General features: G+C 70.6%; 55 protein-coding genes, 3 tRNA genes, 1 pseudogene and 1 riboswitch (2 of these 60 only partly in view). Of the genes and pseudogenes, 22 read left to right on the forward strand and 37 right to left on the reverse strand.

Annotated elements, in window-relative coordinates; translation table 11 throughout:
- From AB0K12_RS18515 to AB0K12_RS18525, 3 genes are all read right to left on the reverse strand, one after another.
- Positions 1-730, reverse strand: the 5' portion of a protein-coding gene (locus AB0K12_RS18515; RefSeq protein WP_364562084.1) for a D-alanine--D-alanine ligase family protein. It extends 365 nt beyond the left edge of the window; the window shows 730 of its 1,095 coding nt (coding positions 1-730); it begins with the start codon at positions 728-730; the stop codon falls past the left edge of the window.
- A gap of 64 nt (positions 731-794) precedes the next feature.
- A complete protein-coding gene (locus AB0K12_RS18520) occupies positions 795-1,805 on the reverse strand; it encodes an NAD(P)H-dependent glycerol-3-phosphate dehydrogenase (RefSeq protein ID WP_364562087.1) in 1,011 nt (336 codons plus the stop codon).
- Between the two features lie 4 nt (positions 1,806-1,809).
- A complete protein-coding gene (locus AB0K12_RS18525) occupies positions 1,810-2,520 on the reverse strand; it encodes a lysophospholipid acyltransferase family protein (protein WP_364562704.1) in 711 nt (236 codons plus the stop codon).
- A gap of 79 nt (positions 2,521-2,599) precedes the next feature.
- On the opposite strand from AB0K12_RS18525, the gene cofC reads away from it, so the two are divergent.
- Together cofC and AB0K12_RS18535 are read left to right on the forward strand one after the other, a co-directional pair.
- The gene (cofC, locus tag AB0K12_RS18530) at positions 2,600-3,244 is read left to right on the forward strand and encodes a 2-phospho-L-lactate guanylyltransferase (protein WP_364562090.1); all 645 of its coding nucleotides are present in this window, start codon (positions 2,600-2,602) and stop codon (positions 3,242-3,244) included.
- Positions 3,245-3,261: 17 nt separating this feature from the next.
- On the forward strand, positions 3,262-3,477 hold the full coding sequence (locus tag AB0K12_RS18535; protein WP_345389181.1) for a hypothetical protein: 216 nt from the start codon (positions 3,262-3,264) through the stop codon (positions 3,475-3,477).
- A gap of 57 nt (positions 3,478-3,534) precedes the next feature.
- Here AB0K12_RS18535 and AB0K12_RS18540 read toward each other — a convergent pair whose 3' ends face one another.
- From AB0K12_RS18540 to leuC, 4 genes are all read right to left on the reverse strand, one after another.
- Positions 3,535-3,834 (reverse strand): HU family DNA-binding protein, encoded by a 300-nt coding sequence (locus AB0K12_RS18540; RefSeq protein WP_355428372.1) that lies wholly within the window; start codon positions 3,832-3,834, stop codon positions 3,535-3,537.
- Between the two features lie 100 nt (positions 3,835-3,934).
- A complete protein-coding gene (locus AB0K12_RS18545) occupies positions 3,935-4,174 on the reverse strand; it encodes a hypothetical protein (RefSeq protein ID WP_364369702.1) in 240 nt (79 codons plus the stop codon).
- Positions 4,153-4,740: a 3-isopropylmalate dehydratase small subunit gene (leuD, locus tag AB0K12_RS18550; RefSeq protein WP_364562096.1), complete on the reverse strand. Its 588-nt coding sequence runs from the start codon at positions 4,738-4,740 to the stop codon at positions 4,153-4,155. The genes AB0K12_RS18545 and leuD overlap by 22 nt, the downstream gene beginning before the upstream one ends.
- 15 nt (positions 4,741-4,755) lie before the next feature.
- On the reverse strand, positions 4,756-6,141 hold the full coding sequence (leuC, locus tag AB0K12_RS18555; RefSeq protein ID WP_364562099.1) for a 3-isopropylmalate dehydratase large subunit: 1,386 nt from the start codon (positions 6,139-6,141) through the stop codon (positions 4,756-4,758).
- A 62-nt stretch (positions 6,142-6,203) separates the two neighbouring features.
- Between leuC and AB0K12_RS18560 the strand changes: the two genes are divergently transcribed.
- Positions 6,204-6,920, forward strand: a complete 717-nt coding sequence (locus AB0K12_RS18560) for an IclR family transcriptional regulator (RefSeq protein WP_355428362.1) — start codon at positions 6,204-6,206, stop codon at positions 6,918-6,920.
- A 58-nt stretch (positions 6,921-6,978) separates the two neighbouring features.
- Positions 6,979-8,691 carry a hypothetical protein gene (locus AB0K12_RS18565; RefSeq protein WP_364562103.1) on the forward strand — a complete coding sequence of 571 codons (1,713 nt, stop codon included), beginning with the start codon at positions 6,979-6,981 and terminating at the stop codon, positions 8,689-8,691.
- Positions 8,692-8,794: 103 nt separating this feature from the next.
- Here AB0K12_RS18565 and AB0K12_RS18570 read toward each other — a convergent pair.
- The 5 genes from AB0K12_RS18570 to AB0K12_RS18590 form a co-directional block, all read right to left on the reverse strand.
- Positions 8,795-8,867 (reverse strand) — tRNA-Glu (locus AB0K12_RS18570).
- A gap of 19 nt (positions 8,868-8,886) precedes the next feature.
- Positions 8,887-8,962 (reverse strand) — tRNA-Glu (locus AB0K12_RS18575).
- Between the two features lie 80 nt (positions 8,963-9,042).
- Entirely contained in the window at positions 9,043-9,624 is a 582-nt protein-coding gene (locus AB0K12_RS18580) for a hypothetical protein (RefSeq protein ID WP_364562106.1), read from the reverse strand.
- Positions 9,625-9,874: 250 nt separating this feature from the next.
- The gene (locus AB0K12_RS18585; RefSeq protein WP_364562109.1) at positions 9,875-10,495 is read right to left on the reverse strand and encodes a response regulator transcription factor; all 621 of its coding nucleotides are present in this window, start codon (positions 10,493-10,495) and stop codon (positions 9,875-9,877) included.
- 70 nt (positions 10,496-10,565) lie between these two features.
- Complete coding sequence (locus tag AB0K12_RS18590; RefSeq protein ID WP_364562112.1) at positions 10,566-11,939, reverse strand: sensor histidine kinase; 1,374 nt, start codon at positions 11,937-11,939, stop codon at positions 10,566-10,568.
- 110 nt (positions 11,940-12,049) lie between these two features.
- Here AB0K12_RS18590 and AB0K12_RS18595 point away from each other — a divergent pair, with 110 nt between their 5' ends.
- Positions 12,050-12,967, forward strand: a complete 918-nt coding sequence (locus tag AB0K12_RS18595) for an alpha/beta hydrolase (protein WP_364562114.1) — start codon at positions 12,050-12,052, stop codon at positions 12,965-12,967.
- A 39-nt stretch (positions 12,968-13,006) separates the two neighbouring features.
- Here AB0K12_RS18595 and AB0K12_RS18600 read toward each other — a convergent pair.
- Positions 13,007-13,078 (reverse strand) — tRNA-Gln (locus AB0K12_RS18600).
- Between the two features lie 166 nt (positions 13,079-13,244).
- On the opposite strand from AB0K12_RS18600, the gene AB0K12_RS18605 reads away from it, so the two are divergent.
- The gene (locus tag AB0K12_RS18605; protein WP_364562117.1) at positions 13,245-15,215 is read left to right on the forward strand and encodes a M3 family metallopeptidase; all 1,971 of its coding nucleotides are present in this window, start codon (positions 13,245-13,247) and stop codon (positions 15,213-15,215) included.
- Between the two features lie 61 nt (positions 15,216-15,276).
- Here the strand turns inward: AB0K12_RS18605 and gltX are convergent, their stop codons facing one another.
- Complete coding sequence (gltX, locus tag AB0K12_RS18610; RefSeq protein WP_355428342.1) at positions 15,277-16,650, reverse strand: glutamate--tRNA ligase; 1,374 nt, start codon at positions 16,648-16,650, stop codon at positions 15,277-15,279.
- Entirely contained in the window at positions 16,643-17,419 is a 777-nt protein-coding gene (locus tag AB0K12_RS18615) for a fumarylacetoacetate hydrolase family protein (protein WP_355428339.1), read from the reverse strand. Before AB0K12_RS18615 ends, gltX begins: the two co-directional genes overlap by 8 nt.
- A 175-nt stretch (positions 17,420-17,594) precedes the next feature.
- On the opposite strand from AB0K12_RS18615, the gene AB0K12_RS18620 reads away from it, so the two are divergent.
- From AB0K12_RS18620 to AB0K12_RS18650, 7 genes are read left to right on the forward strand one after another with little or no spacing between them, the layout of a single operon-like run.
- Positions 17,595-18,119, forward strand: coding sequence for an Asp23/Gls24 family envelope stress response protein (locus tag AB0K12_RS18620; RefSeq protein ID WP_364562122.1), 525 nt, complete (start codon positions 17,595-17,597; stop codon positions 18,117-18,119).
- Positions 18,116-18,508 carry a hypothetical protein gene (locus AB0K12_RS18625; RefSeq protein WP_364562125.1) on the forward strand — a complete coding sequence of 131 codons (393 nt, stop codon included), beginning with the start codon at positions 18,116-18,118 and terminating at the stop codon, positions 18,506-18,508. Before AB0K12_RS18620 ends, AB0K12_RS18625 begins: the two co-directional genes overlap by 4 nt.
- Positions 18,505-18,693 carry a hypothetical protein gene (locus AB0K12_RS18630; protein WP_364562128.1) on the forward strand — a complete coding sequence of 63 codons (189 nt, stop codon included), beginning with the start codon at positions 18,505-18,507 and terminating at the stop codon, positions 18,691-18,693. The genes AB0K12_RS18625 and AB0K12_RS18630 overlap by 4 nt, the downstream gene beginning before the upstream one ends.
- Positions 18,690-19,052, forward strand: a complete 363-nt coding sequence (locus tag AB0K12_RS18635; RefSeq protein WP_364562130.1) for an Asp23/Gls24 family envelope stress response protein — start codon at positions 18,690-18,692, stop codon at positions 19,050-19,052. The genes AB0K12_RS18630 and AB0K12_RS18635 overlap by 4 nt, the downstream gene beginning before the upstream one ends.
- Complete coding sequence (locus tag AB0K12_RS18640; RefSeq protein WP_364562133.1) at positions 19,049-19,747, forward strand: DUF6286 domain-containing protein; 699 nt, start codon at positions 19,049-19,051, stop codon at positions 19,745-19,747. Before AB0K12_RS18635 ends, AB0K12_RS18640 begins: the two co-directional genes overlap by 4 nt.
- Positions 19,744-20,331, forward strand: coding sequence for a hypothetical protein (locus tag AB0K12_RS18645; protein ID WP_364562136.1), 588 nt, complete (start codon positions 19,744-19,746; stop codon positions 20,329-20,331). Before AB0K12_RS18640 ends, AB0K12_RS18645 begins: the two co-directional genes overlap by 4 nt.
- Before the next feature lie 16 nt (positions 20,332-20,347).
- Entirely contained in the window at positions 20,348-20,743 is a 396-nt protein-coding gene (locus AB0K12_RS18650) for an antibiotic biosynthesis monooxygenase (protein WP_364562139.1), read from the forward strand.
- 62 nt (positions 20,744-20,805) lie between these two features.
- On the opposite strand, the gene AB0K12_RS18655 is transcribed toward AB0K12_RS18650, so the two are convergent.
- Positions 20,806-21,465 (reverse strand): HD domain-containing protein, encoded by a 660-nt coding sequence (locus tag AB0K12_RS18655; protein WP_364562142.1) that lies wholly within the window; start codon positions 21,463-21,465, stop codon positions 20,806-20,808.
- Positions 21,466-21,627: 162 nt separating this feature from the next.
- Between AB0K12_RS18655 and AB0K12_RS18660 the strand changes: the two genes are divergently transcribed.
- A complete protein-coding gene (locus tag AB0K12_RS18660) occupies positions 21,628-23,196 on the forward strand; it encodes a heparinase II/III family protein (RefSeq protein WP_364562145.1) in 1,569 nt (522 codons plus the stop codon).
- Between the two features lie 35 nt (positions 23,197-23,231).
- Here AB0K12_RS18660 and cimA read toward each other — a convergent pair whose 3' ends face one another.
- Together cimA and AB0K12_RS18670 are read right to left on the reverse strand one after the other, a co-directional pair.
- Complete coding sequence (gene cimA / locus AB0K12_RS18665; protein WP_364562149.1) at positions 23,232-24,806, reverse strand: citramalate synthase; 1,575 nt, start codon at positions 24,804-24,806, stop codon at positions 23,232-23,234.
- Between the two features lie 236 nt (positions 24,807-25,042).
- The gene (locus AB0K12_RS18670; protein WP_364562152.1) at positions 25,043-25,687 is read right to left on the reverse strand and encodes a thioredoxin domain-containing protein; all 645 of its coding nucleotides are present in this window, start codon (positions 25,685-25,687) and stop codon (positions 25,043-25,045) included.
- Positions 25,688-25,825: 138 nt separating this feature from the next.
- Here AB0K12_RS18670 and AB0K12_RS18675 point away from each other — a divergent pair, with 138 nt between their 5' ends.
- The gene (locus AB0K12_RS18675; RefSeq protein ID WP_364562155.1) at positions 25,826-26,809 is read left to right on the forward strand and encodes an aldo/keto reductase; all 984 of its coding nucleotides are present in this window, start codon (positions 25,826-25,828) and stop codon (positions 26,807-26,809) included.
- Positions 26,810-26,823: 14 nt separating this feature from the next.
- Here the strand turns inward: AB0K12_RS18675 and AB0K12_RS18680 are convergent, their stop codons facing one another.
- Entirely contained in the window at positions 26,824-27,921 is a 1,098-nt protein-coding gene (locus tag AB0K12_RS18680; protein ID WP_364562158.1) for a branched-chain amino acid aminotransferase, read from the reverse strand.
- A gap of 243 nt (positions 27,922-28,164) precedes the next feature.
- Entirely contained in the window at positions 28,165-29,211 is a 1,047-nt protein-coding gene (locus AB0K12_RS18685) for a 3-isopropylmalate dehydrogenase (protein ID WP_364562161.1), read from the reverse strand.
- 99 nt (positions 29,212-29,310) lie between these two features.
- Positions 29,311-29,450: riboswitch (cyclic di-AMP (ydaO/yuaA leader) on the forward strand.
- A 51-nt stretch (positions 29,451-29,501) separates the two neighbouring features.
- Here AB0K12_RS18685 and AB0K12_RS18690 point away from each other — a divergent pair.
- Positions 29,502-30,113: a C40 family peptidase gene (locus tag AB0K12_RS18690; RefSeq protein ID WP_364562164.1), complete on the forward strand. Its 612-nt coding sequence runs from the start codon at positions 29,502-29,504 to the stop codon at positions 30,111-30,113.
- A 491-nt stretch (positions 30,114-30,604) separates the two neighbouring features.
- On the opposite strand, the gene serA is transcribed toward AB0K12_RS18690, so the two are convergent.
- On the reverse strand, positions 30,605-32,194 hold the full coding sequence (gene serA / locus AB0K12_RS18695) for a phosphoglycerate dehydrogenase (protein ID WP_364562167.1): 1,590 nt from the start codon (positions 32,192-32,194) through the stop codon (positions 30,605-30,607).
- Positions 32,195-32,435: 241 nt separating this feature from the next.
- Here serA and AB0K12_RS18700 point away from each other — a divergent pair, with 241 nt between their 5' ends.
- Together AB0K12_RS18700 and AB0K12_RS18705 are read left to right on the forward strand one after the other, a co-directional pair.
- Positions 32,436-33,290: a hypothetical protein gene (locus tag AB0K12_RS18700; protein ID WP_364562170.1), complete on the forward strand. Its 855-nt coding sequence runs from the start codon at positions 32,436-32,438 to the stop codon at positions 33,288-33,290.
- Positions 33,291-33,353: 63 nt separating this feature from the next.
- A complete protein-coding gene (locus AB0K12_RS18705) occupies positions 33,354-34,715 on the forward strand; it encodes an MFS transporter (protein WP_364562173.1) in 1,362 nt (453 codons plus the stop codon).
- Between the two features lie 6 nt (positions 34,716-34,721).
- Here the strand turns inward: AB0K12_RS18705 and AB0K12_RS18710 are convergent, their stop codons facing one another.
- Positions 34,722-35,252 (reverse strand): PadR family transcriptional regulator, encoded by a 531-nt coding sequence (locus AB0K12_RS18710; RefSeq protein ID WP_364562176.1) that lies wholly within the window; start codon positions 35,250-35,252, stop codon positions 34,722-34,724.
- Between the two features lie 88 nt (positions 35,253-35,340).
- On the opposite strand from AB0K12_RS18710, the gene AB0K12_RS18715 reads away from it, so the two are divergent.
- Positions 35,341-35,889, forward strand: coding sequence for a DUF1707 and FHA domain-containing protein (locus AB0K12_RS18715; protein WP_364562179.1), 549 nt, complete (start codon positions 35,341-35,343; stop codon positions 35,887-35,889).
- Positions 35,890-36,105: 216 nt separating this feature from the next.
- Positions 36,106-37,650, forward strand: coding sequence for a D-alanyl-D-alanine carboxypeptidase/D-alanyl-D-alanine-endopeptidase (gene dacB, locus AB0K12_RS18720; RefSeq protein ID WP_364562182.1), 1,545 nt, complete (start codon positions 36,106-36,108; stop codon positions 37,648-37,650).
- Positions 37,651-37,986: 336 nt separating this feature from the next.
- Here the strand turns inward: dacB and AB0K12_RS18725 are convergent, their stop codons facing one another.
- Genes AB0K12_RS18725 through AB0K12_RS18740 form a run of 4 tightly spaced genes read right to left on the reverse strand, consistent with a single transcriptional unit; the run spans position 37,987 to position 41,319 of the window.
- Complete coding sequence (locus AB0K12_RS18725) at positions 37,987-38,769, reverse strand: ABC transporter permease subunit (protein ID WP_364562185.1); 783 nt, start codon at positions 38,767-38,769, stop codon at positions 37,987-37,989.
- Positions 38,766-39,518: an ABC transporter permease subunit gene (locus AB0K12_RS18730; protein WP_364562188.1), complete on the reverse strand. Its 753-nt coding sequence runs from the start codon at positions 39,516-39,518 to the stop codon at positions 38,766-38,768. Before AB0K12_RS18730 ends, AB0K12_RS18725 begins: the two co-directional genes overlap by 4 nt.
- Positions 39,515-40,267 carry an ABC transporter ATP-binding protein gene (locus AB0K12_RS18735; protein ID WP_364562190.1) on the reverse strand — a complete coding sequence of 251 codons (753 nt, stop codon included), beginning with the start codon at positions 40,265-40,267 and terminating at the stop codon, positions 39,515-39,517. The genes AB0K12_RS18730 and AB0K12_RS18735 overlap by 4 nt, the downstream gene beginning before the upstream one ends.
- Entirely contained in the window at positions 40,264-41,319 is a 1,056-nt protein-coding gene (locus AB0K12_RS18740; protein WP_364562193.1) for an ABC transporter substrate-binding protein, read from the reverse strand. The genes AB0K12_RS18735 and AB0K12_RS18740 overlap by 4 nt, the downstream gene beginning before the upstream one ends.
- Before the next feature lie 217 nt (positions 41,320-41,536).
- Between AB0K12_RS18740 and AB0K12_RS18745 the strand changes: the two genes are divergently transcribed.
- Positions 41,537-42,724 (forward strand): amidohydrolase family protein, encoded by a 1,188-nt coding sequence (locus AB0K12_RS18745; RefSeq protein ID WP_364562197.1) that lies wholly within the window; start codon positions 41,537-41,539, stop codon positions 42,722-42,724.
- Here AB0K12_RS18745 and AB0K12_RS18750 read toward each other — a convergent pair.
- Positions 42,689-43,879, reverse strand: coding sequence for a helix-turn-helix domain-containing protein (locus AB0K12_RS18750; protein ID WP_364562200.1), 1,191 nt, complete (start codon positions 43,877-43,879; stop codon positions 42,689-42,691). The genes AB0K12_RS18745 and AB0K12_RS18750 overlap by 36 nt on opposite strands.
- 87 nt (positions 43,880-43,966) lie before the next feature.
- On the opposite strand from AB0K12_RS18750, the gene AB0K12_RS18755 reads away from it, so the two are divergent.
- Entirely contained in the window at positions 43,967-44,893 is a 927-nt protein-coding gene (locus AB0K12_RS18755) for an adenosine deaminase (RefSeq protein ID WP_364562203.1), read from the forward strand.
- Positions 44,894-44,967: 74 nt separating this feature from the next.
- Here AB0K12_RS18755 and AB0K12_RS18760 read toward each other — a convergent pair whose 3' ends face one another.
- The 10 genes and pseudogenes from AB0K12_RS18760 to AB0K12_RS18805 form a co-directional block, all read right to left on the reverse strand.
- Positions 44,968-45,213, reverse strand: coding sequence for a hypothetical protein (locus tag AB0K12_RS18760; protein ID WP_364562205.1), 246 nt, complete (start codon positions 45,211-45,213; stop codon positions 44,968-44,970).
- A gap of 245 nt (positions 45,214-45,458) precedes the next feature.
- A complete protein-coding gene (gene map / locus AB0K12_RS18765) occupies positions 45,459-46,226 on the reverse strand; it encodes a type I methionyl aminopeptidase (protein WP_355414470.1) in 768 nt (255 codons plus the stop codon).
- A gap of 82 nt (positions 46,227-46,308) precedes the next feature.
- Entirely contained in the window at positions 46,309-46,989 is a 681-nt protein-coding gene (locus tag AB0K12_RS18770; protein WP_364562208.1) for a siderophore-interacting protein, read from the reverse strand.
- Positions 46,990-47,020: 31 nt separating this feature from the next.
- The gene (locus AB0K12_RS18775) at positions 47,021-47,548 is read right to left on the reverse strand and encodes a PadR family transcriptional regulator (RefSeq protein ID WP_364562211.1); all 528 of its coding nucleotides are present in this window, start codon (positions 47,546-47,548) and stop codon (positions 47,021-47,023) included.
- Positions 47,549-47,592: 44 nt separating this feature from the next.
- Complete coding sequence (locus tag AB0K12_RS18780) at positions 47,593-48,567, reverse strand: NAD(P)-dependent alcohol dehydrogenase (RefSeq protein WP_364562214.1); 975 nt, start codon at positions 48,565-48,567, stop codon at positions 47,593-47,595.
- A gap of 143 nt (positions 48,568-48,710) precedes the next feature.
- A complete protein-coding gene (gene ilvC / locus AB0K12_RS18785) occupies positions 48,711-49,694 on the reverse strand; it encodes a ketol-acid reductoisomerase (protein WP_364562707.1) in 984 nt (327 codons plus the stop codon).
- Between the two features lie 22 nt (positions 49,695-49,716).
- Positions 49,717-50,241: an acetolactate synthase small subunit gene (gene ilvN, locus AB0K12_RS18790; protein WP_355414474.1), complete on the reverse strand. Its 525-nt coding sequence runs from the start codon at positions 50,239-50,241 to the stop codon at positions 49,717-49,719.
- Between the two features lie 48 nt (positions 50,242-50,289).
- Positions 50,290-52,035 (reverse strand): annotated as a pseudogene (locus AB0K12_RS18795) (acetolactate synthase large subunit); the annotation flags it as partial.
- Between the two features lie 199 nt (positions 52,036-52,234).
- A complete protein-coding gene (locus AB0K12_RS18800) occupies positions 52,235-54,853 on the reverse strand; it encodes a GGDEF domain-containing protein (RefSeq protein ID WP_364562219.1) in 2,619 nt (872 codons plus the stop codon).
- Between the two features lie 237 nt (positions 54,854-55,090).
- A protein-coding gene (locus AB0K12_RS18805; RefSeq protein ID WP_364562223.1) for a 2-hydroxyacid dehydrogenase crosses the window boundary here: on the reverse strand, positions 55,091-55,552 show its 3' portion. It continues 357 nt past the right edge of the window; 462 of the gene's 819 nt are visible here — the last part of the coding sequence; its start codon lies off the right edge, out of view; the stop codon is at positions 55,091-55,093.

The raw sequence follows: 55,552 nt of genomic DNA on the forward strand, positions 1-55,552 counted from the left end.
CCCGCTCGTCGCCGGGCGACTGCAGCACCGCGCACTCGATCTCGCGGCCGGCGATGGCCGCCTCGATGAGGACCTTGGGGTCGTGCTCCCTGGCCAGCTCGATGGCCGCGGCCAGCTCCGCGCGGTCGCCCGCCTTGGAGATGCCCTGGGACGAGCCCGCCCTCGCCGGCTTGACGAAGACCGGGTAGCCGAGCTCCTCGGCCTCCTTGAGCACGGTCTCGCGGTCGAGCCGCCAGTCACGCTCGCGTACGACGACGTAACGGCCGATCGGCAGCCCGGCCGCGGCCATGACGGTCTTCATGTGGGCCTTGTCCATGCCGACCGCGCTGGCCAGCACGCCGGAGCCGACGTAGCGGACGCCGGCCATCTCCAGCAGGCCCTGGATGGTGCCGTCCTCGGCGAACGGGCCGTGCATCACGGGGAAGACCACGTCGACGGTGCCGAGCTCGACGGGGATCGCGCCGGGGTCGTACGCCACGAGGCCGCCGCTCCCTGAGGGCAGCGCGAGCGCCGCGCCGGAGGTGTCGACGACCGGCAGCTCGCCGGACTCGATGGCGAACCGCTGGTCGGAAGCGGCCAGCACCCACCTGCCGTCCTGGGCGATCCCGATCGGGATCACCTCGTACTTGGTCCTGTCGATCGCCTCCAGCACACTGCCCGCCCCCATCAGGGATACGGCGTGCTCGGAATTGCGACCTCCGAAAACGACGGCGACGCGTGGCTTGCTCATGGTGTCCGAATCTACCGGGGTGTCCCGGTCACAGCGAGCCGAGCACGCCGTATTCAGGTCATTCTCACAACCCGTACCGTTCAGGTTTCGGCGAGCGGGACATCAGCAGCATTCCGGCCTCGGTCGGCGACATGCCGTCGTGCACGACGCCGACGACGACCTCGGTGATCGGCATCTCCACGTCGTGCTTCCTCGCCAGCTCCAGCACGGACTCGCACGACTTGACGCCCTCGGCGGTCTGCTTGGTGGCGGCGACGACCTCATCCAGCGTCATGCCCCGGCCGAGGTTCTCGCCGAACGTGCGGTTGCGCGACAGCGGCGAGGTGCAGGTGGCGACCAGGTCGCCCATGCCGGCGAGCCCGGCGAAGGTGTGCGGGTCGGCGCCGAGCGCGGCCCCGAGCCGGGAGATCTCGGCCAGGCCGCGCGTGATGAGCATGGCGCTGACGTTGTCGCCCATGCCCATGCCGGCGGAGACGCCGACGGCGAGGGCGATGACGTTCTTGACCGCGCCGCCCAGCTCGACGCCGACGACGTCGGGGTTGGTGTAGGGGCGGAACCACGGCGGCAGGTGGCAGATCGCCTGCAGCCGCTCGGCCACGCTCTCGTCGGTGCAGGCCACGACGGTCGCGGCGGGCTGGCGGTGGGCGATCTCCATGGCCAGGTTGGGCCCCGAGACGACGGCCACCCGCTCGTCGGGCACCTCGGCGACCTCGCGGATCACCTCGCTCATCCGCTTGGTGGTGCCCAGCTCGATGCCCTTCATCAGGCTCACCAGCACGGCGTGCGGCGGGATGTACGGCTTCCAGGCCGCCAGGCCGGCCCGCAGCCGCTGGGACGGCACCGCGAGCACCACGAAGTCGGCCCCCGCGAGCGCCCGCCCGGGGTCGGTGGTGGCCCGCAGCGAGGGCGGGAGCGGCACGCCCGGCAGGTAGTCGGGGTTGACGTGGTCGCGGTCGATCGCGTCGACCAGCTCCTGCCTGCGGCCCCAGAGCGTGACCTCGTTGCCCGCCTCGGCGAGGAGCATCGCGAACGTGGTGCCCCACGAACCCGTGCCGAACACGGCTGCCTTCGTCATGCGCTCACCGCCTGGTCGGATCGTAGGGGGTCTCCGGTGCCTTCTCGCCGCGCAGCTCGGCGAGCTGGGCGGTGACCGCGGCCATGATGTCGGCCGTGGCCTCGCGCAGCACGTCGGCGTGCGTCGGCCGGCCTGCGTACTTCGACAGGTCGACCGGCGGGCCCACCGTCACGCGGAACGTCTTGCGGGGGAACAGCCTGGGCTTCTTCGCGCCGTACGGCAGCAGCTCGTGCGCCCCCCAGTGAGCCACGGGGATCACCGGGGCGCCGCTCTCCAGCGCCAGCCGGGCCGCGCCCGTCTTGCCGGTCATCGGCCACAAACCAGGGTCGCGGGTGCAGGTGCCCTCGGGATAGAACAGGATCGCGCAGCCGTCGGCCAGCCGCTCCTCCGAGATGCGCAGCGACCTCGCGGCCTCGCTGCTGCCCCGCTCGACCGGGATGGCCCGCAGCGCGGCGACGGCGTGACCCAGGAACGGCACCTTGAACAATCCCGACTTGGCCAGGATGACCGGCCAGCGGCCGTGGTTGTAGAGGAAGTGCGACAGCAGCACCGGGTCGGCCCACGACAGGTGGTTGGCCGCGATGATCACGCCGCCCGTCCTCGGCAGGCGATCGCCGTTACGCCAGTCTTTCTTGACCAAAAGCCAGGACAGCGGTTTCACCACGACGACTGCCAGGGTTTCCCAGAAACGCGAGGGTCTCGTGGGGCGGCTCATGGTCTCCTCCAGGACGTACGGGATGCGCCCCAAGTCTCCCGGTTGGCCGCGTGGGATGTCGAGGCGCGATGCTTACCCTATGAGCATCCGCTGGTCCCTGGTCATTCCGGTGAAGACGCTGGTCGCGGCGAAGACCCGGCTGGCGGCCGCGACGGGGCCGCACCGCACGCGGCTGGCCGTGGCCGTGGCCTGCGACACCGTGGCCGCCGCGCTGTCCTGCCCGCCCGTCGCCCGGGTCATCGTGGTGACGGCCGATCCCGCCGCCGCCGGGCCGCTCGCCGCGCTGGGCGCCGACGTGGTGCACGACCCCGATCGGGGGCTGAACACGGCGCTGCGTACGGGCGCCGCCCACGCCGTACGCGTCGCGCCCGATGACGCGGTGGGCGCCCTCCAGGCCGACCTGCCCGCGCTGCGTCCCGCCGAGCTGGCGGTGGCGCTGGGGGCGGCGGCCGAGTTCGACCAGGCGTTCGTGCCCGACGCGCTCGACGTCGGCACCACCTTCTACGGGGTGCGCCCAGGTCAGCCCTTCACGCCGCGGTTCGGCGGCGAGTCGCGGGCCAAGCACCTGGCCGGCGGCGCCAAGGAGCTGTGCGTGCCCGGCATCGACTCGGTCAGGCGCGACGTGGACACCCCCGACGACCTGCGCGCGGCGATCGAGCTCGGGCTGGGCAGGCACACGGCCGCGGTGGTGGCCGAGCTGTGGCCGGTTGATCGGGAAGGGTGAGCGCTTAAGCTGGTGGCGTGCAGGCGACCGTACGCAGTTTCGACGAGGCCACCCGTTCCGGCACGGTCTTCCTCGACGACGGTGCCGTGCTCCCCTTCGGCGCCGCCGCCTTCGACGCGGGCCCGCTGCGGCTGCTCCGCTCAGGCCAGCGGGTCAATCTCGGCATGAGCGGCGGCGAGATCGGCTACATCACGCTGTCCACGTTCCCGGTGCCCGACGCCTACAAGCCCTGATCCGGACACGCGGACGCCCGGGCCGAGATGGCCCGGGCGTTCGGCGGTCCGCTGTGTTTACTTCTTCTTGCCGATTTTCTTGCCGCCCTCGTTCACCAGTTCTTTGAAATCAGAACCGGGACGGAACTTGGGCGCCCAGCTCTCGGCCACGTTGATTTCCGCGCCGGTGGACGGATTGCGCGCCGTGCGGGCGGGCTTGTTCACCATCTCGAACGCGCCGAAGCCCGTGATCGAGACCTTGTCGCCGCCGGCCACGGCCTTCTGGATGGCGTCGATGACCGCGTTGACGGCCTCCGTGGCCGTCTTCCTGTCGCCCACCCGATCCGCGATGGCCTCGACGAGTTCTCGCTTGTTCATGAAAGTCCTGCTCCCCCAGTTACGGCTCGGGGTTCCAGCTCACGAGTTCGACGTAGAAACCCCTTACGGGCTCTGAAAGTAGGCGGGATCGCCGATGAACTCAATCACCTAGCGGGTTTTCTTCACTACGTGGCGTGTCGAAAGCCTCGTCAAGAGCCCGCAGAAACGCCCCGAGGCGCAGCGCCGCTCTTTCCCTGTCGTGCTTCGCCAGGTCGCAGATCGCGAGATAGCGGCGCCCGAGGCGTTCCCTGCGGTCGGCGGGCAGCATGCGGACGCGGCGGTGCGCCTCGCGCAACCGCCGCGCCAGTTCGTCGTCTTCTAGACGGTCGTCGGCAGCCATGGCTGCCGACCATTCTCGTACGCCGCCACTTCGCCCTCGTGACGCAGGGTCAGCCCGATGTCGTCGAGCCCCTCCATCAGCCGCCAGCGGGTGTAGTCGTCGATCTCGAACGGGACGGCCTCGCCGGCCCAGCGGACCTGGCGTTCGACCAGGTCGACGGTCACGTCGAGCGTGGGGTCCGCCTCGACGGCGGCCTGCAGCTCCTCGACCTTCTCGCCCGGCAGGACGACGGGGAGCAGGCCCATCTTGGTGGAGTTGTTGCGGAAGATGTCGCCAAAGCGGGCGGCGATCACGACGCGGAACCCGTACTGCTGCAGCGCCCAGACGGCGTGCTCGCGGGAGGAGCCGGTGCCGAAGTCGGGGCCGGAGACCAGGATCGAGCCGCCCTCGTAGGAGGGGTCGTTGAGCACGAACGTCGGGTCCTCGCGCCAGGCGGCGAACAGGCCCTTCTCGAAGCCGGTGCGGCTGACCTGCTTGAGCCAGACGGCCGGGATGATCTGGTCGGTGTCGACGTTGCTGCGGCGCAGCGGCACCGCCGTACCGGTGTGGGTGGTGAAGGCTTCCATGGAACGTGGTCTCCCTTACAGGTCGGCGGGGGCGGTGAGGCGGCCGGTGACGGCGGTCGCGGCGGCGACCTGCGGCGACACCAGGTGGGTGCGGCCACCCTTGCCCTGGCGGCCCTCGAAGTTGCGGTTGGAGGTGGAGGCGCTGCGCTCGCCCGGCTTGAGCGTGTCGGGGTTCATGCCGAGGCACATCGAGCAGCCGGCCTCGCGCCACTCGGCGCCCGCGGCCTTGAACACCTCGTGCAGGCCCTCCTCCTCGGCCTGCTTCTTGACCATCATCGAGCCCGGCACGATGAGCGTGCGGGTCTTGACCTGGCGGCCGCGCAGGACCTCGGCGGCCGAGCGGAGGTCCTCGATGCGGCCGTTGGTGCACGAGCCGACGAACACGGTGTCGACCTCGATCTCGCGCAGCGGCGTGCCGGCGGTCAGCCCCATGTACTCCAGCGCCCGCTCGGCGGCCGAGCGCGCCACCGGGTCCTCGAAGCTCTCCGGCGCGGGCACGGACTCGCCCAGCGGCAAGCCCTGGCCCGGGTTGGTGCCCCACGTGACGTAGGGGGTCAGCGTGGCGGCGTCGATCTCCACGACCTTGTCGAAGACGGCGTCGTCGTCGGTGCGCAGCGACTTCCAGTATTCGACCGCCTGGTCCCACGCCTCGCCCTTCGGCGCGTGGGGGCGGCCTTTCAGGTACGCGAACGTGGTCTCGTCGGGGGCGATCATGCCGGCCCGCGCGCCCGCCTCGATCGACATGTTGCAGATCGTCATGCGGCCCTCCATGGAGAGCTTGCGCACGGCCTCGCCGCGGTATTCGACGATGTAGCCCTGGCCGCCGCCGGTGCCGATCTTGGCGATGATGGCCAGGATCAGGTCCTTGGCGGTGACGCCGACCGGCAGCTCGCCGCTGACCTCGATGGCCATCGTCTTCGGGCGGTAGGCGGGCAGCGTCTGCGTGGCCAGCACGTGCTCGACCTCGGAGGTGCCGATGCCGAACGCGATGCCGCCGAACGCGCCGTGCGTGGAGGTGTGGGAGTCGCCACACACGATGGTCATGCCGGGCTGGGTGAGACCGAACTGCGGGCCGATGATGTGCACCACGCCCTGCCCCGCGTCGCCCATCGGATGCAGGCGGATGCCGAACTCGGCGGCGTTCTTGCGCAGCGTCTCGACCTGCGTCTTGGAGACCGGGTCGGCGATGGGGCCGAGCACGGTCGGCACGTTGTGGTCCTCGGTGGCGATGGTGAGATCGGGCCGCCGCACCTTGCGGCCGGCGAGCCTGAGCCCGTCGAACGCCTGCGGGCTGGTCACCTCGTGGATGAGGTGCAGGTCGATATAGAGCAGGTCCGGTTCGCCCTCCGCGCGACGGACTACGTGTTGCTCCCAGACCTTCTCGGCCAGTGTGCGGCCCATGATCTCCTCCTTGAGAATCATCCGACTTGCTTTCTCATATGTCGAGACTGCAGTATCGGTGTATGGACAACTCTAGCGGAGTCGGAGTACTCGACAAGGCGGTTCTTGTACTCAATGCCCTCGAAGCGGGACCCGCTTCACTGGCCCAGCTCGTCCAGGCCACCGGCCTGGCCCGCCCCACCGCCCACCGGCTGGCGGTCGCCCTTGAGCACCACCGCATCGTGAGCCGCGACACACAGGGCCGTTTCGTGCTCGGCCCCAGGCTGTCGGAGTTGTCCACCGCCGCCGGCGAGGACCGGCTGCTGGCGGTCGCCGCGCCCGTTTTGATGCACCTTCGTGACCTGACCGGGGAGAGCGCCCAGCTGTATCGCCGCCAGGGCGACGAACGCGTGTGCGTGGCCGCCGCCGAGCGCGCCAGCGGCCTGCGCGACACCGTGCCCGTCGGGTCCGCGCTGCCCATGACGGCAGGCTCCGCAGCGCAGATTCTGCTGGCCTGGGAGGAGCCCGACCGGCTGCACAGGGGGCTGCGCGGGGCCAAGTTCACCGCCGCCACGCTGGCCTCCGTACGCCGCCGTGGGTGGGCTCACAGCGTCGGCGAGCGCGAGCAGGGAGTGGCCAGCGTCTCCGCTCCCATAAGGGGTAGCGGCGGCAAGGTGATCGCTGCGGTGTCGGTCTCCGGCCCCATCGAGCGCCTCACGAGAGCGCCAGGACGGCTCCACGCGGTGCCGGTCATGGCCGCCGCCGAGCGGATCACCGAGGCCATGCGCCGGACATCATGATCAGCGAAAGGCGTTATTTCGGGAGCCGACAGCCTCGCGGGCACACTAGCCTGAGTGCGTGACAGATCGCATCGAGGTAGCCGCCACTGAGCTGCGACCCCTGCTCGAAGAGTTCATCATGTGGGCGCGTGCGAACGCCCCCGGGAGCGACCCCGAGCTCGTGGGGCCCGCCGCACTGTGGCACCGTCTCGCCTTCTCGCAGGACCTCGGCACGTGGAAGCGCGCCGACCTGCGTAACCTGCTGCTCGACCGCATGCCGAAGGTCGTGGAGGATCCCGACGCCGCCGCCGACGGGATGCTCCCGGCCGTCGACGCCTACCTGACCTTCCTCGACAGCACCGGCCGGCTGGGCAAGGGCTCCGACTCCCTCGCCGATCTGCAGGCCGAGCTCGACGACGTCGAGGACGAGTTCGTCGACCTGATGGAAGAGCTGCTCGACGAGAGCGAGGGCGAGGAGGACGACGACGACGCCGGCGACCTCGGCGACTTCGAGCCGTTCGCCGACGAGCTGTCCGAGCTCGACACGGTCAGGCTGCGCCCCGACTCCGAGCTGGCCGCTGCCGCCCGCCAGACGCCCCTGGTCGCCAAGGCCCGCGATCTGGCCGTGTGGGTGGGCACAGGGCGCAAGGTGGGCGAGGAGACCTTGCTCACAGACGCGGAGGTCGAAGAGGCGCTGGAGGCCGTCGGCCTGCCCAGGCCCGAGACCGAAGGGCCCGTCTCCGAGGCCGTGCCCCAGCTGTGGAACATCTGGAACCTCGCCGTCGACCTCGAGTTCCTCGAGCCGGGCGAGGGCGGCACCGTCACCGTCCAGGACGACACCGCCGAGTGGCCGTTCGACGACGACGAGGACGTGCTCGACGCGTGGATGCTCGGCCTCCACTCCGTCGACTACGGCGACCCCGAGCTCGACGACGACGACCTCACCATGGCGCTGGCCGGCCTGACCAGGGGCGTGCTCGTCCGGCTGCTGCTGGCCGGCGGCTCGCGCGAGATCGACGGGCTCGCCCGCGAGCTGGGCGAGGCCGCCGCCGACCTCGACGAGCTGGGCGGCGACGCCTGGGAGGCGGCCGGCGACGACCCGCTGGCGTCCTCCATCGAGTGGCTGACCGGCTACGGCATGGTCGAGCGCGACGGCGACGTGCTGCGTCTCACCCCGCTCGGCACCGAGGGCGTCGTCCACCTCATCGACGACGCCGACATCGAGGTCGACGCCCGCCCGGCGATCGACTCCATGAGCGCCCACGAGCTGCTCGCGCTCAGCGCCGAGCTGCCCGAGGAGGAGGCCGACGCCGAGTTCGCGGCCTGGATGCGGCTGCGCGAGCCCGCCAAGGCCGCCGAGGAGCTGCTGGCCGCCGCGGCCGAGGACGACAGCGACGCGCTCATCAGGGTGCAGGCCGCGAGCGTGGTCGGCACGCTGGGCGAGGCCGCCGTGCCGGCCTGGCAGGCGGCACTCGACCACCCCTCGCTGCGCCCCTACGCGGCCACCCACCTCAGCCAGCTGGAGGTCGAGGACGCGCCGGAGCCGACGCCCGACGACACCCACTGGCTCATCCTCGACATGTGGACGATCTCGGCCGGTCTCGGCCGCTCCGAGTTCGTCAGCAGCCTGCGCGACATCGGGCCCGACATGGTCAACGACCTGCTCGAGGTGATCTGGAAGATCCCGCACGCGCACGTGGAGGAGCTGCTCGACCTGATCTCCCAGGTGCACCCCGACAAACAGGTGGCCAAGGCCGCGCGGCGCGCACTCTTCAAGGCCCGCTCGAAGTAGGTTCCGCCGGGTGCCGCCGCGAGGCGGCACCCGGTTTCTTTTTTCTCGCGTACGGAAAACAAAAAGCTCCGGGCTTTGAGCACCGGAGCTGATGTTGCAGACGTAGTCCCGACCGGATTCGAACCGGCGCTACCGCCTTGAGAGGGCGGCGTCCTGGGCCACTAGACGACGGGACCTTCGCGGGCTTGTGACAAGTGGTAGTCCCGACCGGATTCGAACCGGCGCTACCGCCTTGAGAGGGCGGCGTCCTGGGCCACTAGACGACGGGACCCTGTCCACAAGCTGCTGTGCCGGGGGCTTCCCCGGCGACGCAGGTAACTCTACCGCACCTGGAAGACCACACCAAACCGCTTAAGGGCCCATCAGATCGGGCCTGTAGCGGCGGACCCAGTCCCCCATCGGGCCGCGCTGCCACACCGGGTCGAACTCGCCCAGCGGGATCGTCACCTCCGGCCTGCCCGTCGCCGGGTCCACCGGGACGCGCGCCAGGCGGTCCCGCATCCAGGCGGGGATGCGCGGCGGCACCGCGCGCTCGCCCCAGCCGACGAGCCCGACCGAGCGCAGCGCCTGCACCCTGGCCCTCGCTCCCCCCGGCCGTCCCATCCTGCGGGGGTTGGCGAGCTGGGTCTCCACGACGTCGATGCGGGTGACGTCGCGCCAGCGCAGCCACACCCTGAACCCCATCCGGTCGACCAGCTCGACGCCCTCGGGCGAGAAGCGGGCCACGGTGCCCTGGGTGAGACGGCGATGCTTGACGGCCAGGACGCCCACCAGCACGCCGGTCGCGAGCAGGCCGATCAGGACGCCCAGCGGGGTGCTGTTGGTGAGGATCGCGCCCAGGAGGAGCAGGACGAAGAAGAAGAGGATGAGCGGGGCGATGAACGGAGCGAGGAAACGCGGGAAACCCCCCGCGCGGGGTCGAAACTCCACCATAAGACGCCCAACTCTACCGAACTGCCACCGCATGATCACAACCTGCAACCAACCCCCCATCCGATGACCCCGCCGTAGTTCACCAACCGTCCCTCAAAGAGAGGGGCGGACGACCACCCGGCGAAAGGCCGCCGGCAGGCGCCGTTCGGCGATCGTCCCCCAGCGGCAGGCGGGGTAGGCGAACGCCCGGCGAAGGCTGCGGCTTGGGCATCGGCAGGCGTGGTTCGCCGGCCGTTCCCCTGCGGCGGCGTCAGCGGGGGAGGAGGCCGCGGCGGTAGGCTTCGCCGACTGCGGCGGCGCGGTCGCGGACGTCGAGTTTGGCGTAGATGTGCAGCAGGTGCGTTTTGATGCTGGCCTCGCTGATGAACAGGCTCGCCGCTGCCTCCTTGTTCGTGGCGCCTGCGGCCACCAGGCGCAAGACCTCCAGCTCTCGCGGGCTCAGTTGCCCCCTTGCGGGGCGGCGGACCTGGTCGGCGAGGCGGCCGGCCACGGCGGGGGCCAGGACGGTCTCGCCGCGGCTGGTGGCGAGGACGGCGCGGGCCAGGTCGGCGGGCGGGGCGTCCTTGAGGAGGTAGCCGGTGGCGCCCGCTTCCAGCGCGGGCAGGACATCGGTGTCGAACGTGGTCAGCACGAGCACCCGGGGGCCCGTGCCGGCCAGACGGCGGATGGCGGTCATGCCGTCCATGCCGGGCATGCGCAGGTCCATGAGGATGACGTCCGGCGTCAGCTCCCCGGCCAGGCGTACGGCCTCCTCGCCGTCGCCCGCCTCCCCCACCACGACGATCCCGCTCTCGGGGTCACGGGTGAGGGCGGCGCGCAGGCCGTCGCGCACGATCGGGTGATCGTCGGCTATCAGCACCCGCACGGACATGACCGCTCCCCCTCGTCGGCTGCCGGCGCTCGCTCGGGCATGGCCGCTCCCTCTGTCGCGGTACAGCGTCTCATCGGCGCCCGTCCGACGTGGTGGGTGGGATGGCGGGGACGGCGGCGGCGACGGCGGTGCCGTGGCCCGGCTCGGATTCGACGGTCAGAGTGCCGCCCAGGGCGCCGGCGCGCCGGCGCATGCTGTCCAGGCCGAAGCCGTCAGTCGGCCGCTGCGGCGGGAAACCGCGGCCGTCGTCTCGGATGTCCAGAAGGATGAGATCGTCGGTGTACGTCAGGGTGAGGCCCGTCCTGGTGGCGTTCGCGTGCTTGGCGACGTTGGCCAGGGCCTCCTGGGCGATGCGGAACAGGGCGGACTCCACGTCGGCGGCCAGGGCGACCGGCGTGCCGGTGACCTCGAAGCGCAGGTCGACGCCCGCCGTCTCGGCCCACGACCTGGCCATGTGGTGCAGGGCCTGGGGCAGGTCGGTGCGTCCGAGTGGCTCGGGGCGCAGAGCGCTGATCGAGCGGCGGGTCTCGGCCAGGCCGCGCCGGGCCAGCGCGGCGGCCCTGTCGAGGTGCTCACGGGCCGGCCCGCCGGCGGCATGACCGGCGGCGTCGAGCTGGCCGATCAGGGCCACGAGGTCCTGGGCGAGCGTGTCGTGGATCTCGCCGGCCACGCGATGCCGCTCGTCCAGGACGCCCGCCCGCCTGGCCTGGTCGAGGAGGCGGGCGTTCAGCTCGGCGTTCTCGTCCATGGCGGCGCGCAGGCGCTGGACGAGACGGCGGCGCCTGTCGTGCTCGGCGGAGACGTACCAGCCGGCGGCCACCAGCGGCAGGGCCACGCCGGCGAGCACCGCGAGCAGGGTGTCACGCGCGCCTGGCCCGGCCTGTACGGCGACGTTGACCAGGGCCGTCAGCGTGACGCCCGCCATGACCAGCCGGGCCGGGAACATGGCGATCGCCAGCGGGTAGCCGATCGAGGCGAACACGATGAACGCCGGGGCCTTGAGCGTCAGCCCGGCGGCGATGGCCAGCAGGACGAGGACGTGGCCGACGACGAGCGCCCGCTGCCGCTCCCGTACGGGATGGAGCCACGCGACCGGCACCAGCCACACCGCCGCCACCACCGCCAGGAACGGCCACGGCACGCTCCCCCACAACGCCTCCACGCTCAGAGGCCCCTGGGCCGTCCCCGCTGCGAGGGGACCGGCCAGCCAGGAAGGCAGGCCGAGGGTGGTGCCGGCGTCGGGGGCTCCCCCTGGTTCGGCGAGGGCGGTCACCAGTGAGCTGACGGCGAGCAGCGCATAGGCCAGCACGGCGAACACCCACCGCTCACGCCCCTGCCCACCGGCGGGCGGCCTCCGCGGCTCGGAGCCGCCACCCCGGGGCGGTGTCCGCGGCCGGGAGCCGTCAGGCGGTGTCCGCGGGTCGGGGGTGTCGGAGCTGGTCATGGGGTTGAGCTTGGCATGGCATCGACCGATCGGTTGATGGCCGGCGTCCACCGGTTCTCGGGCCGGGTGGGCGATGTGGGGACACCGGCGCCGGCGCGAGCATCGAAGGCATGAACACGACGCGCAGAACCGCTCTTCAGCTCGCCGCCGCCGGTGCCCTCGCCTCCACGGCGGTGGTCAAACCCAGGAAGGACGTCACCACGTACGTCTTCGTCTCCGGCTCGAACGGGGTGGCAACGGCCGACCTCGAGCTGACGTCGCGCGGGCACCGCTCCATCGGGGTGGGGCTGCCGGGGCACGGCCCCGAGGAGCAGTTCGTCCGCGCCTACCAGGCGCCGCAGGACCTGGCGGCGCTGGCCACGCTCAAGTCGCCGGTCGCGGGGGTGACGCTCGACGACTACGTGGACGCGACGGTCAAGGTGGTGCGCCAGGTGGCGGAGCACGGGCCGGTGATCCTGGTGGGCGGCAGCCTGGGCGGCGCGACGATCACGAAGGTGGCCGACGCCGTGCCGCACCTCATCGACACCCTCGTGTACGACGCCGCGTACTGCTGCACCCGCCTGCGCTCCCCCAACGACTACACCGCCACTCCTGAAGGCAAGACCAGCCTGGCGGCCAGCCTGGCGAGCGGCATCGTGGCTGACCCCGCGGTGATCGGGGCGCTGCGCGTCAACTGGCGCAGCAACGACCCGGAGTTCCTGGCCGCGGCCAGGAGGACGTTCATGGCGGACGGCACCGAGGGGGAGTTCCTGGCCCTGCTGAACACCCTGCTGCCGGACGAGAGCATGCGGGTGACGTCCGCCGACGCCAGGGGCCGCAAGGAGCGGTGGGGCAGGGTGCGCCGGGTCTACATCAGGCACACGAAGGACCGGATGATCCCGCTCGCGCTGCAGGACCGGATGATCAAGGAGGCGGACGCGGCCACGCCGGGCAACCGGTTCGAGGTTTTCTCGGTGGCCGCCACGCACGCGCCGACGGCTCGGGCGTACAAGGAGATCTCGGAAATTCTGCATCGGCTGGCGAAATGAAAAAACGGACGCCTCACCGGGGAGACATCCGTTCATATGCTGGGGTACCAGGACTCGAACCTAGACTAACTGAACCAGAATCAGTCGTGCTGCCAATTACACCATACCCCACCGCTGCGATCTCCTCGCGGAGCGCGCTTTGGCGACGTCCGAAAGAATAGCCCAGCTCCGGGGCTAAGACCAAAACGAATGTCCCGGCCCCCCTCCACTGCTCCCACCGGGTCCCCGTCCGTGCCAAGCTGAAGGGGACAAAACACCACGTGGAGGAGCCCAAGCGTTGGCCGAGAATCCGTTCTTCGCCCCTAGCGATCTGCCGTACGAGCTGCCGCCCTTCGCCGCGATCCGGGAAGAGCACTACCTGCCCGCGTTCGAGCGCGGCATGGCCGAGCAGCTCGCGGAGGTCGAAGCCATCGCCGGCAGCAGCGAGCCGCCGACGTTCGACAACACGATCGCCGCTCTCGAACGGTCGGGCAGGATCCTCGACCGTACGGCCACGGTCTTCTTCAGCGTCGCCGCGTCCAACACCACGGACGGCATCATGGAGATCGAGAAGCAGATCTCCCCGCAACTGACCCGGCACAGCGACGCGATCCGGCTCAACCGGCCGCTGTGGGCCCGCATCAAGCAGGTCGCCACGGAGGACCCCGAGGAGTCGTGGCTGCTGGAGAAATACCGCCAAGACTTCATCAGGGCCGGCGCCGACCTGTCCGAGCCCGAGCAGGAGCGCCTGCGCGCGCTCAACGAGGAGCTGTCGCGGCTGTCCACCGAGTTCGCGCAGAGCCTGCTCAAGGCGACCACGGAGTCGGCGCTGGTCGTGACGGACCCGAAGGAGCTCGACGGGTTCGACGAGGCCAAGATCGCCTCGCTGCGCCAGGACGACGGCACGTACGTCCTGCCGCTGCTGAACTTCACCGCCCAGCCGGGCCTGTCCCAGCTGACCGACCGTGACGTGCGCCGCCGCCTGTACGAGCTGAGCGTCGGCCGCGCCCCGGGCAACTTCACGCTGGCGGCCAGGATGGCGGCGCTGCGGGCGGAGCGGGCGCAGCTGCTCGGGTTCCCGACGCACGCCGCGTACACCGTGGCCGACCAGACGGCCAAGACCGTCGAGGCGGTCGAGGAGATGCTCGGCCAGCTCGTCGGCCCCGCCGTGCGCAACGCCGAGAAGGAGGCCGAGGCGCTGGCGGAGCAGGCCGGGTTCCCGATCGAGCCGTGGGACTGGCCCTACTACTCCGAGAAGGTACGCCAGGCGCGCTACGAGTTCGACGGCGCGGCCATGCGGCCGTACTTCGAGCTCAACAGGGTCTACCGCGACGGCGTGTTCTTCGCGGCGACCAAGCTGTACGGCATCACCTTCGCCGAGCGGCCTGACCTGGGCGGCTACCACGAGGACGTGAGCGTGTTCGAGGTGTCGGACGAGGACGGCAGCCCGCTCGGGCTGTTCGTGCTCGACCCGTACGCGCGGCCGAACAAGCGCGGCGGCGCGTGGATGAACAACCTGGTCGACCAGTCGTTCCTGTTCGGGCTGAAGCCGGTCGTCATCAACAACCTCAACGTCACCAAGCCGGCCTCGGGGCCGACGCTGCTGACGTACGACGAGGTCAGCACCGCCTTTCACGAGTTCGGTCACGCGCTGCACGGATTGTTCTCGCAGGTGCGCTTCCCCCGCGTGTCGGGCACGAGCGTGCCGCGCGACTTCGTGGAGTACCCGTCGCAGGTCAACGAGATGTGGGTGACCTGGCCCGAGGTGCTGGCCAACTACGCCAAGCACTACGAGACGGGCGAGCCGATGCCGGCGGAGCTGGTGGCGAAGCTGGAGGCGGCCGAGAAGTTCAACCAGGGCTTCCAGACCGTCGAATATCTGGCCGCCACGCTGCTCGACTGGGCCTGGCACAAGCTGGCGCCCGGCGAGACCGTGGACGACCCTGAGGCGTTCGAGGCCGCCGCGCTGGAGGCGGCGGGGATCGCGTTCGCGCTGGTCCGGCCGCGTTACCGGACCAACTACTTCGCGCACATCTTCTCGGGCGGCTACGCGGCCGGCTATTACTCCTACATCTGGAGCGAGGTGCTGGACGCGGAGAGCGTGGAGTGGTTCAAGGAGAACGGCGGGCTCACCAGGGCGAACGGTGACCACTTCCGCCGTGAGCTGCTGTCGCGGGGCGGCAGCATCGACCCGCTGACGGCGTTCAGGAACTTCAGGGGGCGCGAGGCCGGCATCGGGCCGCTGCTGGCCCGCCGCGGCCTCGTCTGACGTCGCCGGCTGGTGGACGTGATGCCGCCACCCGGGCCTGGCCCGGGTGGCGGCATCGGCGTCAGCCGCGCAGGCGGGCCAGGGCGGCGCGCAGGCGCTCCTGCGTGCGCTCGCGGCCCAGCACCTCGATCGACTCGAACAGCGGAAGTCCGACCGTACGGCCGGTGACGGCCACCCGGACGGGGGCCTGCGCCTTGCCGAGCTTGAGCCCGTGGGCCGTGCCGACCTCTTCGAGCGCCTGTTTGAGCGACTCGGGGTCCCAGCTCACGCTCTCGAGGCGGTCGAGGTAGCCGGTGAGGATCTCTTCAGGGGAGTTCTTCATCGCCTTGTCCCACGACGCCTGGTCGAAGACGGGCTCGTCGAGGAAGAGGAAGTCGACGTTCTGCCGGATCTCCGACAGCACCGCGATGCGGGTCTGGGCCAGCCCGGCGACCTTGCTGAACAGCTCACGGTCCCACGACGGGTCGAGGTAGGGGGCGCAGCGCTCCTCGAACGTCTCCAGCGGCAGCGCCCGGATGTACTCGCCGTTGAACGCGCGCAGCTTCTTCTCGTCGAAGAACGCGCTGGCGGAGTTGACGTCCTCCAGCCGGAACAGCGGGACCATCTCCGACCACGGCATGATCTCGCGGTCTTCCCCGGGGCCCCAGCCGAGCAGCATGAGGTAGTTGACCATCGCCTCGGCGAGGTAGCCCTCGTCGCGGTAGCTCTCCAGGGCGACCTTGTCGCGGCGCTTGGACAGCTTTTTCCGCTGCTCGTTGACGATGACCGGCAGGTGGGCCCAGACCGGCGGGTTGGCGCCCAGGGCGGGCCAGAGCAGCATCTGCTTGGCGGCGTTGCCGAGGTGCTCCTCGCCGCGTACGACGTGGGTGATGTTCTGGGTGATGTCGTCGACCGCGTTGGCCAGCACGTAGAGGGGCGAGCCGTCGGTGCGGGCGATGACGAAGTCTTCCTGCGCCTCGTTGGGGAACTCGACGTTGCCGCGGATGCGGTCGGCCACCACCGTGACGCCCTCGTCGGGCGTGCGGAAGCGGACGGCGCCCTGCGTCAGGCCGCGCTCGCGGCAGAAGCCGTCGTAGCCGCGGTGCTCGGAGCCGGTGCGGGCGACCAGCGTCTCGCGGGTGCAGTCGCAGTAGTAGGCCCGGCCGTCGGCCAGCAGCTTGGCCACCGCCTCGCGGTGCTGCGGCTCGTAGGCCGACTGGAAGTAGGGGCCTTCGAAGACGGGGTTGGTGCCGTTGATGCCGATCCAGTCGAGGGCGGAGATGATGCCCTCGGTCCACTCGGGGCGGTTCCTCGACGCGTCGGTGTCCTCGATGCGCAGCACGAAACGGCCGCCCGACTGCACGGCCAGCGCCCAGTTGAACAGCGCGGTGCGGGCGCCGCCCACGTGAAACATGCCGGTTGGGGACGGGGCGAACCGCACCCGTACTTCAGTCACGGGAGACCACCTTGTTCGTGAGTGTGCCGATGCCTTCGATGCCGACGCTGACCTCGTCGCCGATCTCAAGGGGGCCGACGCCCGCCGGGGTGCCGGTCAGGATGACGTCGCCGGGGATCAGCGTCATGACCGCGCTGACGTAGGCGACCAGCGCCGGGATGTCGTTGATGAGCTGGCTCGTGCGGCCGCTCTGCCGGATCTCGCCGTTGACCGTGGTGGTCAGCGCCAGGTCGCTCGCGTCGAGATCGGTCTGGATCCACGGCCCGAGCGGGCAGAACGTGTCGAACCCCTTGGCCCGGGTGAACTGCACGTCCTTCTTCTGCAGGTCGCGGGCGGTGACGTCGTTGGCGCAGGTGTAGCCGAAGATGACGTCCTTGACCCGCTCGACCGGGACCTCGCGGCAGAGGCGGCCGATGACGACGGCCAGCTCGCCTTCGTAGTCGACGCGGTCGGACAGCGACGTGGGGTAGGCGATGTTCTCGCCGTGGCCGATGACCGTGGTGGACGGCTTGATGAAGATGAGCGGCTCTTCCGGAACCTCGTTGCCCAGCTCGGCCGCGTGCTCGGCGTAGTTTCTGCCGATGGCGACCACCTTGCTCGGCAGCATCGGGGCCAGCAGTTTCACCTGGGACAGCGGGAACCGCTCGCCGGTGAACTGCACCTGACCGAACGGGTGACCGGAGATCGCGGAGACGAACTCCTCGCCGGGACCGCCCTCGACCACGCCGAACGAGACGCCTTCGCCTGTGGAGAACCTCGCTATACGCACCCGTCAAGGCTATCGCCGCCGCCGGCGGGGTCCGCCCACCTCGGGATCGGCCTGCCCACGACGGGTCACGAACTGTCAATTTATAGGCCCTAAGTCCGTCTTGTCAGGCTTCGGTTGTACAGAGGGGGTTATGTCGCCTTATGAGAGATAACACCTTTGTTGGGGGTGACGGATCGTGTCTGAGACGATGTCCGGCCGGCCGGGTACGGCCGGCGGCGCGGCGACGGTTCCGCGGGCCAGGACGCAGGAGAGCGTGCCGGGCGGCGCGACCTCGCTGGTCACGGAGAAGGGCACCACGAGCATCGACGACGGGGTCGTCGCCAAGATCGCCGGGCTCGCCGCCCGGGAGGTGTCGGGCGTGCACGCCATGGGCGCGGGCGCGGCGCGGGCGTTCGGCAGCGTACGGGGGATCGTCGGCGGGGACCCGAACGTCTCCCAGGGCGTGTCGGTCGAGGTGGGCGAGCGCCAGGCGGCCGTCGACCTCGATCTGGTCGCCGAGTACGGAACCGCGATCCCCGAGCTGGCGGCGGCCGTCCGCAAGAACGTGATCGGGGCCGTCGAGCGGATGTGCGGCCTCGAGGTGACGGAGGTGAACATCAGGGTGGACGACGTCCACCTCCCCGAACAGGACCGAGGCAGAGACACCGGCCACTCCCAGGACCGCGGCAGCGACGCGGACCAGGAACCCCGCGTCCGATGACCCCGTCCCCACCCGGCTCGGCAGCGGACCCGGCAGAGGCGGCCGGCCCCACGGGCCCGGCCGACTCCGCGTCCGGTTCTGCGGCTGCGGGGGCGGCGCCTGAGGCCGGTGAGGAGGAGACCGCGCGGGACCTCGCGGAGCGGGTTCGTGCCTGTGACGGGGTGGTCCGGTTGTCCGGGGGGTCGTTCGGGACGGTGGCGACGTACCTGCCGGGCGAGCGGCTCGTCGGCGTGTCGGTGCGGGAGCGGGCGGTCGAGGTCGCCATCGTCGCCACGCTCGGCAGGCCGTTGCCCGAGACCGCCGACGAGGTGCGGCGGGCCGTCGCGGACCTGGCCGGTGACCGTCCCGTGCACGTGCGGGTGGACGACATCGTCGTGGAGGGAACATGAACAACAGTCAGTTGACGCCGCTCGTCGGCATGGCCGCCGGCATCGCGCTCGGGTTCGCGGGGGCGTTCGGGGGGCTGGGCGCGTTCCTGCTCGTCCTGGTGCTCGGCGCGATCGGGTTCCTGGTCGGCCGGATCATCGAGACCGGCGAGATCAACCTGTCGGGTCTGACGGTGAAGCGGAAATGACCGTACTGTCCACCGTTCCCGCGCAGCGTCCCGCTCCCCCGCCGGCTCCCGAGCTGCGCGGGCGCACGGAGATCTCCGACCGGGTGGTCACCAAGATCGCCTGCATGGCGGCCAGGGAGGTGCCTGAGGTGCGTGACGTGCAGCTCCGTACGCTGCCCTGGGCGCGCCCGTCCGGCGGCGAGGTGCGCAAGGGGCAGACCACGCTGCGGCTCTCGGTCAGCGTCGCCTACCCGGCGCCGCTGCACGCGGTGGCGGCCCGGCTCAGGGAGCACGTGACCCGCCGCGTCGCCGCCCAGACCGGCCTGACCGTCGCCCGCCTCGACATCACGATGACCGACCTGGGCGGTGACCTGCCATGAGCGGCTCAGACCCGGAGATCTGCGCCATCCCACCCGACCCACCCGGAAAGGGCCACATTTCCGGACGGCACAGCGAGCAGGGGCACGTCGGCGACGGGGGCCCAAGCGCCGAGCCGGCGGGGGCGCATCGGGCGGGGATTGAGGTGCCGCCGTCGAAGGCCGCCGATCGGGCGGCGGTGCGGGCGTTCCGGCCGGCTCGGAGGGTTCCCGCCGTTGTGGTCTCGGCGCTGCTCGCGGTGGGCAGTCTGCTCCTGCTGCTGGAGATCGTCTCTGGGCTGGTCGGGAGGCCGTTGCGGTGGATTCCGTACGACAGGATGCTGGCCTGGGCGTCCACCACCTCTTGGTCGGATCCGCTGGTTCTGCTCGGTGCGGCGCTCGTGACGTTGATCGGCGTCGCGCTGCTGCTGACGGCGCTGGTGCCGGGACGGCCGCGGATGGTGCCGGTGCGCAGTGGTGACCCTGATCTGATCATCGGGTTGCGGCCCAGGAGCGTGGCCCGGGCCCTGGCGCATGCGGCTGAGCAGGTGCCCGGGGTGCGGTCGGCGCGGGGGAAGCTGCGCGGGCAGACGTTCGCGGTCACGCCCACCACGTACGGCGGGAACGTCGACCAGGACGTGCGCGGCGCCGTACTGAGCAGGCTCGCCGGATACGACCTGGTTCATCCCTACCGGGTCGCGGTCAGGGGGCGACGATGAACGCGCGGACCCGGCGCGGCAACCGGCTCGGCCTCGGGCTGGTGGGCCTGGTGCTGACGCTGCTCGGCGGCGCGGCGCTGGCCCGCGGGCTGGGCATGCTCCCGCAGGACTGGGCCCCGGCGCGGACGCCGATCGTGGACGGCTACGTGACGGGGTTCTTCGCCCGTGGCGGCCCCGCGCTGTGGTGGCTGGCCGCGCTGGCGTCGCTGGTCGTGGCGGTGCTGGCGGTGCGCTGGCTGCTCGTACAGGGCCGCAGGCAGACCCACCGTACGCTGCGCATCGAGGACGGCCCCAGCGGCGTCACCGAGATCTCGGCGGGCGGGATGGCGCAGGCGGTGGCGGCGGACGTGGCGTCCAGCCCCGCCGTGCTGAGCGCCGACGCGAACCTGGTGGGCCCGCCCGCCAGGCCCGAGGTACGCCTGCGGGTCGTCGCCGACGAGTCGGTGCCGATCGCCGAGCTGAGCCGGCACCTGTCGGCCGTGGCGCTGCCGCACATGCGCGACGCGCTGGACCGAGATCGGGTGCCGGCGGTGGCCCGCGTTAGCCTGGAGCCCTCACCCGCGCCACACCGTGACGTGCGCTGACGAGAGGGGTCCTGCGATGTCCGTCGTGAAGATCAACGTGCTGACCGTGCCGGCCGAGATGCGCGAGGAGCTCGAACGCCGCTTCGCCGGCCGCGCCGGGATGGTGGAGGCGGCCGACGGGTTCGAGTGGTTCGAGCTGCTGCGTCCTGTGGACGGGACCGAGCGCTACCTGGTCTACACCCGCTGGCGCAGCGAGGAGGACTTCCAGAAGTGGCAGCAGGGCGAGGCGTTCCAGCGCGGCCACGCCCAGGCCGCCGGCGAACGCCCCACCGGCCCCGCCGCCCAGGCGTCCGCCCAGGCGTCCGCTCAGGCACAGGGCCACGGTCATGGGCACGGCCACGGCGGCCCGGCCGCGACCGGCTCCGAGGTGTGGACCTTCGAGGTGGCCGAGAGCGCCGGCCCCAAGGCTTAGCGCCCGCACCACCTCACGAAGACCCCGCGTAAGACCCGCGCCGGGTGGCGCGGGCTCGGGCGTCAGCCGTCCAACGGGTTGTGGATGATGCGGTCGACGATGCCGTTGCGGACGAAGCGGGCCGCGAAGCTGGACGGCTTGCGGGCGCCCTGGTCGGCGATGCACACGCTGAACTCCTTGGCGATCTGCAGCCGCGGATAGCGCGCCAGCACCTCCTGCCGCACGAGGGCGGGGAGGTCAGAGGTGTTGCGGCCGGAGATGTCCATGCCGGTGGACAGTTCGAGCAGGTGTCCCTCGGGGTCCTCGTCCACGGGCACCTCGTCCCACATGTGCCGGACGATCACCTCGGCGGCCCGGTCGCGCCGCTCGGGCGACCAGCCGGCGCCCGCGCAGAACGCCCAGGCCACGTGGCCGCCGGCCTCCTCGTACGGGACGGTGTGGCTGTCGTACTCGGCGACCAGGCCGATGTCGTGCAGCATGGCGGCCACGTACAGCAGCTCCGCGTCGAAGGCGATGCCGTTGTCCTGCGCGTACGCCGCCGCCCACAGGTAGGCCCGGATGGAGTGGTTGAGCAGGGAGGGCGAGTGGTAGCGGGTGGCCACTTCGAGCGCGCCCCGGCAGGCGGGCGTGTCGGGTATCACCAGGTCGTCGAGTTTCACATGCACCAGCATGCCGTGCCGGGCGATGCCGGTGGAGCATCGGGCGGCTAACAAATGGGGCATTCGGCTTGACCCTATGATCGTCGGTTCGAAAGCATGTCCCGCCCTCATCGTTTTGTCCCGGAAGGAACTGGCGTGCGCCGGCTCGCGATACCCCTTGCCCTCACGCTCGCATTAGGAGCCTCGGCAGGCCCTGCTCAAGCCTCCGAGACGACAAAGGACACGGTGAAGGACAAGGTGACTCGGACGGCCGAGTGCCAGGGCGACTGGCTGCCCGCCACGCCCACCGCCGAGGACGTCATGAAGGGCGAGATCTCGCTGGTCGGCCTGCCGGCGTACCAGCTGGGCAAGAAGATCAAGTGGACGGCGAGCCCGTACCGCAACCGCTCATGGGAGTACGTCTTCCAGTCGCTGCGCTGGATGGGCACCCTCGTCGTCCAGTACGAGAACACCGGCGAGCAGCGCTACCTCGACCGCGCCGTCGAGATCACCAAGGACTGGGTGGCACGCAACAAGTACGGCGCCCGCGGCACCCCCTCGTACGTGTGGAAGGACCACCCGGTCTCGCTGCGCACCCAGCCACTGCTCTGCCTGAGCAGGCACGTGAACGAGAAGTGGCTCAAGGACAGCCTGGCCGTGCACGCCAAGCTCCTGGCGAACCCGCGGCTGTACAAGAAGGGCCACAACCACGGCATCGACCAGGACATCGCACTCATGGGCATCGGCTGCCGCTTCGGCCGCAAGGACTGGGCGAACCTGGCCGCCAAGCGCCTGACCGGCACCGTGAAGCTCGACGTGGACGCGCAGGGCGCGCTGATGGAGCAGGCGCCGCGCTACGCCGTCTACGTCTACGGCCGCCTCCAGGTCGCGATGACGAACATGAAGGCGTGCAAGCGCAAGGTGCCGGGCGAGATCTCCCGGCGGACCGAGGCGTTGAAGGACTTCATCGCCCACGCCACGATGCCCAACGGCTACATGGCCCCGCTCGGCGACGGCAGTGCGGAGACCGAGCCCAAGATGGAGACGGGCACGCCGAAGCAGGAGGTCAAGACCTACCGGGCCGGGTACGTCTTCGGCCGCACGAAGTGGGACGACCCCGAGTCGGCGTACTACTCGATCAGGTTCGGCCCCGGCATGAAGTTCCACGGCCACGAGGACCACCTGGGCGTCACCTATTACGCGCAGGGCCGCGACATCCTCATGGACGGCGGCTTCCACTCCTACGAGAAGAGCTCCTACCGCTATTGGACGCTCTCCCCCGAGGCGCACAACGTCCCGACGGTGGTGGGCGCCCGCTTCCGTCCGCGCACGGCCAGCAAGCTCGCCAAGACGTCGTACGGTAAGGACCGCCAGGCGTTCCGGCTGACCGACAAGGCGTACGGGGTGAGCCGTACCAGGTCGGTGCTGGTCGACCACGGGGACGACCTGATGGCGGTGTACGACACGGCCTCGGGCGGCAAGAAGGTGCGCAACATCTGGCGCTTCGCGCCCTCGCTCAAGCTCATCTCGAAGGGCGGCGGCAAGGTGGTGCTGGGCGACGGCAAGTTCAGGGTGACGCTGCTGCAGCTCGACTCGTCGTGCTCCCGGGTCGGGGGGCAGAAGGTCGAGCGGGGCGGGAAGCTCGGCTGGGTGTCGCCGGCGTACCTGTCGAAGCAGCGGACCAACGTCGTCGTCTCGCCGGCCGCGAAGTCGCTGCTGACGGTGATCGTGCCGGGCACCGACTCGCCGAAGGTGTCGTGCTCGGGCGGCAAGGTCAAGGTGAACGGGGTGTCGTTCGCGGCCAAGGTGCTTTGAGCGTCGGGCCCCTTCCGCAAGGGGCCCGGCCTGGGTCAGCAGTCGTGGCCGGCCCGCAGCAGGCCGTACGTGACCGCCTGCTCCAGCGCCTGCCAGGAGGCGTCGATGATGTTCTCCGCCACCCCGACCGTGGCCCAGTCGGCGGTGTCGTCGCTGGAGGTGATGAGCACGCGGGTGACGGCGTCGGTGCCGTGGGCGCCCTCCAGGATGCGGACCTTGTAGTCGACCAGGGCGAGCTTGGCCAGCTCGGGGTAGAGCCGCTCCAGCGCGAGCCGGACGGCCTTGTCGAGGGCGTTGACGGGGCCGTTGCCCTCGCCGGTGGCGACGATGCGCTCGCCCTTGGCGTGCAGCTTGACGGTGGCCTCGCTGACCAGCTCGCCGCCCTTGGTGCGCTCGACGATGACCCGCCACGACTCGACCTCGAAGTGGCGCTTGCGCTCGCCTTCGACGGTGTCGCGCAGCAGCAGCTCGAAGGAGGCGTCGGCGGCCTCGAAGGTGAAGCCACGCGACTCGAGGTCCTTGACCCGCTCGACGAGCGTCTTGGTGTGCTCGGGGGTCAGCTCGTAGCCCAGCTCGCGGCCCTTGAGCTCGACGGAGGCGCGGCCGGCCATGTCGGAGACGAGCATGCGCATGTCGTTGCCGACCTGGGCGGGGTCGATGTGCTGGTAGAGGTTGGGGTCGACCTTGATGGCGCTGGCGTGCAGGCCGGCCTTGTGGGCGAAGGCGGAGGCGCCGACGTAGGGGGCGTGGGAGTTGGGGGTGACGTTGGTGACCTCGGTGATCGCGTGCGCGATGCGGGTCATGTCGGCCAGCGACTGCTCGGGCACGAGGTCGAAGCCGCGCTTGAGCTGGAGGTTGGCGACGACGGTGAAGAGGTTGGCGTTGCCCGAGCGCTCGCCGTATCCGTTGGCGCAGCCCTGCACGTGGGTGGCGCCGGCCTTGACCGCGGCCAGCGTGTTGGCGACGGCGCAGCCGGTGTCGTCGTGGCAGTGGATGCCGACGCGGGCGCTCGTACGGACGGCCTCCTGGACGATCTCGGCCAGCTCGTCGGGCAGCATGCCGCCGTTGGTGTCGCACAGGGCGATGACGTCGGCCCCCGCCTCGGCGGCGGTCCTGACGACCTCCAGCGCGTACGCCGGGTTGGAGCGGTAGCCGTCGAAGAAGTGCTCGGCGTCGAGGAAGACGCGCTGGCCCTCCGCACGCAGGTGGGAGACCGTGTCGCGGATCATCGCGAGGTTCTCCTGGAGCGTCGTGCGGAGAGCCAGCTCCACGTGCCGGTCGTGGCTCTTGGCGACAAGGGTCACGACCGGCGCGCCGGATTCGCGCAAGGCGGCCACCAGGGGGTCGTCGGCGGCCTGCACACCTGCCCGGCGGGTCGCGCCGAACGCGGCGAGTTGCGCGTGCTTCAGGTCGAGCTCTGTTCGGGCCAGCCTGAAGAACTCGGTGTCCTTGGGGTTGGCGCCGGGCCAGCCCCCCTCGATGAAGCCGACGCCCAGGCCGTCCAGGTGACGAGCGACGGCGAGCTTGTCGGCGACGGTGAGGTTGAGCCCCTCCTGTTGCGCGCCGTCGCGTAGCGTCGTGTCGTAGACGTGGAAGCGGTCGTCGGCCATGAGTCTCTCTTCTCTGCGGAAGCTTCTCTGCGAAGGACGGTTCTCGGGAAAACCCGGGAAAACAAAAAGACCCCTCACGGACGTGAGAGGTCTGCGCGCTGGCGGTGTCCCGGTATCAGCCAGCGCGCCTGCCGATAATGAGCAGACCGTAGAACATGGTGCCGCCCAGTCTGCCACACGGATTCACCATCTGGCACACCGGTCTCACTCCCTGGGACACGGCACGGTGGGGACGGTCACACCTGGACGCCGATGCCTCCGGTGATCAGGCGCTCGATCGCGGCGGCGTCGAACACCTCGCCGCCCAGCATCTGGCCGTCGAGCAGCACGGTCGGCGTACCCTCCAGCGGGATCCTGGCCGTCTGCGCCAGGTGCGCCTCCGCGTACGTCTGCGACTTCACGCAGTCGTCCACCGACGCTCCGGCCTTCCTGGCCGCCGCCGACAGCTCCTCGACCGTGAAGCCCGAGGCCACGCCGTGCGGGGCGGGCTGCATGGCGTACACGGCGTCCCTGAAGGCCAGCCAGTTCTCCTCCGGTACGCAGCGCGCGGCCGCGGCGGCGCGGACCGAGTTGGAGCGCATGGGCTCGTCCCGGAAGATCGTGACGGTGTGGAAGACGACCTTCACCTTGCCCTCCCTGGCCAGGCGCTGGACCGTCGCGTCGACCTTGGTGTGCATGTCCTTGCACACCGGACAGTCGAAGTCCTCGAACACGTCGAGCACCGGAGCGTCGCTGCCCAGGTCGGCCAGGATCATCGAGCCGTCCGCCTGCCTGCTCAGCTGCACCCCGTCGGACGACGCGCCGGGCTGGGAGAACGCCAGCACCCCGAGTACGGCGATCGCCGCGAAGGCCGCCACGACCGCCATCAACCGCTTCTTCATGAGCCCACTCTCACCTTTGTCGATCGCGCAGACCCTATCGGAAGCGGAGACAACGGCCGTCACGCGCGTACGGCCCCGGCGCGCCGGGCAGGTTCGCCTGCGGGGGATGAATCTGCGGGGGATGAAGGGGGATCAGCCATGCGATACGTGACACTGGGCCGCGAGGGCCCGACGGTCTCGGCCCTGGGGTTCGGCGCGATGACGCTGGCGCCCAGGGTGTACGGCGACGTGAGCGAGCCGGAGGCGACGCAGGCGCTCCTGGCGGCGCTGGACGCGGGCGTCACGTTCGTCGACACCGCCGACATCTACGGCGCCGGGCACAGCGAGACCCTGATCGGGCGGGTGCTGCGGGGCCACAGGGACGAGGTGGTGCTGGCGACGAAGTTCGGCGGGAACTCCGACGATCAGGGCAGGCTGGTGCCGGGCATGGGCCGGCCCGAGTACCTCCGCAGGGCCCTGGAGGCCAGCCTCGACCGCCTGCGTACGGACCGGGTGGACCTCTACTACCTGCACAGACTCGACCCCACGACGCCCGTCGAGGAGACGATGGGCGCGCTGGCCGAGCTGGTCCAGGCCGGGGACATCCGGTACGTCGGCCTGTCGGAGGTGTCGGCGGCGACGCTGCGGCGGGCCTGCGCCGTCCACCCGGTGACCGCCCTGCAGACCGAGTACTCGCTGTTCCACCGCTACCCGGAGCAGGACGTGCGCCCGGCCTGCGACGAGCTGGGCGTCGGGTTCGTGGCCTACAGCCCGCTCGGGCGCGGCCTGCTCGGCGGCACGATCAGGGGCAGGGGGTCGCTGGAGGAGGGCGACTGGCGCCGGGGCAACCCGCGCTTCCAGGAGGGCAACCTGGACCGCAACGTGGAACTGGCCGACGCCGTGGCGGGCCTGGCCGGCGAGGTGGGGCTGCCGGTGGCGCAGCTCGCGCTGGCCTGGCTCGTGCACCGCGGCGCGGTGCCGATCCCGGGGACGCGCCGGGCCGAGAACGCGCGGGCCAACGCCGCGGCCGCCGACGTCACCCTCGACGAGGAGACGGTACGGCGGCTCGAGGCGCTGGTGCCGCCCGGCACGGTGGCCGGCGAGCGCGGCAACGCCGCCTACCTGGCCAACCTCGACACCTGACGTTCCCGCCGGCGTCAGGCGATCTTGTGGACCCAGTTGTGGGTGTCGGGGCGGGCGCCGTACTGGATGCCGACCAGTTCCTCGCGCACCCGCATCGTGACCGGGCCGGGCGTGCCGTCGCCGACCGTCCACGAGCGGTCGGCGCCCTTGACCGTGCCGACCGGCGTCACCACGGCCGCGGTGCCGCACGCGAACACCTCGGTCAGCTCGCCGCTCTCGCAGCCGGCCTGCCACTCGTCCACGCTGATCAGCCGCTCCTCGGTCTCCAGGCCGAGGTCGCCGGCCAGCTCCAGGATGGAGTCGCGGGTGATGCCGGGCAGCAGCGTGCCGGTGAGCGCCGGGGTGACGAGCTTGCCGCCGAGGACGAAGAACAGGTTCATCCCGCCCATCTCCTCGACGTAGCGGTGCTCGTGCGCGTCGAGCCAGACGACCTGGTCGCAGCCGTTCTCGACGGCCTGCCGCTGCGCCACGAAGGCCGCGGCGTAGTTGCCGCCGCACTTGGCGAAGCCGGTGCCGCCGGGCGCGGCCCGCGTGTACTCGGTGGACAGCCAGACGGAGACGGGCTTGATGCCGCCGGTGAAGTAGGAGGCCGCCGGAGAGGCGATCACCATGTACCGGTACGTCTTCGACGGGTAGTTGACCCCGAGCCCCGCCTGCGTGGCGATCATGAAGGGCCGCAGGTAGAGGCTGTGCCCCTCGGTGGTGGGCACGTACTCCTTGTCGGTGCTGACGAGCAGCTCCAGCGACTCGACGAACGTCTCCTCGGGCAGCTCCGGCATGGCCATGCGCTGGGCGGAGCGGTTGAAGCGGGCGGCGTTGGCGTAGGGGCGGAACGTCACGATCGAGCCGTTGGCCTGCCGGTACGCCTTGAGCCCCTCGAAGAGCTCCTGGGCGTAGTGGAAGACCGCGGTGGCCGGGTCGAGGACGAGCGGCCCGTACGCCTCGAGGCGCGCGTCGTGCCAGCCCTTACCCTCGGTGAAGTCGATCGAGATCATGTGATCGGTGAAGACCTGCCCGAACCCGGGGGTCGCCAGTACCTGCTCCCGCTCGGCCGCGGTGCGAGCATGGTCGGATAGCTGCACGTCGAAGCTGAGCTTCTGAGCGATGGTCATGACGTCGGTCCTTCTCTCTGCGATCTACCGAAAACTACCGGAAGCTGCCCGCTGTCTGCGGTTCTGCGACTGCCGCGAGGGGCGGCCGCGCCGGGAGGCAGTCCGTACTTCCTATTGTCTCGCTATATGGGATGGCAAGGGGTCAACGGGGGATATAGCCCCCATTTCTCCGTACAGGAACACGAAAAAGCGCCCGGCAGTCCGCTCAGGGCCGCCGGGCGCTCGTGATCGGGCTAGGCGGTCCTAGCCGGATACTCGCGCGGTGATGTCGTCGCCGATCTGCCGCGTGCCGCGCGGGGCGGAGCCCGCGACGCGCGCCGCGATGTCGTCGGCGACGGCCTGCTCCACCCTGGCCGCCTCGGCGCTCAGGCCGAGGTGGTCGAGGAGCATGGCGACGGAGAGGATGGTCGCGGTCGGGTCGGCCTTGCCCTGGCCCGCGATGTCGGGCGCGCTGCCGTGGACCGGCTCGAACATGCTGGGCGCGGCGCCGTCGGGGTTGATGTTGCCGCTGGCGGCCAGGCCGATGCCGCCCGCGATGGCGGCGCCGAGGTCGGTGATGATGTCGCCGAAGAGGTTGTCGGTGACCACCACGTCGAAGCGCTCGGGCTGGGTGACGAAGAACATCGAGGCCGCGTCGATGTGGGAGTAGTCGACGGCGATCTCGGGGTAGTCGGCGGCGACCCGGTTGACGGTGCGCTGCCACAGGTCGCCCGCGAAGGTGAGGACGTTCGTCTTGTGGACGAGCGTGAGCTTCTTGCGCGGGCGCGACTGAGCTTTCTCGAAGGCGTAGCGGACCACGCGCTCGACGCCGTGTGCGGTGTTGAGCGACTCCTGCGTGGCGATCTCGTGCGGGGTGCCGCGCCGCATGGCGCCGCCGGTGCCGGCGTAGAGGCCCTCGGTGCCCTCGCGGACGACGATCATGTCGATCTTCTCGGGCGGGGTGTCGGCCAGCGGGGTGCGCACGCCGGGGAACAGCTTGACCGGGCGCAGGTTGACGTAGTGATCGAACTCGAACCGCAGCCGCAGCAGCAGGTCGCGCTCCAGGACGCCGGGCGGCACGCTGGGGTCTCCGACGGCGCCGAGCAGGATGGCGTCGTAGCCGCGCAGCTCGTGGAGCACCGAGTCGGGCAACGTCTCGCCGGTGCGGTGATAGCGCGCGGCGCCCAGGTCGTAGTGGGTGGGCTCGATCTTGGTGCCCACGGCCTCCAGGACCTTGAGCCCTTCTGCGACGACCTCGGTGCCGATGCCGTCACCGGGGATGACAGCCAGGCGGATGTTACGCGACTCCATGGGCGGTACCTTACCGGCTCGTCTCGACTGACGAACACATCATCTCATTTTCCGGACGTCCGATTTTGCATGTATTGCGACCTTTTGACCGATTCGTTAGAGTCCGTCAGGCCTAATCCACGCAGCAGGTGCGTGGAGCCGGGGACCCACCTCCCCCAGGGGCGAATCGGCTTCGCCGTAGGGCTGTCTTCCAGGCCCGAGCCCGTCAGCTAACCCGGCCGGCCGCATGGAAGGACAGACCCCTGTCTCGCATCGCCATCGCCCTGGCGGGTGTCGCCGCCGGGCTCATCGTGTGCCCCCCTCCGGCCTCCGCCGCGCCGACGCCCGCCGGCCCCGGTGAAAGCCGCCACTCCCCCGACACGAACTCCGACCCCGACACGAAATCCGGCCCCGAAACGAACGCGGCCGGCTCGATCACCCTGACCGGTCCCGAGGTCAAGCGCATCCAGCAGAAGCGCGCGCCCAAGCCGGCCTGGAAGACCGCCCTCAGGTTCGCGATGCACCAGCGCGGCATCCCGTACGTGTGGGGCGGCACCAGCCGCAGCGGGTACGACTGCTCCGGGCTCATGCTCAGGGCGTACCAGAAGGCGGGGGTCCACCTGCCGCGCACCGCCGCCGAGCAGTACAACGCGTTCTCCCGGAAAATCAGCTGGAACCATCTCAAGCCCGGTGACCTGGTCTTCTTCAGCGGACTCGGTCACGTGGGCATGATCTCCAAGCCCGGCTACATGGTGCACGCGCCGCACTCGGGCGACGTGGTGAAGGAGGAGAAGCTCTCCGACTGGCGCCGGCAGGCGTTCGTCGGAGCGGTCAGGCCCGACCGCGAGGGCGTCCGCCAGTGGCGCGAGCTGCAGAAACGGCGCGATGACCCCGCTCCGTCGATGCTGACCGCGACCCTCTGACCTGACACCACCCGGACGAGCGGCCCCGTGCGAGCGAGCGCGGGGCCGTTCTGGGCTCACCTGCTCTGGGGGGCTCCGCCGTTGTCACGCCGGTCGAGGGCCATCTGGACGGCCTCGGCCGCCTCGTCCTCTTGGTCCTCGGCACGGTTGAAGGCATACATCTCGTACATGTGGCTCATCTCGCTTCGCGGACGTGTTCCTGAGAAAGGGGGAAGCCGGACTCCGGTCGCGAGCCCGACCGGGCCTGAATCTCGTGGTCCGGGTCACGGACCGGACGAAGGGACTTGACGGCCGACGCATACGCCGCTCACCGCGGCGGGTCGTCGACCTGCCCTAACAGGCCCCGCCGCGGCAGGTAATGAGTACGAGAACCTGGCGCATCACCGGCTACAGTACCCGAGGACAGTGCTTGGATGTCCTACTATCTCGCATGCTGAGACAGAAAAGGGCCGCCACCCGAAACGGGTGACGGCCCTGCGCAGGTCAGAGGGTCAGTCCTCCAGGTCGACCGAGCGGCCGCTCTCGGCGCCGATCTCGGCGCCGATCTGCTCGACCACCTCGGCCGGGATCGCCGAGTCGACGGTCAGCGCGATGAGCGCCTTGCCGCCCTTGACGTCACGGGCCACCTGCATCGAGGCGATGTTGATGCCGTGCTCGCCGAGCAGCCGGCCGACCACGCCGACGACGCCGGGGCGGTCGGTGTAGGTGTAGAAGCACAGGTGGGCCGTCGGCTCGATCTCCATCTCGAAGCCGTTGACCTCGACGATCTTGGTGATCTGGCGCGGCCCGGACAGCGTGCCCGACACCGAGACCGTGCGGCCGTCGGCCAGCACGCCGCGCACGGTCACCAGGTTGCGCCAGTCGGGGCTCTCGGAGCTGGTGACCAGCTCGACCGCGATGCCGCGGTCCTTGGCCAGCAGCGGCGCGTTGACGTAGGTGACCTGCTCCTCGACCACGTCGGCGAAGACGCCCTTGAGCGCGGCCAGCTCGATCACCCGCACGTCCTGGGCGGCGATCTCGCCGCGCACCTCGACGTCGAGCTTGGTGGCCACCTCGCCGGCCAGCGCGGTGAAGACCCGGCCCAGCTTCTCGGCCAGCGGCAGGCCCGGCTTGACGTCCTCGGCCACCGCGCCGCCCTGGACGTTGACCGCGTCGGGCACGAACTCGCCCGCCAGCGCCAGCTTCACGCTGCGCGCGACCTGGGTGCCGGCCTTCTCCTGAGCCTCGTGGGTGGAGGCGCCGAGGTGGGGCGTGACGACGACCTGGTCGAGCTCGAACAGCGGGCTGTCGGTGCACGGCTCCTTGGCGAAGACGTCCAGGCCGGCTCCCGCGACCCGGCCCTCCTTGATCGCCGCGTAGAGGGCGCCCTCGTCGACGATGCCGCCGCGCGCGACGTTGACGATCCGCACGCTGGGCTTGACCTGGTGCAGCTCACGGTCGCCGATGAGCCCGACGGTCTCCTTGGACTTGGGCAGGTGGACGGTGATGAAGTCGGCCTGCTTGAGCACCTCGTCGAGGCTGACCAGCCGGACGCCCATCTGCGCGGCGCGGGCCGGCGGCAGGTAGGGGTCGTAGGCGATCAGCTCGACCCCGAACGGCGCCAGCCGCTGGGCCACGAGCTGGCCGATCTTGCCGAGGCCGAGGATGCCGACGACCTTCTCGTCGAGCTCGACACCGGTGTACTTCGAGCGCTTCCACTCACCGTTCTTCAGCGCGGCGTGGGCCTGGGCCGTGTTGCGCGCGCTGGCCAGGATGAGCGCGATGGTCTGCTCGGCGGCGCTGGTGATGTTGGAGGTCGGAGCGTTGACGACCATGACGCCGGCCTTGGTGGCCGCCTCGACGTCGACGTTGTCGAGGCCGACCCCCGCGCGGGCGACCACCCGCAGCTTCGGCGCGGCGGCGATGGCCTCGGCGTCGACCTGCGTGGCGGAGCGGACGATGAGCGCGTCAACGTCGGCGAGGGCGGGCAGCAGCTGGGAACGGTCGGCGCCGTCGGTGTGGCGGACCTCGAAATCAGCGCCGAGTACGGCGAGACCGGCCTCGGACAGCTCCTCTGCGACCAGAACGACGGGCTTGTTCACTGGTGTGGATCCTTAAGGCAGGGCGGGCTTGGGAGGGACACGTCCACGGATCCCCCCGGCGGTCCCACAGAGTCTATCGGGCGCTTGTGAACGCGTTCACGAGAGACTCACGATGTGAGACGGGAGGCCCTGTACCCAGCAGAGTGGAAAGTCATCCACGCCGCTCCCATCTTTGTCTTGATCGGGAGATTTATTCGCCATTAGCCTGATAAGCCGTGGCCGACTACCTATGGTTCGTCATATGAGCATCGGGAATCCTGCGCTTGCCGACGTGCTCGCCCAGCATGGCACTCCGCACCGCCTGCTGGGCGCTCTTGCCGACGGTGGAGTCCTGGTGGCAGTGCGACCAGATCGTTCCGTGGTCCTCGGGACCACTCAAGTAGGTGACCGGGTGCTGCTGGGCTACACCAGCCCCGCCACCTACGCCCGGCACCGCGGAAGCCATTCGCTGTCGGCCTGCGACGCCGACACCATCCTGGACATCCAGCGCGTCACCGGAGTGCGCGAGATCGTGATCGACGCGGCAGGCCCGGCCGCCGCGGCCGTGCCCATCGACGATCTCCAACGTTTCCTCACCACGACGCGCACGGGGCCCACGCCCGTGCTGTCGGGGGCGGCCCCCGCCGCCTACGCCACGGGCGCGATGGCCACCGTGTCACGCGGCGCCGCGCTCGCGCAGGTGGCTCCCCCGTCCCCCGAGGCCCCCGCGCTGCCGTGGGTGCCCGCGCCGCGGCCGCACCTGTCGGGGCCGATGCAGCAGGTGGACCCCGGCTACCGGCGGTGCACGCATCCGATCCTGCCCGCGCTGCGGCAGGCCATCGCGTACCTGCTGATGGACTTCCCGCTCGTGCACCACGTCTGGATCAGCGAGGCCCGCACGGCGTCCGGAGCTCCCGGGATCATGCTGCACGTCAAGGTGCACATGTCCGCGGCGGAGGACGTCGTACGCGACCTGCACCGCCTCGTACGCGCCCGGCTGCCGCAGTTCGCCGCCTCAGGGGCGCCGATCCTGATGGCCAGGGTCGCCGACGCGCGCAGCGAGCGCCGGATGATCGAGATCGGCGCGCACGTGGTCTGCGCCAGCGTGAACGACTGACCGGCGGAGGGCTCGCGAAAGTGGGCCCTCCCCAACGAGCCCTCGCTCGGTTTCAATGAGGTAATGATCACACCGGGGGTGGGCACGGCCACCGTCCCGAAAGGCGTGCGGTTCGGTTATGGGATCGGGTCGTTCTGCACCTCGACTGTCAACGCGGTGCCCGGCCTGCTGCTGCTGTTCTACATGACGAACTTCCTCGCGGTGCCCGCGTGGCTGGCCGGTGTGGTGGTGACCGCGCCCAAGATCTGGGACCTGATCATCAACCCGCTCGTCGGGCGCTGGTCGGACCGGACCGTCTCGCGCTGGGGGCCGCGCCGGCCCTGGCTGCTGGCCGGGGCGTGCACGCTGCCGGTCGCCTTCTTCCTGGTGTTCGCCGGGCCGCCGCTGACCGGGGTGCCCGCCGCGCTGTACGTCGGCGCCTGCTTCATGGCCACGGCGACCGCGTACGCGCTGTTCGAGGTGCCGTACAAGGCGATGCCCGGCGAGATGACGCACGACTACCACGAGCGCACGGCGCTGCTGCAGTGGCGGATGGTCTTCATCGGCGCGGCCACCGCGATCAGCGGCGTGCTGGCGCCGGCCATCGCCACCAGCGACGGCGAGCACGGCACGCTGAGCAGCTACCGGACGATGGGCCTGACGATCGCGGTCATCCTGCTCGTCGCCATGCTCGCCTCGTTCCTCGGCACCGCCCGCGCCCCCATGACGGGAGCGCCGGAGCCGGACCGCGGCGGGTGGCGCGAGCAGTTCGCGGCGATCAGGGGGAACCCGGCGTTCATCTGGCTGACCGTGCTGGCCTGCACGCAGATGCTGGCCGTCAGCATGATGCTGGCCGCCGCGCCCTACTTCGCGACGTACACGCTCGGCTCGTCGGGGGCCACCCAGACGCTCTTCGCCGCCCTCGTCGGACCGATCCTGCTGACCATGCCGCTGTGGGTGCGGCTGGCCAGGCGCCTCGACAAGCGCGGCGCGATGGTGCTGGCCACGGTGATGTTCGGCGGCGGCACCACGGCCGCGATCGCCACGCCGCTGTTCGGCTCGGTGTGGGCGCACCTGTGGATCCTGCTGGTCGGCGTCGGCTACGCCGGGGTGCAACTGCTGCAGTTCTCGATGCTGGCGGACGTCATCGCGGCCGACGCGGCGGAGACCGGCAAGCGGCGGGCCGGCGTGCTGACCGGGTTGTGGACGGCCATCGAGAGCGGGGTGAGCGCGTTCGGCGCGCTGATCTTCGGCGTGGTGCTGTCGATCGGCGGGTTCATCGAGTCGGAGCCGAGCCGGCCGGTCGAGCAGCCGGAGAGCGCGGTGACCGCCGTCCTCATCGGGCAGACCGTGATCCCCGCGCTGATCATCTTCTCCTCGGTGCTGATGGTCATGAAGTACCGGCTCAAGGCGCCCGCCGCGCCGGCCCCTGCCGGCGCCGAGTGACCGCCGTCAGGTCCTCCCCTTCGCCTTCCCCTCCGCCCTCCCCTCCGCCACGGCCTCGCAGTGGTCGAGCCAGCGCAGCTCCGCCTCGGCCTTGAAGATCAGCGAGTCGAGGACCAGGCGCTGCGCGAGGCCCTCGCCCGCCCTGCGCTTGGCCCTCGTGTGCTCCTGCAGGGCGCGCATGGTGGCCTCCCGCTGGGTCTGGAGGACGGCGGCGACGTCCACGCCGCCTGCCACCGCCATGGCGATCTTGATGGTCAGCTCGTCTCTGGGGCGGTCGGTCGGGGCGACCGGGGTGCCGTACCAGTGCTCCAGCTCGCGCCGGCCCGGCTCGGTGATCGTGTAGATCGCGCGGCCCTGCTCGTCGGAGCCGCCGGGGGCGACCAGCCCGTCGCGCTCCAGCCGGGCCAGCGTCGTGTAGACCTGGCCGATGTTGAGCGGCCATGTGCCCCCCGTGGACGCCTCGAACTCCACCCTGAGCTGGTAGCCGTAGCGGGGTCCGCCACTCAGCAGGGCGAGCAGTCCGTGCCTGATCGACATGGATACTGACTATGCATACTGAGTATGCTTATCGCAACTCATCCCCGTATTCTGGACAGCGACCGAGGTTCAGGCCGATACTCGCTCTATGAGCTCCACTCATCCGCCCTCTCGCGCCTCAGATGGGGAACGTGACCGTGCGATCGACGAGCTCAGGGACCGCGCCGTCGAGGGCCGCATCTCCCATGACACCTTCGTGGGCCGGGTCGACCAGGCGCTGCGGGCGCGCAGCAGGCACGAGCTCGACGAGCTCGTGGCCGACCTGCCCCGGCGGCCCACCCTCCGGCAGCGGCTGACCGACGCCGTCGCGTCCGTTTCGGAGTTCACCACCCGCCTCCAGGCCGCCTGGCGGCGGCCCAGGCTGCCCCGGCTCGCGCTGCCCGACGACGACCGGCTGCGGTACGTGGTCGGGCGCGGGTCCGCGTGCGACCTCGTCCTGTCCGATCTGACCGTCTCCCGGGTGCACGCCGAGCTGCGGCGCGAGAGCGACGGCGAGTGGATGCTGGTCGACCTCGGCTCGCTCAACGGCACCCGGCTCAACGGCTGGCGCCTGGTGGGGCCCGCGCGCGTGAAGTCAGGCGACGAGGTCGCCTTCGGCGACTGCGGCTTCCTCGTCACCGCCCAGCAACCCAACTGACGCCCCGCGCACACGCCTGCCGGCCGGACCGACGACCGGGCCCACGTGACCGGGCCCACGGCCGGGCCCACGACCGGCCCGACGGACGCGCCGGATGGGCGAGGGACTCCCGATCTCACAACGGCGGGGTCGCGGATAAATACGGATATTTGCGGATTACAGGCTGCCTGCGCTGAATCATGCTCTTCTGCGATCCCCCAGTCACTTGGAGACCCCATGCGGCGCACCTCAGCATCCCTCGTCGCGGGCGCGCTCGTCGCGGCCCTCGCGTGGGCGTCAGGCCCCTCGTCCCCCGCCGTCGCGCTCGACCCCTCCGTGGGTGTGGCGGACCTCACCCAGGACATCAACCAGATCCTCAGCGACTCCCGGCTGACGATCGCCCGCGCGGGCGTCGTGGTCAAGAGCGCCGAGACCGGCGAGGAGCTGTACGCCACCGACGCGGGCAAGCTCCTCATCCCCGCGTCCAACACCAAGCTGTTCACCTCGGCCGCCGCCGCGGAGACGCTCGGACTCGACTACCGCTTCCCCACCACCGTGCTGAGCACCGGCCGCAAGGCGGGCGCCGTGCTGACCGGTGACCTGGTGCTGCGCGGCACCGGCGACCCGACCATGCTGGCCGAGGACTACGAGGCGCTGGCCGCCCAGGTCGCCAAGGCCGGGGTCAAGGTCGTCACCGGCAAGCTGGTGGCCGACGACACGTGGTTCGACGGCCAGCGGCTCGGCAACGACTGGGCGTGGGACGACGAGACCGCCTACTACGCCGCCCCGATCTCGGCGCTGACCGCCTCACCCGACCGCGACTACGACGCGGGCTCGGTGGTCGTGACGGTCTCGGCGAGCGGCGGCAAGGTCAAGGTGACCACGACGCCGGAGACCGACTACCTGAAGATCGTCAACAAGGCAACGGCCGGCGACCAGACGAACGTGCTCATCGAGCGGCAGCACGGCACCCGTACGGTGGTCATCACCGGCACGGTCGCGGGCTCGTACCAGGAGTGGGTGGCGGTCGACGACCCCACCGCGTACGCCGCCTCGCTCTTCCGCAAGGGCCTGGGCAAGCACGGCGTCAAGGTGCTCGGCCCGACCGAGGCGGGCGCGGCGCCGGCGAGCGCGAAGAAGCTGGCCGAGCACGAGTCGATGCCGCTGGGCGAGCTGCTGGTGCCGTTCATGAAGCTGAGCAACAACATCCACGCCGAGATCCTCACCAAGGCGATGGGCCGCAAGGTGTCGGACCACGGCACGTGGTCGGCGGGCCTGAAGGTCACCACCGACTTCGCCAAGGCGAACGGCGTCGAGCTGCTCAACATGCGGGACGGCTCGGGGCTGTCGCGGCGTGACGGCTTCTCGCCGGCCTCGATCGTGCAGCTCCTGTCGTCCGTACGCGGCAGGCCCTGGTTCTCCACCTGGTACGAGTCGCTGCCCATCGCCGGCAACAGCGACAGGTTCACCGGTGGCACGCTGCGCAGCCGCATGCAGGGCACGCCCGCGGCGAACAACGTGCACGCCAAGACCGGCTCGCTGACCGGGGTCACCGCGCTGTCCGGTTACGTGACGAGCGCGGACGGCGAGCCGCTGATCTTCTCGATCATGCTGAACCAGTACCTGTCGGGCTCGCCGAAGGACATCGAAGACAAGATCGCGGTCCGGCTGGCCCAGTTCTCGCGGACGGCGGCGGTCGCCGACACCACGCGGCTCCGTGCGGCGGAGGGCGCCCCGGCGGGCGACCTCGAGTGCTCCTGGATGAAGCCGGCCTCCTGCTGACCGGAGAAAGCCCCGGCGGCCGGCCGCGGACGCGCGGAAGGCCGCCGGGGTTTACCGAGGTGAGGGCGGCTGTCATCACGATTCGGCTACTTGGAGCTCCAGGTTAGTCGGCCATTTCCCTACAAACGCGGCCCAGCCAGGACAGAATTCGACATTGAGCGTCCTTCTGGCCCGCCCGCCGACGCTCACGCAGACCATGGGAGCGAACGGGCTTTCACCGGCCCCACCCCGAGCCGGTATCCCACCGCACGCCCAAGCGCTCCCCTTCGGGCGGACCCGGCCGCGCCTCCCCCCGCACACAGGACCGCGGCCGGGTCCGCATAACACGAGCCAGGCTCATGACCCTTGCGGGCCGTCGGAGAAGCGGGCGAGGACCAGCGACTCGACGACGCCGACCACCGCGTACGCCACGATCGACACCCCCGTGACCACGACGATATCCGCCCACACCTCGTCGTAGCGGAACCCGCCGATCGCCCGCAGGATCTCGGCCCCGATGCCCTCGCCGGTGGCCAGCCACTCGGCAATGAGGGCGCCGATGATCGAGGCGGGCACGGAGATCCGGGCCGAGGCGAAGACCGAGGGCATCGCGGTCGGCACCGCCACCTTGCGCAACACGGTCATCCGCGTGCCGCCGTACGCCATGATCAGGTCGGTCGCCTCCGGCGAGGCGGAGCGCAGGCCGAAGGCGATGTTCACCAGCGCGGGGAAGAACACCACGATGCCGCCGATGACCGCCACCCCGAGCAGCTCGCGCCCGAAGATCAGCGTGATCAGCGGCGTCATCACGACCAGCGGCACCGAGCGCAGCAGCATCGCGACCGGCATGAACGTCTGCTCGACGGTCCTGAACAGCACGAACAGCACGGCCACCACGGTCGCGCCGACCATGCCGGAGACGAAGCCGACGGCGGCGTCCCTGACCGTGATGCCCAGCGCGCCGAACACCGCGTCCCGGTGCTCCTGCGCGGAGGTCAGGTACTCCCAGACCTGCGGCGGCCGCTTGCCCACCAGCGGGCTGATGCCGAACGCCTCCAGCGCCAGCCACCACCCGGCCACGACGATGACGACCGAGGGCGCGAGCGGGCCCACGATGCGCAGCACGGTACGCCCGATCACGGGGCGGCCTCCCCTCGCGACCAGGGCGTGACGACCCTGGCGACCAGCGCGACGATCGCGTAGCCGAGGCCCGCGATGAGGCCCGCGACCAGCGCGAGCCCCCACGTGCGCGGCACCTGGAACTGCTGCTGCGAGACCATCAGGGAGACGCCGAGCCCCTGGTCGTTGCTGCCGAGGTACTCGCCGATGATGGCGCCGAGCAGCGCGGACGGCGCCGAGATCTTCAGCCCGGCGAACGTGCTGGGCAGCGCCGCGATGATCTGGACGTAGCGCAGCCTGGCCAGCCGGCCGCCGCCGTACACGGTGACGAGGTCGAGGCTCGCCCGGTCGGCCGAGCGCAGCCCGAGCAGCGCGCCGATGAGCGTGGTGAAGAAGACGGAGATGGCGGCGAGGAACACCACGGTCGCGTCGCCGCCGAAGACGACGAGCACGATCGGCCCGATGGCGAGCAGCGGGATGCAGTAGCTGATCACCGCGAGCTGCGTGGCGACGGCCTCAAGCCGGGGCACGAGCAGCACCAGCAGGGCCACGGCGATGGCCGGACCGTTGCCCCAAAGGAAGCCCTGGAAGGCGGCCGAGAGGGTGGCGGTGGCGTTGGGGCCGTAGAAGGACCAGCCGTCGCCGGCCATGGAGGCCAGCACCGCGGGCGGGGTGGGCACCGCGCCGCCGTCGGCGAACACGGTGGCGGCCAGCAGCCACCACAGCGCGACCAGGAGGACGACGCCGATCAGGCCCTGGATCCGCCTCATGAGCCGTGCCCGAACAGCAGGTCGCTGAGGTGGTCGTGGAGGGCGTGGAACTCGGGCGTGCGCATCATCTCGGGCGTGCGCGGGCGGGGCAGGTCGATCTCCACCAGCTCGATGACCCGGCCGGGTCGCGGGCTCATGACGGCGACCACGTCCGACAGGAAGACGGCCTCGCCGATGCCGTGGGTGACCATGAGCGTGGTGGCCGGCTTCTCCGTCCAGATGCGCAACAGCTCCAGGTTGAGGCGCTGGCGGGTCATGTCGTCCAAGGCGCCGAACGGCTCGTCGAGCAGCAGCACGCTGGGCTTGACCACCAGCGCGCGGGCGATGGAGACCCGCTGGCGCATGCCGCCGGACAGCTCCGACGGCCGCGCCTTCTCGAAGCCCTCCAGGCCGACGAGCTTGATGAGGTCCTCGACCACGCCCGGCTCGGGTTTGAGGCCGGCGACCTCAAGCGGCAGCCGGATGTTGGCGGCGACGCTGCGCCAGGCCAGCAGCGCGGAGTCCTGGAAGGCGATGCCGAGGTGGTGGCCCTTGCGCAGCTGCTGCGGCGTCTCGCCGTTCACCAGGATCTCGCCGGTGGTGGGCTCCTCAAGGCCGGCGAGGATGCGCAGCACCGTGGACTTGCCGCAGCCGGACGGGCCGAGCAGCGACAGGAACGAGCCCTTCGGCGTCTGGAGGTCGACGTCCTGGACGGCGGTCAGCCCCTTGCCGAACGTCTTGCTCAGCCCGGTGATGCTGATGCCGCTCATGACAGCTTCAGGCTCGGGTCCGCCTGGTAGATCTCGTCGAGGATCGACAGGTCGAAGAGCTGCTCGGCCTTGATGGTGAGGCCCGCCTTGGCCAGCGAGGAGATGTTCTCCTCGATCAGCTCGGGCGTCATCGTGAACAGGCCGTTCTTCTTGGCGTCGGGGGTCACGACCAGGTCGTTCTGCATCTTGGCCTCCTCCGTCTGCTCCTTGACGTCGAGGTTCTGGTCCTTGCCGTAGACGGTGGCGGCCAGCTCGGCGGACTTGGCCGGGTCGGCGACGGCGTCCTTCCAGCCCTTGATCTCGGCGGTCAGGAACGCCTTGAGCTTGTCGCGCTCGTTGTCGATGGTCTCCTGGGTGACCGTGAACGTCTCGGCGACCAGGGGCAGGCCCGCGTCGGCGAGCAGCAGGTACTCGGGGTCGTGGCCCTGCAGGCGCAGATTCACCGGGCCGCTGGTGACGAAGCCGACGTAGCCGTCGAGCTGGCCCGAGGTGAGCATCGACGGATCCGACTGGAACGGCACCCTGGTGACGCTGGAGTCGTCGAGGCCGTTGGCCTTGAGCAGCGCGTTCCAGACCAGCTCGTTGGAGTCCTGGACGCCGATCCGCTTGCCGGCGAGGTCCTTGGCCTCCTTGATCGGGTTCTTGCTCAGCGAGATGATCGCGAACGGGTTCTTCTGGAACGTCGCGCCGACGATCTTCAGCGGGGCGCCCTGGAGGATGGCGGGCGCGGTGATCGTGGGCGCCGACAGGCCCGCCCAGCAGCGGCCGGTGGCCAGGCCCGACTCGACGGAGGTGCCGGAGCCGCCGCCGGACAGCAGCTCGACCTGCGTGAACCCGGCCGCCTTGTAGTAGCCGTTGGTGTCGGCGAAGTACTCGCCGGCGAACTCGACGTTCTTCTTCCAGGAGAGCTGCAGCTTGACCGCCCCGAAGCCGTCGCCGCCGGAGGAGGAGCCGGGCGTGGCGGTGCCGTTGTCGCCGCAGGCGGCCAGACCGAGCGCAAGACCGGCCAGACCTGTCGTCCGCAGGAACGCGCGACGGTCGAAGGTAGCCATAATTCTCCTTGAACGGCGGTGAACCAGCAGGTCAGGACGGTATCTACCGATTATTACCATCGTGTGACGGTCATTTCGGACAATGGGCGGAAGCGGGCACCGCGTACGCGCAAGGCGGGAAAACCGCTGGCGGCCCCTGTAGGTCCCTACGAGAGCGCCCGGCGAGGACCGTAGATCCCTCCAGCCGCCCGGCGGCTCCGGTAGCGTCGAGCGGAAGATGAGACTCGACGGAATCCCCCTTTGGGACGGTACCGAATATCGCGGCCCTGTCGACCTGACGTGGGAGCCCGACCGGATCACCGGCGTCGGCCCCGCCCAGGCCGGGCATGCCGACCTGTGTGTGCTGCCCGGCCTGGTCGACACGCACGTCCACCTCGTCGGCTACGCCGGCGACGGCACGCCGCCCGACTTCGCGACGTGGCCGCTCACCACCACCCGCGACGAGCAGGTGCTGCACGGCGTCGCGCACGCCCAGCGGGCCATGCGCCACGGCGTCACGACGCTGCGCGACCTGGCCGGCGACGAGGCGCAGATCGCGCTGCGGCGGGTCTTCGACGCCGGGGTGCTGCCGGGGCCGCGCATCCAGGTGCACGGCGTGGTGGGGATGACCGCCGGGCACAACGACCTGTTCGTGCCGCCCGCCGTGCCGTCGCCGCTGAGGAAGCCGGTCGCCGACGGTCCTGACGAGTGCCGCAAGCTCGTCCGCACCTGGGCCAGGGCGGGCATGGACGGCATCAAGCTCACGACCAGCGGCGGCGTGCTGTCCATGGGCGACAAGAACGCCTGGCGCAACTACACCCGAGCCGAGATCAGGGCGGTCGTGGACGAGGCCCACGCGCTCGGCATGCCGGTCGCCTCGCACGCCCACTCCGAGGAGGGCATCCGCGTCGCGGTCGAGGAGGGCGTCGACTCGATCGAGCACGGCACGCTGCTCAGCCGCGACCTGGCCGAGACGCTGGCCGCGCGGGGCACTCCCGTGGCGCCGACGCTGCTGATCAACGAGGCCATCGCCGAGGGCCGGGTGCCGGTGACGCCGGAAGCCAGGGCCAAGGCCGCCGAGCTGGTCGCCACCCGCGACGTGCTGCTGGCCCAGGCCGCCGCGCTGGGCGTGCGGTTCGTGCTCGGCACCGACGCCAACGGCCACCACGTGCAGTTCGGCGACCAGCTCGCCGAGGTCGTGCACATGACGCGCATCCTCGGCATGGACGCGGAGTCGGCGCTGCGCGCGGCCACCTCCGACGCGGCCGACGCGCTCGGCATGCCCGTGGGCCGGATCAAGGAGGGCCTGGGCGCCGACCTGGTCGTGCTGCGCGGGCGCCCGTGGGAGACCATCGAGGACCTCGCCACGGAGAACATCGTGGCCGTCGTGTCACGGGGCCGCGTCGTCGCGGGCCGCCTGCCCTGAGCCCTGCCCTGAGCCCTGTCCCGAGCCCTGTCCTGAGCCCTGTCCTGAACGCAGGGCCAGGTACAGGTCCGTACGGTCGCGCATCGACGACATGCGCCGCCCGGTCAGCTCCTCGATGCGCTGCATCCGGTAGCGCAGGGTGTTGACGTGCACGTACAGCTCGTCGGCGGTGCGCTGCCAGGAGCCGCACGTCTCCAGGAACGTGTCCAGCGTGCGCAGCAGCTCGGAGCCGTGCCGGGCGTCGTACTCCTCGACGGGGCCGAGCAGGTGGTCGCGGAAGGAGCGGCGGGTGGTCGCCGGCAGCGCGGCCAGCAGCAGGTCGAAGCTGTCGATGTCGGCCAGCGACATGATCGAGACCGGTCCTGGACCGCTGCGCGCCGACTCCATGCCGCGCCTGGCCGTCTCCAGCGCCTCGCCGAGCTGGGAGACGCTGGCCGCCATCTCGCTGATGCCGGCCGCGATGCTGGTGCCGGGACGGGCGGCGACCAGGGCGCGCAGCTCGTCGGCCAGGCTCTTGCGCGAGGCCCGGCCGTTGACCAGCACCACCGCCTCGTGCGGGGTGCCGCCGACGACGAGGTGGCGGCCCTTCCTGGCCAGCCCTTCGTGCAGCAGCTCGGGCAGGTCCAGCTCGGGCCCGCCGGTCAGGGTGACCGCCATGGCCGCCGTGGGCAGGCCCGGGTCGGCGCCGAGCAGCCGCAGGTGGGCGGAGACCTCGCCGGGCGGGATGCGGCCGAGCACGTCGAGCAGGGTCTGCGCCCTGACCCGCTCGGCCCTGCGCTGCTCGGCGGCGAACCCCTCGGCGGTCACCACCTCCGTGATCGCGCCGAACGCCTGGTCGGGCGCGGCCAGCAGGAGCGGCAGGCGGCGCAGCTCGCACGCCTTGACCAGCTCGGCCGGCAGCTCGCCCAGCACGATCAGGCCGACGACCAGGCCGGCGGCGTCGCTCGCCCACAGCGCGTCGGCGAAGCGCTCGCAGTCGGACGGCTCGGCGTACCAGACGCCGCTGGTCAGGACGAGGTCGCCGGTGCGCAGGTAGCGGCGGGGATCGGGCAGGTCGGTCGGGTAGGCGCGCAGGATCTCTCTGTCGAGGGCGTCGGCACCGGTCACCAGCGTCAGCCTGAGGTCCTCGCGTGCCAGCAGATCCCTCAGCCTCATGAAATCTGATGTTATGCCAGCTCAAGGGGTGAGAGTTCAGAGGTTCGCACGATACCTCCGCTCCGACGGGTCCGGTTTACTCGTGTCATGCGTCCCAAAGCGGAACTCCACCTGCACATCGAGGGCACCCTCGAACCCGGCCTCGTCGTCGAGCTGGCCAGGCGTAACCGGATCGAGCTGCCGACGTACGACGTGGAGGCCATCCGCGCGCGGTACTCCTTCACGAGCCTGCAGTCGTTCCTGGACGTGTACTACGAGAACCTGGCCGTGCTCCGCACGGAGCAGGACTTCTACGACCTGGCCGCCGCCTACCTGCGCAGGGCGGCGGCTCAGGGGGTGCGGCACGCGGAGATCTTCTTCGACCCGCAGGCGCATCTGAGCAGGGGCGTGCCGCTTGAGGTGGTGTTCGGCGGGCTGTCGGCGGCGCTGAAGGACGGCGACGTCCCCGCCGCGCTCATCCTGTGCTTCCTCCGCGATCGGGGGCCGGAGGAGGCCGAGCGGGTGCTGCGGGCGGCGCTGCCGTTCCGTGAGCGGTTCATCGGGGTGGGGCTCGACTCGGCGGAGGTGGGCCATCCGCCGTCGTTGTTCCGCAAGGTGTTCGAGATCGCCGCCGCCGAGGGGCTGCACCGGGTGGCGCACGCGGGCGAGGAGGGCGGGCCCGACTACGTGTGGGAGGCGCTGGACGTGCTGCGCGTCGAGCGGGTGGACCACGGCATCAGGGCGATGGAGGATCCGCAGCTCGTGGCCAGGCTGCGGGCCGAGCGCATCCCGCTGACGGTGTGCCCGCTGTCGAACGTGCGGCTGCGGGTGGTGCCGTCGCTGCGCGACCACATCCTGCCCGCGATGCTGGACGAGGGCCTGCTCGTCACCGTCAACTCCGACGACCCCGCCTACTTCGGCGGCTACGTGGAGGACAACTACGCGGCGCTGAGCAGGGAGCTGGGGATGAGCGACGATCAGCTCGACAGGATCGCCCGCAACTCGTTCGAGGCTTCCTTCGTGTACGAAGGGTGAGCAGGGAGTGAGCAGGGGGTGAGTATGGCGAAGGGGCCCGCCCTCAGCGGGCGGGCCCCTTCGTGCGTGTCCCGTCAGCCGCTCAGCACGGACGAGAGGAGCTGGTTCAGGAGGTCCAGGTCGAGGATGTCGTTGTCCTCACCGAAGTTGTTCCACTCGCCGAAGTCCCACTTGGCATCGTCCTTGCCGTGGTTCGGGCCAGGAAGGATGCGAGTCTGAGAAGACTCGGCCGTGACGACGGGCGACGCGGCGAGCGCGGTACCTCCGAACATGACCATCCCGCCGACGAGCCCGGCCAGGACGAGTCCCTTGCGATACATAGTGTTTCCCCCTGATACCTCTCGACTACTCTCCGTAGCTATCGGAGGAAGATCTGCCCCTCGCCCAAGTTCGACAAACACCCATATTTTCGCTGTTGACCAGGACGAATACGGCGTCTGGCCGAACGAATACCGGAGATCACCTCACTTGACGAGCAGGTGTGCCCCGATGAACCCGAGCGGCCTTCACCCTTGCCGATTCGTGACCGCGCGGCGGGGGCCGCGGAGATCGTACAAGCGGGCTTTCACGGACAAGTCAGAATGACCGGCCCGTCCTCGGTGATGGCGACCGTGTGCTCGACGTGCACGCTCCTGCTGCCGTCGCCCGAGCAGACCGACCAGCCGTCGTCGGCCATGTAGTAGTCGTTGCCGCCCCCGGCCATCAGGCTGGGCTCGATGGCGATCACCAGTCCTGGCCGCAGCCGCAGGCCGCGCCCGGGACGGGCCTCGTTGGGCACCCACGGCGACTCGTGCATGGCCCGGCCGATGCCGTGGCCGCCGAAGTCGTTCTGCATGCCGTAGCCGGCGCCGCGGCCGACCGTGGACATCGCGTGGCCGATGTCGCCCATCTTGCCGCCCGGCCGCGCCGCCTCGATGCCCGCGCCGAGCGTCTCCTCGGCGACCTTGATCAGCTTGAGGTCCTCGGCGCGCGGCGTGCCGACGGTGAAGCTGACCGTGCCGTCGGCGTGCCAGCCGTCCACGTACGCCGCGCAGTCCACGCTGATGAGGTCGCCGTCGCGCAGCCGGTATTGCGTCGGCAGCCCGTGCAGCATCACCCCGTTGACGGAGGTGCAGATGACGCCCGGGTAGGGGGTGGCGCCGAAGGACGGGTGGTAGCCGAGGAACGACGCCCCCGCCTTCGCCTCCTCGATGACGGTCCGTGCCACGTCGTCGAGGTGTTTCAGCGTCACCCCGATGCCGGCCTCCGCCCGCGTGGCGGCGTGCACGGCGGCCACGACCCGGCCCGCCGCACGCATGGCGGCGATCTCCCCGGCTGACTTGAGCTCGATCACGGCTCCTCCTAAGCGATAACTATACCGGTATTATTATCACGCCCCATGGGCATGACGATACCGGGGAGGAGTCACGTGCCGATCAGTCCAGCCCCTTCTTGCCGGGCGTCCAGAAGGGTTTCGTCCGCACGTCCCTGCGCTGCCAGCCGCGCTCGTTCACCAGGTGGGCGCGGACGGCCTGGATCGTGCGGGCCTCCCCCGCGAGGTAGGCGACGCCGGGCTCGTCCGGCAGGTCCAGCTTCCTGACCGCCTCAAGCAGGGTCGGGGACGCGGCCGCCGGTGCGCCGTTCCTGCACACCTCGGCCAGGTCACGGGGCAGCCGGAGATGGTCGCCCGGGCTCTCGGCCTCCACCACGCCGTACGCCGTGGCCTCCCCGGGCAGCGCCCGCAGCATCGCCCCGAACGCCACCGAGGCCGTCTCCTCCCCCGCGAACAGGTGGTAGGGCGCCTCGGGACGCAGCACGAAGCTCCCCTCGGGACGCATGAAGGAGATCTCCCATCCGGGCTCCGCGTTCCTGATCCAGGCGGTCCCCGGCGCGTCGCCGCCGTGGTCGTAGCCGATCAGGTCGATCGACTTCTGCCCGGGGTCGTACCGCCAGATCGAGTACGTCCGCAGCACGCCGCCCAGCGGGCCCCCTTGGCCGACGAGCAGCCGCACGTGCTGGCCCGGCGTCCAGCTCAGCTCGGCGGCGACCGCGATCCTGATCCGCCGCATGCGCGGCGCGACCTGCTCGGTCTCGGCCACCTGCCCGTGACCAGCCACCGGTCGATCAGCCTGCGCGCTAACGGCCTGCTCATGACGACCTCCGCTCGGCGTCGATCCGCTCGATGCGGCGGCGGGCGTCCACGAAGACCTCAAGCACGCCCTCGACCACGCGCGGGTCGCCGTGGGCGCGGGCGAGCGTCTTCACCGCCGCCTTGACCAGGCGCAGCGCCGGGCCGACGATCTCGGCGGCCTCCGGCTCGCCGAACATCCCCCACTGGCTCCTGCTGGCGGCGCGGCCCCACAGCCGCTCGATCTCCTCCCGCTGCTCCTCGACCAGCCGCAGGCCGGCCTCGGTGGCGTGGTGCACCTTGCGCCCGCCCTCGGCGGGCTCGGCGCGGACGAGGCCCTCGTCCTCCAGGAGCTGGAGCGTGGGGTAGATGGAGCCGGCGCTGGGCTCGTAGGTGCCGTTGAAGCGGTCGGCGAGGCGGGTCATGAGCTGGTAGCCGTGGCCGGGCTGCTCGGCGATCAGGGCGAGCACGGCCAGGCGGAGCTCGCCCGGCCCGAAGAAACGGCCCGTCGGGCCGAGCCCGCCCGGGGTGCGGCGTGCGTTCATCATGTCTCGGATGCTATATCGAACGATATATCGGCGCGCATCCCTTTTCAGATGAGGAGGACGATCTTGCCCCTCGCGTGCCGGCCCTCCAGGTGCGCGATGGCGGCGGCGGCCTCCCTCAGCGGGTACGTGCGGTCGATGACCGGGGTGAGCGCGCCCGACTCGGCCAGCTCGCGCAGGGTCGCGAGGTCGGCGGCGTTCTCGCTGGTCATGAACGTGGCGAAGCGGTGACCCGCGAACCGCGACGTGAGGTGCCCGACGACCATGCGGCCTATCGGGCCGAACCAGCGGCCGCCGTCGCCGCTGTTGGGGATCAGCGTCCCGCCCGGCTCAAGCACCCGCCGCAGTGCGCGCAGGGAGTGGTTGCCGACGTTGTCGAGGACGAGGTCGTAGCGCCGGCCTGACGTGGTGAAGTCCTGCCGGGTGTAGTCGATGACGTGGTCGGCGCCCAGGGAGCGGACCAGCTCGACGTTCCCGCCACTGCACACCCCGGTGACCTCGGCCCCGTACGCCTTCGCCAGCCGTACGGCGAACGTGCCGATCCCGCCGGACGCCCCGTTGACCAGCACCCGCCGCCCCTCCCGCACGCCGCCCTTGTCGCGCAGCGCCTGTAAGGCCGTCAGGCCCGACGTGGGGATGGCCGCCGCCTCCTCGTACGCCAGCCCGCCCGGCATCGCGCTCAGGGGCCCGTCGGAGGCCATGGTGACGTACTCGGCGAACGCGCCCCTGCGGCAGCCGTAGACCCGGTCGCCCGGCTGGAACCCGCCGACCCCCTTGCCCACGGCCTCGACCTCCCCCGCGAAGTCGTTGCCCAGCTCGGGGGCCTTCGGCCGGGTGAGCCCCGCGACGGCGCGGAAGGCGTACGGGCTGCCGCGCATGAAGTGCCAGTCGCCCGGGTTGACCGCGGCGGCCCGCACCCTGACCAGCACCTCGCCCTCGCCCGGCACGGGCGCGGGCACCTCGTGCAGCTCGACGACCTCAGGCGGGCCGTAAGCCCGGTAACGGACGGCTTGCATCGTCATAGCGCCCTCTCTTACACCTGAAAAAAAATGTTGACACATGACGACTTTACCTCTCCATGGCCCCCTGTGGGAGGGCACGAAAAAGCGCGGCGGGCGAGGGGTGCTCCCCCTCGCCCGCCGCGCTCAGCCGGATGCGGCCTGGCTCAGCCCTTGAGCCAGCTCATCATCGGACGCAGCGTGGCGCCGGTCTTCTCGATGGCGTCCTCGGAGAGCTCCTCGCGGTAGCGCTTGAACTCCTTCTGGCCGCTGTCGAACTCGTTGACGAGCTGCTGGGCGAAGGTGCCGTCCTGGATCTCGCCCAGGATGCGGCGCATCTCCTGCCGGGTCTCCTCGTTGACCACGCGCGGGCCGCGGGTGTAGCCGCCGTACTCGGCCGTGTCGGAGACCGACCAGTACATCTTGGAGATGCCGCCCTCGTACATGAGGTCGACGATCAGCTTCATCTCGTGCAGGCACTCGAAGTAGGCGACCTCGGGCTGGTAGCCCGCCTCGATGAGGGTGTCGAAGCCGGCCTTGATCAGCTCGGAGACGCCGCCGCACAGCACGGCCTGCTCGCCGAACAGGTCGGTCTCGGTCTCCTCCTTGAACGTCGTGCGCAGCGCGCCGGCGCGGGTGCCGCCGATGCCCTTGGCGTACGACAGGGCGAGGTCGAGCGCCTTGCCGGAGGCGTCCTTCTCGACGGCCACGAGCACCGGGACGCCGCGCCCGGCCTCGAACTGGCGGCGCACGAGGTGGCCGGGGCCCTTGGGGGCCACCATGCAGACGTCGACGCCCTCGGGGGCCTCGATGAGGCCGTAGCGGATGTTCAGGCCGTGGCCGAAGAACAGCGCGTCGCCCTCCACCAGGTTGGGGGCGACGTGCTGGGTGTAGAGGTCGCGCTGGATGTGGTCGGGCGCGAGGATCATCGTGAGGTTGGCCTCTTCGACCGCCTCGGACGGGGTGAGCACCCGCAGGCCGTCGTTCTCCGCCTTCTCGCGGCTCTTGGAGCCCTCGGGCAGGCCGACGCGCACGTCGACACCCGAGTCACGCAGGGAGAGCGCGTGGGCGTGGCCCTGGCTGCCGTACCCCAGCACGGCCACGTGACGTCCCTGGATGATCGAGAGGTCGGCCTGGTCGTCGTAGTAGATCTCGGTCACTTGCTAAAACCTTTCAGGCGGTACGGTCCAGTGCCCTGAGGGACCGGTCGGTGATGGAGCGGGCGCCGCGGCCGATGGCCACCATGCCCGATTGGACGAGTTCTTTGATCCCGAACGGCTCGAGGACCTTCACGAACGCCTCAAGCTTGTCGGGGGTGCCGGTGACCTCGATGGTCACGGCGTCGGCCGCCACGTCCACGCAGCGGGCCCTGAAGAGCTGGACGAGCTCCAGCACGTGGGAGCGGCTCTCCGCGTCGGCCTTGACCTTGATCAGCATCAGCTCGCGCTGCACGGACTGCGACGGGTCCAGCTCGACGATCTTGAGCACGTTCACCAGCTTGTTGAGCTGCTTCGTGACCTGCTCAAGGGGCAGCTCCTCGACGCTCACCACGATCGTGATGCGGGAGATGTCGTCGTGCTCGGTCGGCCCGACGGCGAGGGAGTCGATGTTGAACCCCCTGCGGCTGAACAGCGCGGAGACGCGCGCGAGGACACCCGGCCGGTTCTCGACCAGCACGGACAGCGTGTGACGGCTCATCGCTCGCTCACTCTCCTTCGTGCGCCGCGCGGGCACCGCGTCGCGCTCCTAGTCATCCTCGTTCTCCCACTTCGGCGCCATGTCACGGGCGATCTTGATGTCGTCGTTGCTCGTGCCCGCGGCCACCATGGGCCAGACCATGGCGTCCTGGTGGACGACGAAGTCGACCACGACGGGCACGTCGTTGATCTCCATGGCCTTCTTGATCACGGCGTCCACGTCTTCGGGACGCTCGCAACGCAGGCCCACGCAGCCATATGCCTCGGCCAGCTTGACGAAGTCCGGGATCCGCCGGACCGTCTGCAGGTCGGTGTTGGAGTAGCGCTCGTCGTAGAACAGGGTCTGCCACTGACGAACCATGCCGAGATTACCGTTGTTGATGACCGCGATCTTGATCGGCACACCCTCCAGGGCGCAGGTGGCCAGCTCCTGGTTCGTCATCTGGAAGCAGCCGTCGCCGTCGATGGCCCACACCGTGGCGTCGGGGCGGCCCATCTTCGCGCCCATCGCGGCCGGCACGGCGAAGCCCATCGTGCCGAGGCCGCCGGAGTTGATGAACGTGCCGGGGTTCTCGTAGTGGATGAACTGCGAGGCCCACATCTGGTGCTGGCCGACGCCGGCGATGTAGTAGGTGTCGGGGCCCGCGATGGCGCTCAGGCGCTCCATGACGTACTGCGGGGCCAGCGAGCCGTCCTCGAACTGCTCGTAACCCAGCGGGTAGGTCTCCTTGTAGCCGTTGAGCAGCGTCCACCACTCGTCGTAGTCGCCCTGCTGGCCGGACGCCTGGATCACCGAGACGAGGTCGCTGATGACCTCCTTGCAGTCGCCCACGATCGGCACGTCGGCGTGGCGGTTCTTCGAGATCTCCGCCGGGTCGATGTCGGCGTGCACGACCTTCGCGTGCGGCGCGAACGACGACAGGTTGCCGGTGACCCGGTCGTCGAACCGCACGCCCAGGCCGATGATCAGGTCGGACTTCTGCAGCGCGCCGACCGCCGCGACGCTGCCGTGCATGCCGGGCATGCCCATGTGCTGCGGGTGGCTGTCGGGGAACGTGCCGCGGGCCATCAGGGTGGTGATGACCGGGATGTGCGTCAGCTCGGCGAGCTGACGCAGCTCGGCCGCCGCGCCGGCCTTGTGGACGCCGCCGCCGACGTACAGGACGGGCCTGCGGGACTCGGCGATGAGCTTGGCGGCCTCGCGGATCTGCTTGGAGTGGGGCCTGGTGACCGGGCGGTAGCCGGGCAGCTGCATGGTGGGCGGCCAGCTGAACGTGGTCTCGGCCTGCAGCGCGTCCTTCGAGATGTCCACCAGCACCGGGCCAGGACGCCCCGTCGAGGCGATGTGGAAGGCCTCCATGATCGTACGCGCGATGTCACCGGCATCGGTGATCAGGAAGTTGTGCTTCGTGATCGGCATGGTGATGCCGGAGATGTCGGCTTCCTGAAAAGCGTCGGTGCCGATCATCGGCGCGGCCACCTGTCCGGTGATCGCCACGATCGGCACCGAGTCCATGAACGCGTCGGCGATCGGTGTCACCAGGTTCGTGGCGCCAGGACCGCTGGTCGCCATGCACACCCCGACCTTGCCGGTGGCCTGCGCGTAGCCCTCGGCCGCATGACCCGCACCCTGCTCGTGACGTACGAGCACGTGCCGGACCTTGGTCGAGTCGTAGAGGGGATCGTAGGCCGGAAGAATGGCACCGCCCGGGATCCCGAACACTGTGTCGACTCCGACGTGCTCCAGCGCCCTGACGAGGGCCTGTGCACCTGTCATCCGTTCGGTCATCGGCTCGTTCCTTGCGTGGCTACTCGCTTAAGGACATAAAAAATGCCCCTCTCCGCCGGAACGGCGGGTCTGGGGCGGCGCGCAGGTCGTCGTGCTTCGCTATCGGCCTGCGCGCCGGCGAAGTACTACGAGAATCTCACTGCGAAGCATGGCTTACACGATAGCCGCTCCGAACGCCCCAGTGTCAACTTGGTGGACACATGTCTCAAACCGTGAGACTCGTCCGCATCAGCGAGTCGACCCCGCGCGCCGCCATCGGGCGTGCCACCAGGAAGCCCTGCCCCCGCGTGCAGCCCATCTGCTTCAGCAGCTCGAGCTGCTCAGGACGCTCGATCCCCTCGGCCACCACGATAAGCCCCAGGTCGTGCCCCAGCCGCACGATCGTGCGGGTGAGCAGCGTCAGCGTGTCGTCCTTGCCGAGCCCCGACACGAACGACGGGTCGATCTTGATCATGTCGACGGGGAGCTGGCGCAGGAAGGCCAGCGAGGCGTAGCCGGTGCCGAAGTCGTCGATGGCCAGCCGCACGCCCAGCGAGCGCAGCTCCGACAGCCGCTTGATCGTCTCCTCGGCGTCCTCGACCAGCATCTCCTCGATGACTTCGAGCGTGAGCGACGAGGCGGGCAGCCCGCTCTCGCGCAGGGCCTCCTCGACCGTCTCGACGAACCTGGGCGCCATGATCTGCCGGGCCGACAGGTTCAGCGACAGCCCGATGTCCCACGACGAGGCCCGCCAGGCCGCCACCTCCCTGCACGACTCGCGCAGGATCCACTCGCTGAGCGGCACGATCAGCCCGGTGTCCTCGGCCGGGCCGAGGAACTGCTCCGGCGGCACGAACACCGAGCCGCGCCACCACCGCACCAGGGCCTCCACCGCGGTCACCCGCGACGTGGCCAAATCGACCACCGGCTGGTACTCGATGGCGAACTGCTGCTCGATCAGCGCCCGCTGCAGGTCGGCCGCCAGCTCAAGGCGGCGTACGACGTCGGCGTGCATCTGCGCGGCGAACACCTCGACCCGGCGACCGCCCAGCTCTTTGGAGCGCGCCATGGCCACATCGGCGTTGCGCATCAGGTCGCCGGCCGGCATGCCGTCCTCGGTGAAGGCCACCCCGACGCTCGCCGTCAGCGCCACGTCGCGGTCGGCGACGCGGAACGGCTCCTGCGAGACCGCCCTGACCAGCCGCTCGGCGAGATCGACCGCCACCTGCGCGTCTCCGCCGGTCTCCACCAGCACCGCGAACTCGTCGCCGCCCCACCGGGCCAGCGTGTCGTCCGCGCGTACGGCGCCGCGCAGCCGCCTGGCCGCCTGGCCGAGCAGGTAGTCGCCACTGGCGTGCCCGACCGAGTCGTTGACCGAGGTGAACCCGTCGAGATCGAGGAAGATCACCGCGACGTTGCCCGACGTGCGCCCCGACAGCACCTCCCTGGTGCGCTCCTCGAAGTAGGCGCGGTTGGGCAGCCCCGTCACGCCGTCGTGGAAGGTCAGGTGGGCCACCTGGTTGCGCAGCGCCTCCTCGTCGCTCACGTCGCGCGTGGTGACCAGCAGCAGGTCGTCGCCGCCGACCTGGCGGGTGGCCACCGACTCGGTGGGCCGCCAGGTGCCGTCGGCCGCGCGGACGCGGCAGGCGATCAGGCAGGCGCCCGGCGCCGCCGGCTCGTCGTCGAGGGTCAGGGCGCGCATGGCGACCTGGATGCCCGGCACGTCCTCCGGGTGGATGTAGTCGAAGATCGAGCCGCCCACGACGTCGGCGGGCGCGTAGCCGTACGTCGCCTCGACGCCGGCGCCGATCTCGCGGACGACGCCCTCGTAGTCGCAGGTGAACACCACGTCGCCGGTGCTCTCCGCGAGGTCCATGAGCTGGCGGCGGCCCAGCTTGACCTGGGCGCGCAGGCGTACGTTGGTGGCCGCGAGCACGAACAGGCGGACCAGCAGGAGCAGCACGACCGACGCCTCCAGCGCCGCGACGCCCGCGACCGGCGGCTCCGGGCGGCTGCCCATCTGGTGGATCAGCATCGTGAAGACCGCCACCGCGACCAGCGCGAGCGGCGCCAGGCTGACCGCGTGGCCGATGGCCGGCCGGGTCGCCGCCCTGCCCTTCGGGCCCCACGGCACCGCGGCGAGCAGCAGGAACGCGACCGGCGCGAGCATGACGCTCCACAGCTGCGGCTCGCCTTCGAGCAGCCGGCCCACGGCGGAGCCCACCCCCGCCACCGTCATGGTGGCCAGCACGCCCAGCCCCGCCAGGCCGAGCAGCCAGGACGGCGACTTGCTGGTGACCACCGACGGGATCATGGAGCAGGTCACCAGCAGCGCGATCATCGGCGGCAGCAGGGCCAGGGTGAACCCGACCGGGTCGGCGGAGTCGGCGTAGACGTGCCGCAGCGCCATCACCCAGCCGATGAGAAAAAGCGCGACGGCGCACAGGTAGGAGTCCGTGAGCTGCCGTAAAGCCGTCCTGGCCGGAAACCTGCGGTCGGCGGCGATCAGCGCGCCGCCGGCCGTGACCACGGTGCCGAGCAGGACGAACATGTCCGCGAAGTTGACGACGAAGCCGTCGGCGAACGGCCGCAGCGTGACGCCCGCGGCCCAGATGACCGCGCCGCCGCCCATCCAGCGGGCGCCCGCCGCCGAGGGGCGGTGCGTGGCGACCTGTCGTACCGAGGCGATCAGCAGGGAGGCGGCGGCGATCAGCGCCGCGAGCCCACCGGCGATCGCGCCGGTGATCGTGGCAGGGGTCTGCGCCAGGAGGACGGCGGCGAACGCCACCGCGCCTGCCACCGCCGCGGCGGCCGGCGGCACCCGTGGATCACGCCAGCGGATCACAGTCGTTGCCCATCCCGTCTCGAACTCTGCACCCGCGACCGCCGAAGCCCGGCCGATCACCTTTGCCAGTGTGTGCGGTCGAAGGTGCGCGGGTGGTGACAACGCCGATGTCGTCACCGATCTGATAACCAGACAGACCAATTGCCGCCAAGAGTTCCTTGACAGTGAGTCAGGAACTCCCTGCAAACGTAACCGTACGCACCGAAGGTCACGGACCAGCCACGTTCCGGGATCCTCTCAGTACGCGTCGGTTATGACGTTGACCAGGTCTTCGCCGGCGAGGTAGCGCTCCAGCTGAGCCCGGATGAGACGCAGTGTCCGCCGCTCGGACGCGGGGGTGCTGCCCGCGATGTGCGGCGTGATCAACACGCCCGGCGCGCTCCAGAGGGGGTGGCCCTCGGGCAGCGGCTCGGGCGCGGTCACGTCGAGCGCGGCGCGCAGCCGGCCCGTCTTCAGCTCCGCGAGGAGGGCGTCGGTGTCGACGATCCCGCCCCTGGCCGCGTTGACCAGCACGGCGCCGTCCTTCATGCGTGCGAGGAACGAGGAGTCGACCATGCCGGCGGTGTCGGGGGTGGCCGGGACCAGCAGGACCACCACGTCCGCCTCGGGCAGCAGGGCGGGCAGCTCGTCCATGGCGTGCACGCCGTCGCGAGCCCGCCTCGCCACCCTGACGACCTCCACCTCGAACCCCTCCAGCCG

It is taken from the genome of Nonomuraea sp. NPDC049419 (assembly GCF_040676995.1).
Lineage (GTDB): Bacteria > Actinomycetota > Actinomycetes > Streptosporangiales > Streptosporangiaceae > Nonomuraea > Nonomuraea salmonea.

Bases quoted from the DNA above. Each gene is read 5' to 3' on its own strand.
- AB0K12_RS18735 (WP_364562190.1), bottom strand. From the start codon at position 40,267: ATGAGCGGCATCAGCATCACCGGGCTGAGCAAGACGTTCGGCAAGGGG.
- AB0K12_RS18740 (WP_364562193.1), bottom strand. From the start codon at position 41,319: ATGGCTACCTTCGACCGTCGCGCGTTCCTGCGGACGACAGGTCTGGCC.
- leuD (WP_364562096.1), bottom strand. From the start codon at position 4,740: ATGGAAGCCTTCACCACCCACACCGGTACGGCGGTGCCGCTGCGCCGC.
- AB0K12_RS18670 (WP_364562152.1), bottom strand. From the start codon at position 25,687: ATGAAGAAGCGGTTGATGGCGGTCGTGGCGGCCTTCGCGGCGATCGCC.
- AB0K12_RS18730 (WP_364562188.1), bottom strand. From the start codon at position 39,518: ATGAGGCGGATCCAGGGCCTGATCGGCGTCGTCCTCCTGGTCGCGCTG.
- AB0K12_RS18585 (WP_364562109.1), bottom strand. From the start codon at position 10,495: ATGTCCGTGCGGGTGCTGATAGCCGACGATCACCCGATCGTGCGCGAC.
- AB0K12_RS18705 (WP_364562173.1), top strand. From the start codon at position 33,354: ATGATCACACCGGGGGTGGGCACGGCCACCGTCCCGAAAGGCGTGCGG.
- ilvN (WP_355414474.1), bottom strand. From the start codon at position 50,241: ATGAGCCGTCACACGCTGTCCGTGCTGGTCGAGAACCGGCCGGGTGTC.
- AB0K12_RS18520 (WP_364562087.1), bottom strand. From the start codon at position 1,805: ATGACGAAGGCAGCCGTGTTCGGCACGGGTTCGTGGGGCACCACGTTC.
- AB0K12_RS18745 (WP_364562197.1), top strand. From the start codon at position 41,537: ATGAGACTCGACGGAATCCCCCTTTGGGACGGTACCGAATATCGCGGC.
- AB0K12_RS18580 (WP_364562106.1), bottom strand. From the start codon at position 9,624: ATGGTGGAGTTTCGACCCCGCGCGGGGGGTTTCCCGCGTTTCCTCGCT.
- AB0K12_RS18595 (WP_364562114.1), top strand. From the start codon at position 12,050: ATGAACACGACGCGCAGAACCGCTCTTCAGCTCGCCGCCGCCGGTGCC.
- leuC (WP_364562099.1), bottom strand. From the start codon at position 6,141: ATGGGCCGCACACTGGCCGAGAAGGTCTGGGAGCAACACGTAGTCCGT.
- AB0K12_RS18560 (WP_355428362.1), top strand. From the start codon at position 6,204: ATGGACAACTCTAGCGGAGTCGGAGTACTCGACAAGGCGGTTCTTGTA.
- AB0K12_RS18635 (WP_364562130.1), top strand. From the start codon at position 18,690: ATGACCGTACTGTCCACCGTTCCCGCGCAGCGTCCCGCTCCCCCGCCG.
- dacB (WP_364562182.1), top strand. From the start codon at position 36,106: ATGCGGCGCACCTCAGCATCCCTCGTCGCGGGCGCGCTCGTCGCGGCC.
- AB0K12_RS18545 (WP_364369702.1), bottom strand. From the start codon at position 4,174: ATGGCTGCCGACGACCGTCTAGAAGACGACGAACTGGCGCGGCGGTTG.
- AB0K12_RS18645 (WP_364562136.1), top strand. From the start codon at position 19,744: ATGAACGCGCGGACCCGGCGCGGCAACCGGCTCGGCCTCGGGCTGGTG.
- AB0K12_RS18525 (WP_364562704.1), bottom strand. From the start codon at position 2,520: ATGAGCCGCCCCACGAGACCCTCGCGTTTCTGGGAAACCCTGGCAGTC.
- AB0K12_RS18710 (WP_364562176.1), bottom strand. From the start codon at position 35,252: ATGTCGATCAGGCACGGACTGCTCGCCCTGCTGAGTGGCGGACCCCGC.
- AB0K12_RS18750 (WP_364562200.1), bottom strand. From the start codon at position 43,879: ATGAGGCTGAGGGATCTGCTGGCACGCGAGGACCTCAGGCTGACGCTG.
- AB0K12_RS18700 (WP_364562170.1), top strand. From the start codon at position 32,436: ATGAGCATCGGGAATCCTGCGCTTGCCGACGTGCTCGCCCAGCATGGC.
- AB0K12_RS18755 (WP_364562203.1), top strand. From the start codon at position 43,967: ATGCGTCCCAAAGCGGAACTCCACCTGCACATCGAGGGCACCCTCGAA.
- AB0K12_RS18540 (WP_355428372.1), bottom strand. From the start codon at position 3,834: ATGAACAAGCGAGAACTCGTCGAGGCCATCGCGGATCGGGTGGGCGAC.
- AB0K12_RS18590 (WP_364562112.1), bottom strand. From the start codon at position 11,939: ATGACCAGCTCCGACACCCCCGACCCGCGGACACCGCCTGACGGCTCC.
- AB0K12_RS18640 (WP_364562133.1), top strand. From the start codon at position 19,049: ATGAGCGGCTCAGACCCGGAGATCTGCGCCATCCCACCCGACCCACCC.
- AB0K12_RS18760 (WP_364562205.1), bottom strand. From the start codon at position 45,213: ATGTATCGCAAGGGACTCGTCCTGGCCGGGCTCGTCGGCGGGATGGTC.
- AB0K12_RS18625 (WP_364562125.1), top strand. From the start codon at position 18,116: ATGACCCCGTCCCCACCCGGCTCGGCAGCGGACCCGGCAGAGGCGGCC.
- AB0K12_RS18675 (WP_364562155.1), top strand. From the start codon at position 25,826: ATGCGATACGTGACACTGGGCCGCGAGGGCCCGACGGTCTCGGCCCTG.
- AB0K12_RS18680 (WP_364562158.1), bottom strand. From the start codon at position 27,921: ATGACCATCGCTCAGAAGCTCAGCTTCGACGTGCAGCTATCCGACCAT.
- AB0K12_RS18650 (WP_364562139.1), top strand. From the start codon at position 20,348: ATGTCCGTCGTGAAGATCAACGTGCTGACCGTGCCGGCCGAGATGCGC.
- cimA (WP_364562149.1), bottom strand. From the start codon at position 24,806: ATGGCCGACGACCGCTTCCACGTCTACGACACGACGCTACGCGACGGC.
- AB0K12_RS18780 (WP_364562214.1), bottom strand. From the start codon at position 48,567: ATGACGATGCAAGCCGTCCGTTACCGGGCTTACGGCCCGCCTGAGGTC.
- AB0K12_RS18655 (WP_364562142.1), bottom strand. From the start codon at position 21,465: ATGCCCCATTTGTTAGCCGCCCGATGCTCCACCGGCATCGCCCGGCAC.
- cofC (WP_364562090.1), top strand. From the start codon at position 2,600: ATGAGCATCCGCTGGTCCCTGGTCATTCCGGTGAAGACGCTGGTCGCG.
- AB0K12_RS18775 (WP_364562211.1), bottom strand. From the start codon at position 47,548: ATGATGAACGCACGCCGCACCCCGGGCGGGCTCGGCCCGACGGGCCGT.
- AB0K12_RS18715 (WP_364562179.1), top strand. From the start codon at position 35,341: ATGAGCTCCACTCATCCGCCCTCTCGCGCCTCAGATGGGGAACGTGAC.
- AB0K12_RS18630 (WP_364562128.1), top strand. From the start codon at position 18,505: ATGAACAACAGTCAGTTGACGCCGCTCGTCGGCATGGCCGCCGGCATC.
- AB0K12_RS18685 (WP_364562161.1), bottom strand. From the start codon at position 29,211: ATGGAGTCGCGTAACATCCGCCTGGCTGTCATCCCCGGTGACGGCATC.